A 55,067-nucleotide genomic window follows, 5' to 3' on the forward strand; every position below is an offset into this window, starting at 1 on the left:
GCGGCAAGCCGCTGATGTGGAAGACCGGCCACAGCCTGATCAAGGCGAAGATGAAGGAAACCGGCAGTCCGCTGGCGGGCGAGATGAGCGGGCATATCTTCTTCGCCGATCGCTATTATGGCTATGACGATGCGCCTTACGCCGCGATCCGGCTGATCGAGGCGGCGACGAAGCTTGGGCAGAGCGTCACCGAATTGCGCGGTAACATGGCGCCGATGGTCAACACCCCCGAAATGCGCTTCCAGGTCGACGAAAGCCGCAAATTCGCCATTGTGGACGAAGTCCTGGGTCGGCTCGGCGCATCGGGCGCGCAGGTCGACCGCACCGACGGCGCGCGCGTGCTCACCGACGATGGCTGGTGGCTGCTCCGCGCTTCGAACACGCAGGATGTGCTCGTCGCGCGCGCCGAGGCGAAGGATGAGGCGGCGCTGACGCGGCTGCTCGCGGCGATCGACGAACAGCTCGCGCTGTCGGGAATCGCGCGCGGGCCGCAGGCGGCGCATTGATAACTAAAATCCCTCTCCTTCAGGGGAGGGCAGCGAGACTTGCGAACTTGTTCGTTAGTCGCAGCGGGTGGGGGCTAGCGACCTGGCGCCGGACCTCGATCCCCCACCCCCCCTCCTCTGAAGGGGAGAGGCTTTAAGGGATGCAAAAATCTTGCCAGATTGACGTTCGCCGCGTCGCTGGGGTAACGCGCTCGTGGGGCTAGAACTGGAACCGACCGACCTATGACCGACGACGAATCCAATGCGGGCACGCTGACCGAGGGCGATCATGGGGTCACCGAGCATCGCGCGCATGTCCGCGAAGAAGCCGCGGCGGGCAACGGCCTCGCGGTCATCTCGATTGCGAAGAGCTATGACAAGCGCACGGTTCTCTCCGACGTCTCGCTGTCGGTCGGCAAGGGCGAGGTCGTCGGCCTGCTTGGCCCCAACGGCGCGGGCAAGACGACCTGCTTCTATTCGATCATGGGACTGGTAAAACCCGACGCCGGACGCATCATGCTCGACGGCGCCGACATCACCGCACTGCCGATGTATCGCCGCGCGATCCTCGGGCTCGGTTACCTGCCGCAGGAAACCTCGATCTTTCGCGGCATGACGGTCGAACAGAATATCGGAGCCGTGCTCGAACTCAGCGAACCCGACAAGGTATCGCGCGAGCGACGGCTCGAAGAATTGCTCGACGAATTCGGCCTCACGCGGCTCCGCGATTCGGCGGCGATGGCCTTATCAGGCGGCGAACGGCGTCGCGCAGAGATTGCGCGTGCATTGGCCGCCAATCCGTCGATCATGCTGCTCGACGAACCGTTCGCAGGCATCGATCCGCTGTCGATCAGCGATATTCGCGACCTCGTCGCCGATTTGAAGACGCGCGGGATCGGGGTGCTGATCACCGATCATAATGTGCGCGAGACGCTCGACCTCGTCGACCGCGCCTGCATCATCTACGACGGCAAGGTATTGCTTGCCGGCTCCCCGGAAGAGCTCGTCGCCGACCCCGAGGTGCGTCGCCTCTATCTCGGCGAGGGCTTCTCCTTGTGATCGACTAGACACTGATGGCGTTGGGTCCGCGCCTCGATCTCCGCCAGTCGCAATCGCTGGTGATGACGCCGCAGCTGCAGCAAGCGATCAAGCTGCTAGCGTTGTCGAACCTCGAACTCGAGGCCTATCTGGCCGAGGCGCTCGAAGGCAATCCGCTGCTCGATGCCGCGTCGGCGGACAGTGACGGGAGCGCGGGCGATCCCGAATATACGCCCGGCGGCGACGCGCCGACCACCGAAGCCGCGTCGCTCGACGCCGATCAGGCGCTGGCAGCCGACGGCGGCAGCGCGAACGATCTCGACGTCGACCTCGCCGCCGACAGCTTTCACCACGACAGCGCGAGCGACAATGTCGGGCTGTCGGGATCGGGTGAGGATATCGATTTCGACAGCTTCGCCGAGCAAGAGGGCACGCTCCACGACCATCTACTCGCTCAGGTCGGCGAACGCTTCAGCGGCATCGAGGCGATCGTCGCGGGGCAGCTTGTCTCGCTGATCGACGAGACGGGATATCTGCGCGCCGACCTTGCCGAACTCGCGGCGCAATTGGGCGTCCCGCTCGCCTTGCTCGAAGACGTGCTGGCGGGCATCCAATGCTTCGACCCGGCGGGCGTCGGCGGGCGCGACCTTGCCGAATGTATCGCGATCCAGGCGCGCGAAGCCGATCGCTACGATCCCGCGATGGCGACGATGATCGCGCATCTCGATCTTGTCGCCAAGGGTGCCTTTCCGCAGCTGAAGCGCATCTGCGGGGTCGATGACGAAGACCTTGCCGACATGATTCGCGAACTGCGCAGCTATGATCCGAAGCCCGGGTTGAAATTCGGCAGCGAAGGCGCCCCGGCGGTCGTCCCCGACCTGTATATCCGCCAGACAGCGAAGGGCTGGTCGGTCGAGATCAACAGCGGCACCCTGCCGCGGCTGCTCGTCAACCGCCGCTATTATACCGAACTCGCGCAGGGCGCGGCGGCGAAGAGCAAGGCATGGCTGTCCGAGCAGCTTGCGGGGGCCAACTGGCTCGTCCGCGCACTCGACCAGCGCCAGCGCACGATCGTCAAGGTCGCGAGCGCGATCGTGAAGCAGCAGGAAGGCTTTTTCCTTCACGGCGTCGCGCATATGCGCCCGCTGACCTTGCGTCAGGTCGCCGAGGAAATCGGCATGCACGAATCGACCGTCAGCCGCGTCACGAGCAACAAATATCTGAGCTGCGCGCGCGGATTGTTCGAACTCAAATATTTCTTCTCGAGCGGCATTTCGGCGACCGAGGGCGAAGGTGCGGTGTCGTCCGAATCGATCAAGAGCCGGATCAAGGCGATGATCGAGGCGGAGGATGGCAAGGCGATTCTCTCCGACGAAACGATCGCGCAGAAACTCTCGGCCGAGGGGCACGACATCGCGCGGCGCACCGTAGTCAAATACCGTGAGGCAATGGGCTATGGCTCGTCGGTGCAACGGCGGCGGCAAAAGGCGTTGGCGGGGTAACCTTAGCTCGTCACCCCGGACTTACTCCGGGGCCCATGATGCCCCGGTTCCCGTGGATCCCGGAGCAAGTCCGGGATGACGAAATAAGGACAGCAGCCGGTTGACTTTTTACCCGCTTCCCCATAGTTGCGCCGCTTCGCGTCAATACGCCAAGATTTACGGACAGAGATCATGAAGATTCGCAACAGCCTGAAGTCGCTGAAGGACCGCCACCGGGATAACCGCGTTATCCGCCGCCGTGGCCGCACCTATGTGATCAACAAGACCAACCGCCGCTTCAAGGCGCGCCAGGGCTAAAGCCCTGTCGGGACATATGTCCCGCGCGCATTTGCGAGCAAGCGTTACGCCGTCGGATGCTTCCGGCGGCGCTTTCGCGTGTCTGGAGGCCGCATGATTCGCCGTAGCGTGATCTTCGACGTCGGCCGCGTCCTGTTCGACTGGGACCTGCGCTATCTCTTCGCCAAGCTGATCGCCGAGAAAGACGAGCTCGAATGGTTCGTCACCAACGTCGTCACGCCGCAATGGCATTTCCAGCACGACGCAGGCCGCCCGCTGGCCGAGATGCTACCCGAACTGAAAGCCGAATTTCCCGATCATGCGATGCTGATCGACGCCTATGCGACGCGCTTTAACGAGACGATCCCCGCGCCCATGCCCGGCAGCCTCGAACTCGTCAAACGCCTCGACGCCGCGGGCGTACCGCTCTTCGCGATCACCAATTTCGGTCATGAATTCTGGGAAGGCTTCCGCCCGACCCAGCCGATCTTCAATCTCTTTCGCGATATCGTCGTGTCGGGGACCGAAAAATTGATGAAGCCCGATCCCGCAATCTACCATCTCGCCATCGAGCGATTCGGCATCGACCCCGCGAGTGCGCTTTTCATCGACGACAATGCCGCGAATGTGGCGGGTGCCGAATCGGTTGGCATCGCGGCCCATCGGTTCAAGGATGCGGCGACGTTGGAGGCCGAACTGCTCGCGCGCGGATATTTGCCGGCTCGATGAGCAGGGCGGATCGTCTTGAACGCCTCGACGCCCGTCGGGTCGAGCTGGAAGCCGAATATGCGGATGTGTTGCTGGACGCGTTGCGTCGGGTTGCTTCCGGCTCATGGGGCTTGTTTGGCCACACCAAGGATCGCGCGGCGCACGCCAAATGGGAACCCGTCGTTACGGACTTGTGCGACCGGGGCGGAGAAATCGATCAAGTGCGCGATCAACTGGGCTTGCAGCCTTTCGCGTTGCACGAAGAATTCGAGGCGTCTCGCGGACCCGTGGCATCGAACGCGCCGGGCGAACCCAAGCAGGCGAAGGCATGGCTGGAGCGACTGGGTGAGGACGTCTAGGCGCTTACCCGCCATCCAAAATATCGTCATTCCCGCGAAAGCGGGAACCCAGCGAGCAACCGTCTGAACCGGGTTCCTGCTTTCGCGGGAATGACGACGTCTGTGATTACTTCTCGACGCCCAGCTGGGTCAGCACGAACGCAAATTCCTCGGCATCCTCGCGCAGCGCCCCCCAGCGGCCCGACTTGCCGGCGTGGCCCGCGCCCATATTGGTGCGCAGGAGTAGCGTCGCGTCGTTGGTTCGCGTTGCGCGCAGCTTCGCGACCCACTTCGCGGGCTCCCAATAGGTCACGCGCGGGTCGTTGAGTCCCGCCGACACCAGCATCGGCGGATAGGCCTTTGCCGTCACATTGTCATAGGGGCTGTAGCTCAGCATATAATCGAACGCGGCCTTGTCAGTGATCGGATTGCCCCATTCGGGCCATTCGCCGGGGGTCAGCGGTAGCGTCTCGTCGACCATCGTGTTGATCACGTCGACGAAGGGAACCCCCGCGAGCACCGCGCCCCACAGTTCGGGGGCCTGATTGTAAACCGCGCCCATCACCTGCCCGCCCGCCGAGCGGCCCTCGATCGAAATCTTGCCCGCGCTCGTATATTTGGCGGCGATCAGGCCCTTGGCGACGTCGATGAAGTCGTTGAACGTATTCTTGCGTTCGGTGGTCTTGCCCGCGAGATACCAGGCGCGGCCGAGGTCGTCGCCGCCACGAACATGCGCGATGGCGTAGATCATGCCGCGGTCGACGAGGCTCAAACGCGTCGTCGAGAAGCCCGGCGGCACGCGGTAGCCATAGCTGCCATAGACATAGAGGTGCATCGGCGCGCTACCGTCGCGTGGGGTGCCCTTCTTGTAGACGAGCGATACCGGAACGGGCGTGCCGTCGCGCGACGGCATGTTCACCAATTCGGTTATATAATCATCATGATTATAACCGGAAGGAATTTCCTGCACCTTCAGCGTTTCGAGCTTGCCGCTCGCGAGGTCGTAATCGAACACCGTGTCGGGCGTGACCATCGACTCATAGTCGAGCCGCAGCTTGTCCTGATGATATTCGGGATTGTCGCCGAGCCCCGCCACATAAGTGGCTTCGGGGAACTGGATCCGGCCGGGGGTCAGCGGCGCGTCATATTTGCGGATATCGACCTGGTCGACGCCCTTCTCGCGCGCTTCGATCACGAAAAAGTCGCGGAAGACCGAGAGGCCAGTAATGTAGCTCGAATCCGACCCGGGGATCAGCGTCGTCCACTCGCCCGGCGTCTTCACACTCGCGGTGGCGATGCGGAAATTGGGATGTTCGTCATTGGTATAGACGTAAAGCGTCCCGTCGCGCTCATCGACGCTGTACTCGCGGCCCTTCTTGCGCGCCGAAACGAGCTGCATCTTCGCCTCGGGATTGTCGGCGGGGAGCAGATAGACCTCGCTCGTCTCATTATCGCCCGTCGCGATCACGATATAATTGTCGGCGGCGGTCTTTCCGATCCCCACCCCGAAACCGATGTCGGCTTCCTTGTAGAGCAATTTGTCGGCGGTCAGCGGGGTGCCAAGCTTGTGCAGGCGGACATTGTCGGTGCGCCAATTCTCGTTGGCGAGGCCATAGAGGATCGCATCGTTCTGTGCCGTCCACACGAGCGACGACAGCGTGCCGGGGATGACGTCGGGCAGCATTTCACCGGTATCGAGGTTGCGGATACGCACCTCGAACCGCTCGGAACCATTATCGTCGAACGAATAGGCCATCAGCTTGCCGTTCGGGCTGATCGACAGTTCGGCAAGGCGGAAATAATCCTTGTCCTTCGCCATCGCGACTTCGTCGAGGATCAGGACCGCGCTGCCGCCGGTAACCGGCCGCCGATACCATTTCTTATATTCGGCGCCTTCCTCATATTCGACCCAATAGACCCAATCGCCGTCCTTCTGCGGCACGCTCGAATCGGCTTCCTTGATCCGGCCCTTCATTTCCTGGAACAAGGTTTCGACGAGCGCCGCGTGCGGTTTCATCACGGCATCGAAATAGGCGTTTTCGGCCTTCACATAGTCGAGCACATCCTTGTCATCGATCGTCGGATAGCTCTCGTCCTTCAGCCAGTGGTATGGGTCGGAGAGCTTTTTGCCGTGCAGCATCGTCTCGTGCGGGCGCTTCTCGGCGACCGGGGCGGCGGGCAGGGCAGGGGTGCTATTGGTCAATGCGGCATCTTTCTCTTGGGCGAACAGGGTAGACGATGCGACAAGTGGGGTGGCAATTGCCGCCAGAAACATCCAAATAGCGCGCATCACAAAAGCCCCCGCGGTGTCGCCCCTATGGGCGGAATTGCCGCGATGTAGGAATAAGGAACGCGTCATGTCCAGCCCCGTCCATGCAGAGCGCCTCGCCCGCGTCCGCGCCGCCCTCGCCGCGCGCGGCCTCGACGGCTTTGTCGTGCCGATCAGCGACGAACATATGAGCGAATATGTCGGCGACTATGCGCAGCGCATGGCGTGGCTGACGGGCTTCGGCGGCTCGGCTGGGACCGCTGCGGTGCTGCCGGCGAAGGCCGCGGTGTTCGTCGACGGCCGCTATACGGTGCAGGTCCGCGATCAGGTCGATGGCACGCTGTTCGACTATGTCGGGGTGCCGCAGTCGAGCGTTGCCGAATGGCTTGGCGCCAACGTCATCGCGGGGCAGAAGATCGGCTTCGATCCCTGGCTCCACGGCATCGACTGGGCACGCGGGCTGGGCAAGGCATTGGCGGACAAGGGCGCGCAGCTCGTCGCGGTCGACGTCAACCCGATCGACGCGGCATGGGACGACCAGCCGGCGCCGAGCCCGGCCGTGGTGACTGTCTATGACACGAAGCTCGCGGGGCAGGCGGCGACGGACAAGCGCGCGGTGATCGCCGATTGGCTCAAGGCCAAGGGTCTCGACACCACGGTGATGACCGCGCTCGATTCGGTCGCCTGGACCTTCAACATTCGTGGGTCGGACGTCAGCCACACGCCCGTCGGGCTCGCTTTCGCATTGCTCCACTCGGACGCGACCGCCGACCTGTTCATCGCGCCCGAAAAGATCACCGATGCGGTACGTGCGCATCTCGGCAACAGCGTGCGAATCCACGACCGCGATGCATTCGAGGCCGCGCTGGCCGACCTCAAGGACAAGAAGGTCGCGGTCGATCCCGACCGCGCCGTCGCGGCGATTTTCACCGCGCTCGAAGCCGCCGGCGCAAAGATCGAACGCCACCGCGACCCCGCGGTGCTGCCCAAGGCGATCAAGAACGACACCGAACTCAATGGCACCCGCGCCGCGCATGTCCGCGACGGCGTCGCGGTCGCGCGCTTCCTGCAATGGATGGAGGATGTTGCTCCGCAAGGGGGCCTCGACGAACTTGGCGCGGCGGCGAAGCTACGCGAATTTCGCGACCAGAACGGCGCGCTCGTCGATTTGAGCTTCGACACCATCTCGGCCGCCGGCCCTAATGGGGCGCTGCCGCATTATAAGGTCGATGAGACTACCAACCGCGCGATCGAGACCGGCACGCTCTATCTCGTCGATTCGGGCGGGCAATATGCCGACGGCACGACCGACATCACGCGCACGATTGCCATCGGCACGCCCACCGCCGAAATGCGGCGCCGCTTTACGCAGGTGCTCAAGGGGCATATCGCGCTCGCGACCGCGCGCTTCCCGAAGGGGACGCGCGGCAGCCAGCTCGACATTCTGGCGCGCCAATATCTTTGGGCCGATGGCGTCGATTATGCGCATGGCACCGGGCACGGCGTCGGCACCTATCTCGCGGTTCATGAGGGGCCGCAGCGTATCGCCAAACCCGCGGGCGGGCAGGCGGGGACCGAGGAGCCGCTGCACGCGGGCATGATCCTCTCGAACGAGCCCGGCTATTATAAGGCGGGCGCCTTCGGCATCCGCATCGAAAATCTCGTCATCGTCGTTCCGCAAAGCATCGACGGCGCCGAAGAGGATATGCTGGGGTTCGAGACGATCACCTTTGCCCCGATCGCGCAGAATCTCGTCGAGGTCGCTTTGCTCTCGCCCGCTGAGGCCGACTGGTTCGACGCCTATCATGCCGCGGTGTTCGAAAAGCTGGCGCCCGCAATGAGGGGTGACGACCGCGCTTGGCTCGAAGCGGCGTGCGCGCCGCTCGACCGCGCCCCCGCGGCGCTTGCGGCCTGATCCGGCGATGGATCGCAGCAATTGGGACGTTTCGCTGGACGATTTTCGCGTTCACGAGGCGGTGCGCGTGCGTTTCAACGAGATCGACGGACAGAATATCGTCTTCAACGGCAATTATCTCGTCTACGCCGATATCGGGGTGACCGAGTATTTCCGCGCGCTCGGCGAGGGGCAGCCCGGCCCGTATTTTCACCAATATGGTACAGACATTCGCGAAGTGCATGTCGAAATCGATTATCATGGCTCGGCGCGGCTCGACGAACGGATAACCATCGCCTCGCGGGTCAGCCGTTTCGGCCGGACGAGCTTTACTGTCCATTGCGCGATCTTTCGCGATAGCGAGCGATTGACCGATATCGAGATCAGCTACGCTCATATCGACCTCGACAGCGGCGGCGCGACGCCGCTGCCGGGCAGCTTCATTGCCGAGGTGCGTCGATTCGAAAAGCGGCTGCCGCTGCAGGATTGATGATTTGATCCCTGTTTCCGATGCACGGAAACGCGCGGCACCGGCCCGCTCCCCCACCCGGCCTCCCATTTCAGGATACTCTGTGGGGAGGCCGGGTGGGGGAGCGGCCGGTGCAGAAACCGAGCGAAAAACGCCTCTCAACCAAAAAGGTCGAAAAAAAGGGCCACCCGAGGGTGGCCCGTGAAAGTTTTGGGAGAGGATGCCTAAAAGGCGAGTTTGTTATTGCACTGCACAATGATTGCTGCAACTGCGAAATGAACATCTGCTATTGCATTTTTTGCAATCGAGAACGTTCTCAGCTGTCATTTGGCGCAATCACCTGCGGTTTCGCGCCCCCTCGCAAATTGTCGCGACATCGCCTAAATTGGGTGGATGGGAATGTTCAATAAAATGGATGTCGGCGGCGGCCTGTCCGATTTCTGGGCCTATGTCCGCGAACCCCGCCCGCATCGCTGGGCGGTGTGGGGCGTCGCACTGGCGCTGACCTGGCTGATTTTCACCGGGGTCGAGAAATATCTGATCCCTTATGAAAAGCCCAAGGAGCAGATCATCTATTTCGAAAATTGGACCGCGAACCGCAGCGCGGCCGAGATCCGCGCCGACTGGGTCGCGCGCGCCAAGGAAACGACGCTGCACAATGCCGAAAAGCGCGCCCAATATCAGCGCTTCGCCGATAGCCTCGGCATCGAATATGATTCGGCCGAGGCCGACAAGGTGACGCGCGAGACGCTGGGCGAAGAGGCGGCGGCCGCAGCGAAGAAGAAGCCCGCGCCGGTGCAGATACGCTCGACGCTCGCCGAACGCGCCGCGCGCACAGCGCAGCCCAAAGCTGCCGACTGACCATATGCAGCGCGGCCCCGCCGATGCCGACTGGATGGCGGTCGCCATTGCGCTGTCGCGGCGCGGTCGCCCTGTGTCGGCGCCCAATCCCAATGTCGGCTGCCTGATCGTTAAAGAGGGCAAGGTTGTTGCACGCGGCTGGACTCAGCCCGGTGGGCGCCCGCACGCCGAGGCGATGGCGCTGGGAGTTGCGGGTGATGCGGCGCGCGGTGCGACCGCCTATGTCAGCCTTGAGCCGTGCGCCCATGCCAGCCCGCGCGGTCCGGCGTGCAGCGATTCGCTCATTGCCGCAGGCATCGCGCGTGTCGTGATCGCTGCGCAGGATCCCGACCCGCGCACCGACGGCAACGGCATCGCGCGGCTGCAAGCGGCCGGGATCGAGGTCGTCTTCAATATGCTTCCCGCCGAAGCGCGCGCCGTGATGGCGCCGTGGTGGACGCGGCACACCGAAGGGCGGCCGTTCGTGACGCTCAAGCTCGCGACGTCGCTCGACGGCTGTATCGCCCGCGCCGACGGATCGAGCCGCTGGATCACCGGCGACCGCGCCCGGGCGCACGGCCATCTGGAGCGCGCAAGCCATCAGGCGATCCTCGTCGGACGCGGGACGCTCGCGGCCGACGCGCCGCGACTCGACGTGCGGCTTTCGGGGCTCGAGGACCGCAGCCCCAAAAAGCTGCTGCTCACCACCGGCGAGGCGCCCGAGGGATGGACCGCTATCGCCTCTCCGCAAGCGATCGACGACGTCGATTCGGTCCTGGTTGAGGGCGGCGCCGGGGCGGCCTCGGCTTTTCTTGCCGCCGACCGCGTCGATCGGCTCCTGCTCTACCGCGCGCCGATCCTGATCGGCAGAGGCAAACCGGCGCTTGCCGACATTGGGCTGGCCGATCTGGCCGACGCGCATGGCCGCTGGCGTCTTTCCGACAGCCGGATGCTTGGCAGCGACCGGCTCGACGTCTACGAGCGCGCCAGAGAAGGATAATCGACCCCATGTTCACTGGCATCATCACCGACATCGGCACCGTTCGTTCGCGCGAAGATCGCGGCGACACGCGGCTCGTCATCGACACCGCCTATGACACCGCCACGATCGACCTCGGTGCCTCGATCGCCTGTTCGGGCGCGTGCCTGACCGTCGTCGACAAGGGCGCCGACGCTGACGGTCACTGGTTTGCGATCGACGCCAGCGCCGAAACGCTCGCGCGCACTGCGCCGGGGATGTGGGATCAGGGGCGCCGCCTGAACCTCGAACGCGCGCTCAAGATCGGCGACGAGCTTGGCGGGCATATCGTCACCGGGCATGTCGACGACATCGGCCGCATCGTGTCGGTCGAGCCGGTGGGCGACAGCGTCACCGTCACAGTTGCTGCGCCCGCATCGCTTGCCCCGCATATCGCCGCTAAAGGATCGATCACCGTCGACGGCGTATCGCTGACCGTCAACGACGTGACCGACCAGCCGGACGGCGAGGCGCATTTCACGCTCAACATCATCCCGCATACGCAGGAAATGACGACGCTGAACGAAGCCGCGGCGGGACGCCCGGTCAATCTCGAGATCGATATACTCGCGCGTTATCTGGCGCGGATGCAGGCGCGCGGCGCCTAACCTTCCAGCCAGCCCGCGGCGAGTTCAGGATCCGCCGCCACCATCGACCGCCGCATCGCGAGCCGCCCGATCCGCAGCAGTTCGGCCTTGCGCCGCGCGGGGGCGAGGTTGCAGCTCGCGGCTTCGCGCACGACCGTCGCGCCATATCGGTCGGCGACGATCAGCCCCGATGATTCGGGACGATAGCCCTCGGTCTCGAGGATCGCGGGGTCGAGCCCCGACGCGAGCGCCCAATAGAAACGGTCGCACCAGTCGCAATAGTCGGGCCATTTGCCGTCGCCGTGGAGGTCGGCGCGGCTGACCTTGATCTCGACGATTATGATCTGGCCCTTGGCGTCGATCGCGGTGAGGTCGGTGCGCCGCCCGTTGGGCAGCGGCACCTCAGGTATCGCGACCAGCCCCGCCTGCGCGAACAGCCGGCACACGCCGCGCGCGACATCCGCGGCGGTGATCGGGTCGGTCATCGTCTAAAGACCCGTCCTCAGAACGGAACGTCGTCGTCCAGATCGTCGTCGAAGGGCGGACGCCCGCCGCCGCCCGAACCGCCGCCGAAGCCGCCAGACCCGCTGGACGATCCACCCGACGCACCGCCGCCCTGATTCCAGCCGCCGCCTGAGCCACCGCCCGACGAAGCGCCGCTCCACTCGTCACCGCCGCCGCCGCGCGACCCACCGCCGCCGCCGCCCGGCGCGCCGTCGAGCATGGTCAGCGTGCCGCCCATGCCCGCGATCACCACTTCGGTCGTATATTTATCGTTGCCGTCCCGGTCCTGCCATTTGCGGGTGCGCAGGCTGCCTTCGATATAAACCTTCGAGCCCTTTTTCAGGTAACGCTCGACCACACCGACCAGCCCGTCGCCGTTGATGACGACATTGTGCCACTCGGTGCGCTCCTTGCGCTCGCCGGTCATCCGGTCCTTCCACTGTTCGGAGGTCGCGATGCGGATATTGGCGATCTTGCCGCCGTTCTGGAACGACTTGATCTCGGGGTCGGCACCAAGGTTGCCGATCAAAATTACCTTGTTGACGCTGCCAGCCATTGCCGCTCCGCTCCGCTAGAAAATGGGAAGGATCAGCCTAGTCCAAAGGCGACGGCTGTCCAGTAAGTGATTCCGGCAGCGGCATAGGCGAGCAAGAACAAATAGCCAACCATGAACATCGGCCATTTCCATCCATTGGTCTCGCGCCGCGTGATCGCGATCGTCGAAATGCACTGCGGGGCAAAGACGAACCAGGCGAGGAAGGCGAGCGCGGTCGCGATGCTCCAACGGCCAGCAATGCGGTCTCCGAGCGCCTCGGCCATCGCATCCTCGTCGCCCTCCGCGTCGATTGCGTTCGCGGTCGCCATCGCCGACACCGCAACCTCGCGCGCCGCCATCGCGGGGATCAGCGCAAGCGCGATGTCGTGGTTGAAACCGATCGGCTTGACGACCACCTCGAGCGCGCTCGCGATCCGGCCGCCGGCGCTATATTCGACCTGGCTCTGGCCAGCGGGTGCCTGCGGAAAGGTCAGCAGCAGCCATAGGACGACCGTCGTCGCGGCGATGATCGTGCCGGCGCGGCGGAGGAAAATCCACCCGCGCTGCCACAGCGCGATCGCGATATCGTTCAGCCGCGGCCACTGATAACGCGGCATTTCCATCATGAAGCCTGTGGCATTGCCCTTGGTCACCGATCGGCGGAGCGCATAGGCGACAAGCAACGCGCCGACGATGCCGCTGATGAACAATCCGAACAGCACGAGTCCCTGGAGCCCGATCGGCGTCCCGCCGACATTTTGCGCCGGGATGAAGGCGCCGATGATCAGCGTATAGACGGGCATGCGCGCCGAACAGGTCATCAGCGGCGCGATCAGGATCGTCGTCAGCCGGTCCTTTTCGTCGGGGATCGAGCGCGTCGCCATAATGCCGGGGACAGCGCAGGCGAAACTCGACAGCAGCGGGATGAAGCCGCGCCCCGAGAGGCCAACCTTGCCCATCAGCCCGTCCATCAGAAAGGCCGCACGCGTCATATAGCCCGACGCCTCGAGTAGCAGGATGAAGAGGAAGAGGATCAGGATCTGCGGCAGGAAGACGACGACCGCGCCGACGCCCGCGAGCAGCCCCTCGACTACCAGCCCGCGCAGGAAATTGTCGGGGAAGGTGCCGACGACCCATGTCTGGATTACGCCGATCACGCCTTCGAGCGCGTCGGCGAACGGCGTCGCCCACGAAAAGACCGCCTGGAACATCACGAACATCAACGCGACGAGAATGATCAGGCCGCCGACCGGGTGGAGCAGGACATTGTCAACGCGCTGGGTCCAGCGGCGCACGGGGGTTTCGTCGACCGTCGCGACGCGCGCGATCGTGCGGGCGCGCTCATGTAGCGAGACGTCGTTGGCGGGCGCGGCGACAGCGGCGCGCGGCTGGTGCGACTGGATCGCGCCGTCGACTGCGGCAAGCAGTTCGCTGAGCCCGCGCTTGCGCACCGCCACCGTCGGCACCACCGGCACGCCCAGTTCTTTCGACAGGCGTTCGGCGTCGAGCGTCAGCCCGTCGCGTGTGGCGAGGTCGAGCATGTTGAGCGCGACCACCGTCGGCAAACCGAGCGCCAGCAGTTCGAGCGCGAAACAAAGATGATTGTCGAGGTTTGCGGCATCGACGACGATAATCAGCGCGTCGGGGCGCGTCTCGCCCGTCTGTTTGCCGAGGATCACGTCGCGCGTCACCGCCTCGTCGAGGCTCGCGGGGGTCAGGCTGTAGGTGCCGGGCAGGTCGATCAGCGAGATCGGTCGGCCATCGGCGAAGCTCGCATGCCCCGCCTTCCGTTCAACGGTGACGCCGGGATAATTGGCGATTTTTTGCCGCGCGCCGGTCAGCGCGTTGAACAGGCTCGATTTGCCGGCATTGGGATTGCCGACGAGCGCGATCGAGGGAATGGCGGCGGTCATGCGGTAATCGCCTCGATTTCGATCGCCGCGGCCTGGTTGCTGCGGATGATCACCTTCATGCGGCCGATCGTCAGCGCCAGCGGATCGCGCGAAAAAATGCTGCCGCGATGAAGCGGCATGATCTCGCACCCCTCCATTAGGCCGAATTCGCGCAGGCGCCGGCCTTCGTCGTCGGACATGGCATTCCAGTTGATACGGGCGATCCGCACCGCGACGCCCAATGGCGCCTTGTCGAGCAAAGCTATCATTTGCTAGCGATTATCAATAACAGCGGGCGAGCGCCAGTCTTTAGATACAATCGGCTTCGCGCCGCTCAGCGCCCCGGATAGCGTAGCCGCCCGACGAAGCGCGCAAGGCTGGGGCGTTCGATGCTGCGCGACGCGCGGCGATGTTTCCAGCTTTCGAAGCGCATCACCTGGTCGATCCGGCGCGCGAGGAAGGCGCGCGTATCGGCGAAACCCTCGCTTTCGTCGGTCAGGAACACCGCCATCGTCGAGCCATAGACGGCGCCAAGGATTACGCGCTTGCTGTAATGATTATAATCGGTCGCGGTGTCGCCTGCGAGCCGCCACATATGATCGGCGGCGCGCCAGCCGAGTTTGGCGGCGTGCGGCGCGTTGGTCGGGAGCGCGAGCAACGCGAGCGCGCGGCGCAGCGATTCGCGGTTCGGCGCGAGCAGATCGATGCGCGTCTCGACCAGCGTCGTGATGCGTTCACGAATCTTGAGCGCGGCGAGTTTTTCGGCGGGCCAGCGCGCTTCCATCGCCGCGTCGATGTCGGCGAACCAGGCGTCGATCATGTCGCGCCCGCCGCCGGGAAAGGCGAGCCGCGCGACGTCTGCATCGACGCCGACGCGCGCCGCGGCGTCGTCGAGCGCGGCGTCGCCAAAGCCGTCGAACGCCGCCGAGGCGGCGATCAGCGGCGCCAGCGCAGCGCGAATCTCGTCGAGGGTCGGGTCGGCGGGAAGGATTGAAGCCATAATGTCAGATAGGCCGCGCCGCGCGGTTCGGCAACCGGATCAGCACCAGCGCCGCGCCGACCATCATCCCGCCGAAAATATCGATGGCGGAAAGCGTCTCGCCGAACCCGATCCAGCCGCTGAGCGCGGCGACCGCAGGCTGGACCAGCAGGGTCAGCCCGATCACCAGCGGCGAGAAGCGCGGCAGCGACCAGATCATCAGCCCCTGCCCGACGATCTGGCTGGTCAGCGCGAGCAGGATCAGCGGGGTCCAGTTTTGCGGCATTATCGTTTCGCCCAGCGCCAGCGCGGCGCCGAGCAGGATGGGAACGCAGACCGTTGAGGCGATGGCAAGCGCGGTCCATGGCGCGAGCGTGCCGCGGACGCGCTGCATCAGGATGACATAGCCTGTATAGAGCACCCCCGCGAACAGGCTGAACAGGTCGCCGACGAGGTAGTCGGGCGACAATTCATAGCTCTGCCCCATGAGCAGCGCCGATCCGGCGAAGGCGAGCCATATGGCCGCCGCCTGCCATCCGCGCGGCAACCGGCGTGCCAGGATAACCCCCCAGATGACGAGCAGCAGGCTGGCGCAATTGCCGAACAGCGTCGCGTTGGCGACCTTGGTCTGGAGGATGCCGAAATGCCAGGCGGCGAGGTCGAGCGCAAAGAAGATGCCCGCCATTGCGGCGACCAGCACCGCGGGGCGCGGTGGCGCCCGTCCGCCGGTTTCACGCCACGCGAAGATCAGCAGCAACGGCAGCGCGAGCGTCATCCGCCAGAAAGCCGAGGCGGTCGGACCCGTATCGGCCATGCGGACGAGCATTGCGCCGAGCGAGAGCGCAACATTGCCGCCGATCAGCGCGGCGAATGCCCAGCGATTGGCCGCGGTCGATACCTCGTCGATACTATCCATCTTCGCTGTCATTTAGATTTTCTTTTGCTACGTACCATTGTGCCGGCACCGCTGCGTCCATAGCTTCGCGGGCCATAGCGACGACCGATGGGGCCGTCGCGAAGAAAGTGAAACGTGGAGGAACCATGGCCGTATCACTATTCGATCCGATCAAATTGGGCGCGATCGACGCCCCCAACCGCATTGTCATGGCGCCGCTGACGCGCGGCCGCGCCGGGCCAGGCTTTGTCCCGAACGAGCTTGCGCTGGAATATTATCGCCAACGCGCTTCGGCCGGGCTGATCATTTCCGAAGCAACCGGCATTTCGCAGGAAGGCCTTGGCTGGCCGAGCGCGCCGGGCCTGTGGACCGAAGCGCAGGTCGAAGGCTGGAAGCCGGTGACCGATGCCGTACACGCCGCCGGCGGCCGCATCGTCGCGCAGCTCTGGCATATGGGCCGGCTTGTCCATTCGGTGTTCAACGATGGCAAGCCGCCGGTTTCTGCGTCGGCGACGACCGGCACTGGCCGCGCACATACGCCGGTCGGCCGCATGGACCTCGAGGAAGCGCGCCCGCTGCGCCTCGACGAAATCCCGCGCGTCATCGCCGATTATGTGAAAGCGGCCGAAAATGCGAAGAAGGCCGGTTTCGACGGGGTCCAGCTGCACGGCGCCAACGGCTATCTGATCGACCAGTTTCTGCGCGACGGGTCGAACCTGCGCGACGATGATTATGGTGGTTCGGTCGAAAATCGCATCCGCTTGCTGCGCGAAGTCACCGAATCCTTGATCGGTGTGTGGGGCAAGGACCGCGTCGCGGTGCGCCTGTCGCCCAATGGCGAGACGCAGGGTGTTGACGACAGCGCGCCCGAAAAGCTGTTCCCGGCCGCCGCCGCGGCGCTGGACGCGCTCGGCATCGCCTTCCTCGAATTGCGCGAGCCGGGTCCCGAGGGCACCTTCGGGCGTACCGATGTGCCCAAGCAGTCGCCCGCGATCCGTGCGGCGTTCAAGGGCCCGCTGATCCTCAACAGCGACTATGACGTCGCGAAGGCCGAAGCCGCGCTGGCAGACGGCAGCGCCGACGCGATCGCCTTCGGGCGCCCGTTCATCGGCAACCCCGATCTCGTCGAACGCATCAAGAGCGGCGCCGAGTGGGCCGCCGACAATCCGCAGACTTGGTATTCGCCGGGCGCGGAAGGCTACACCGACTATCCTGCGCTGGTGAACGCATAAGGCATGGAAGATCCGGGCGGCCGTGCGCCGTCCGGATCAGCTCTTTTCGGCGAGCGCCTTATCGATGATGCCGGCTCCGATGGGGCCGAGGAAATTGCCGCCGAAGCGGAACAGCACGAACGCGCCGGCGAAGAGCAGCAAGGGCTCGATAAAGCCCACGACGATTGCCGCGACGACAAGCGCAAAGAACAGCGTGACGAAGCCGCTACTCAATATTTGCTGACCCTTGGGACCCAGCTCGATGGTGCGTGGCCCCTTGGCATCCCACCATTTGGCGGTGACGATCGTCTTGCGGCCGTCGGCACGCGGCGCCGCGCGGCTCACGATCCGCGCGGGATCGGGGTTCGATTTCAGCGCGGGCCGATCGTTCGGCTGCTGATTCTTCCATGGCTGTTTGGTGCGCTCGGCAACCACCCCCGCCCCGCGGTCCCTGCCGCTGTTTGTCGCGGGGGTGGACGCGGCAACCTGCTGCGTGGGCGCGGGACGCGCGCTCAACCCCGATTCGGCGCGCGCCGCGGTCGACATATCGGGGGCGGCGCTCGTCTTCGCGGGCCGGATAGCCTCGACGCCAAGATTCCGATCGTAAAGGTCCATGCGCTCGGCGGCGCTCAGCGGCGTCTGCCCGGTTTCCTTGTCAATGACCACCAGCCTCCCGCCGCGCTCGACGACGGAAAAACGGCTGGGAGGCGGGCGATCAACCAATGCCGAATTGTTCCTTCAGCGCGAGCATGGCAATCGCGGCCTTCGCCGCTTCGCCGCCCTTATCCTTGCGCGTCTTGTCGGCGCGCGCAAGCGCCTGTTCTTCATCCTCGACGGTGAGGATGCCATTGCCGATCGCGAGCCCGTCGAGGGTGAGCGCCATGATGCCGCGCGCGCTCTCGTTCGATACGACCTCGAAATGATATGTCTCGCCGCGGATCACGACGCCGAGCCCCACATAAGCGTCAAAACGCCCGGTTTCGGCGCCTAGCGAAATCGCCGCGGGGACTTCGAGCGCGCCGGGGACGGTCACGGTCTCGTGGCTATGCCCCTCGGCCTCGAGCGCGCTGCGCACGCCGTCGAGCAGCATGTCGTTGAGGTGGCTGTAAAAACGGGCTTCGACGATCAGGACATGCGCCATCAGGCTTCTCCGGGAATGGGGCGTTCGCCGACGACCGACAGGCCATAGCCTTCGAGCCCGACGATATTGCTGTGGGTGGGGGTGAGCAGTTCCATCGCATGGACGCCGAGGTCGGCGAGAATCTGCGCGCCGATGCCATAGGTGCGAAGGTCCATGCCGCCGGTCGGCGCCGGGGTCGCATCGGCGTCGGCCGACCCAGGCAGCGGGCGCATCAGCATCACGATGACGCCCGAACCGGCCTCGCCGATCGCGTCCATCGTGCGTTGCAGGCGGCGCTTCTTCGGACCCGGACGACCCATGATGTCGTCAAAGATCGACACCGGATGCATGCGGACCAGCGTCACGCCCTCGGGGTCCACCGGGCCCTTTTGCAGGACCAGATTGACGCTGCCGTCGATCTTGTTGCGATAGGATTTGAGGCGCCATTCGCCGCCATAGTCCGATTCGAACGGCTCGTCGGACACGCATTCGACCAGCCGGTCGCTGCGGCTGCGATAGGCGATCAGGTCGGCGATCGTGCCGATCTTCAGCCCGTGGCGCCTCGCGAAGGGGATCAGATCGTCAAGCCGCGCCATCGTGCCGTCGTCGTTCATGATCTCGCAGATCACGCCCGAGGGGTTGAGCCCGGCAAGCCGCGCGATGTCGACCGACGCCTCGGTATGGCCGGCGCGCACGAGCACACCGCCGTCGCGCGCGATCAGCGGAAAGATATGGCCGGGGGTGACGATATCGTCCCGCGTCTTGCCGGCGTCGATCGCGACCGCCACGGTGCGCGCGCGATCGCCCGCCGAAATACCCGTGGTGACGCCCTCGCGCGCTTCGATCGAGGTGGTGAAGGCGGTTTCGTGCCGCGTGCCGTTCTGGCGGCTCATCAGCTCAAGCCCGAGCGTGTCGACGCGCGCCTTGGTGAGCGTCAGGCAGATCAGCCCGCGGCCGTGCGTCGCCATGAAGTTGATCGCATCGGGGGTCGCCATCTGCGCGGGGATGACCAGGTCGCCTTCATTCTCACGATCCTCGTCGTCGACAAGGATGAACATGCGGCCGTTGCGCGCCTCGGCGATAATCTCTTCGGGGCTCGCCATCGGTGACAGGTCGCTGCCGTTCGCGAGCCAATTCTCGAGCTTGCGCAGCGTCTCGGCGGTGGGGTTCCAGCCCGGCGAATCGAGATCGCGCAGGCTGTTCGCGTGAAGACCCGCGGCGCGAGCGAGGCCCGAGCGTGACATGGTTCCGTCGTCGACGATGGCGCGGATGCGTTCGATGAGCTGTGTAGACATGAAAACCATGTCTCACATCATAATGTGATTGTCAATCCCAACATCACATCGAGCCTGTCAATTGGGCCCGAAAGTAGGGCCCAGGTCGCGGACCGGGCCGTCGGCCTTCGCGTCGAGCAGCGCGACGATCTGCCCCGTGCGATCATCGCGCTTGGCATAGGCGCGCGCCGACATGCCCGCGACATGGTCGGCCTTGTCGGGGTTGGCGCCGCGTTTCATGAGCAGGCGGACCATCGCGACATTCTTCGACTGCACCGCCAGGATCAGCGCGGTTTCGCCGCGCCGGTTCGTCTGGTCGACCGGCGCCTTGTCGTTGAGGAGTTCCTCGGCGCCGTCGGTAAAATTGATCAGCGCGGCGTGCATCAGCGGCGTAACCCCTTGGCGATCGCCGATCGACGGGTCGGCGTCCTTGCCAAGAAGGAAGCGCAACCAGCTGATATCGCGGCGCTTAGTGACGATGATCAGTGCGGTTTCGCCGGTGTCGGGATTGCGCGTGTTGACGAACGAGGGGTCATCCTTCAGCGCATCGGTCGCCTTGGTTCCGTCGCGGCTGTCGACGGCCTGCAAAAAGGCATAGCCGCCGCGGAACTGCGCCTGTGCGGGACTGAGCAGAAGGCCCGTCGCTGCAGCCAGTGTGACAAGGAAAAAGGCGAGGCGAAACTCCGCGCGTCGGAACATGTCTGGGCGACCCCTGGGGCAATTTGTCCGCCGCTGAGGCGACGACAATGGTTGATTTTCCATGGCTAGCCGATCAAGGCTGGCGGCATGATGAATATCGCAAATATGGGACAAAGGTTCGTCCGCGCAAGCCTGATGATTGCTTTCGGTGCCGCGCTCGCGGGTTGCAGCGGCGGCGGCGATGCGCCGCCCGCGAAGCCGCCGCTCGAAGGCGCGCGCATCGGCGGCCCCTTCACGCTCACCGATCAGAACGGCAAGACCGTCCGCGACACCGACTTTGCGGGCAAATATCGTCTCGTCTATTTCGGCTACAGCTTTTGCCCCGACATCTGTCCGGTCGACCTGCAAAAGCTGATGCGCGGGCTGTCGCAGTTCGAAAAGATCGATGCCGCGCGCGGTGCGAAGGTCGTGCCGATGTTCATCACCGTCGATCCGGCGCGTGATACGCCCGAAGCGCTCAAACCCTTCGTGGCGCGCTATCATCCGCGCCTGCTCGGCCTCACCGGCACGCCGGAACAGATCGCCGCGGTCGCGAAAGCCTATGTGGTGACTTATAACAAGGTGCCGGGTTCGGCGCCCGACCGCTATCTGATGGCGCACAGCCAGCTCGCTTTCCTGATGGATCCGGCGGGCAAGCCGGTCGCACTGCTGCCGCTCGACGATCCGTCGTCCGATATCGACGAGGGCGCGCCCGCGGCGGTCGCCGCAGAGCTGGCGAAATGGGTCAAGTGATGGAGCGCGAGGCGCAGCCCTTCTGGGAAGCGCCGCTTACCTCTCTCGATGCCGGCCAATGGGAGGCTTTGTGCGACGGCTGCGGCAAATGCTGCCTGCACAAGCTCGAGGATGAGGATACGGGCCGCATCTATCCGACTAATGTCGCGTGCCGCTTGCTCGACCTCACCACCGCGCGCTGCGGCGATTACAAGCACCGCCGCCGCCACGTCCCCGACTGCCTGACGCTGACCAAGGCGAAGGTTGCCGACATCGAATGGCTGCCGCAGACCTGTGCCTATCGCCTGCGCGCCGAAGGCGAACCACTGCCCGACTGGCATTATCTCGTCTGCGGCGATCGCGATGCGGTGCACCGCGCGGGCGAGTCGATCGTCGGCTGGACGGTTGGCGAGGATATGGCCGGGCCGCTGGAAAACCACCTTGTCGAACGCGTCGTCTGACTTCGCGCCCGAGGGGCCGCACATCTGGGTGGGGGACGAAGCCTGGCCGGTGCGCGTCGTGCGCCATGCCCAGTCGCGGCGCTATCGCCTCGTTTTCGACGGCGCGCGCGGCGAACTCCGGCTCACGGTTCCACGCCGCACCAATGAGCGCGCGGCACTCAAATGGGCGAATGAACAACAGGCGTGGCTGGTCGAACAGGTCGGCAAGGCGACGTTGCCGGTGATCGTCGGTCCCGGCGCGTCGGTTCCGTTCCGCGGCATCGAGCGTCATATCGACTGGACCGCGACCGCCCCGCGCGCGATCCGGATCGACGGCGACACGCTGTACGTCGGCGGCCCCGCCGAAACTGTCGGGCGGCGCATCGAACGCTGGCTCAAGGGGCAGGCGCTCGACCTGATGGAGCGCGAAAGCCGCGAAATTGCGGGCGCGGCTGGTCTATCGGTCGGCCGCGTTGGCGTCGGCGATCCGCGCAGCCGCTGGGGCAGCTGCACGCACGACGGTGACCTCCGCTACAGCTGGCGGCTTGTGATGGCACCCAACCATGTTCGCCGTGCGACGGTCGCGCATGAGGTCGCGCACCTTCGGCATATGGACCATGGTGCAGCCTTTCATGCGCTCGTCGACGAATTGCACGATGGCGACGTCGCCGCGGCGCGTGGCTGGCTGCGCCGCGAAGGGCGTTCGCTCCACCGCTACCGCTTCGCTGACTGATTAATCGTTCGCGCTATCCGAAGGCGGACGCTGTTGCTGCGACGGTCTGACGATCGGCGGTGCAGCCTTGGGTACTGTAACGATCTTGGGCTGGCCGCCATTTTTCGGTGTCGTGTTGTTGTCGCTCGGACCGCGCCGTCCCGTCTGCTCCTCGATCCACTGCTGATCGAGCACCGGGCCCTCGTCAGTCGGGGGGGGAGCCGGGTCTGCACCTTCGGGCGGTCGGCTGTCATAGGGCAGCTCGATCGGCATGCCATTTTCGTCGACAAACCCCTCTTCGGCCGGCTCGCCCATATAGGCCTCGCCCTCATCCTCGAGCTGCCATTCGGGCAGCACGACTTCGGTGTCGAATTGCTCGACCGGGCGCCGCGCTACCGCGACGCGCATATAGTCGGCAAAGGCCTTGGCGGGCGCACGGCCGCCCTGCAATCCGCCGACGGGCTTCGCATCGTCTCGGCCCATCCACACGCCCGTCGTGATCCCGCTCGAGAAACCGAGGAACCAGCCATCCTTGTTGCTCGTCGTCGTCCCGGTCTTGCCCGCGACGGGGCGGCCGATCTGCGCCGCCTTGCCCGTCCCGGTGTTGACCGCGGTCTGCAGCAAATCGGTGATGCCCGCGGCGACCCAATGGTCGACCAGCGTCGTCCCGCGCTCGGCGGGACGCTGATAAAGCAGCTCGCCGCTCGCGGTCGTGACCTTGGTGATGCCATAGGGCTGCACCGACACCCCGCCGCGCGACACCGCCGCAAAGGCGGCGGTCATGTCGATCACGCGCACCTCGGCACTGCCGAGCACCATCGACGGGTGGGTGTTGACCGGCGTCGTGATCCCGAACCGGCGTGCCATATTGGCGACCGCCGAAAAGCCGACCTCGTCGCCCAGCTTTGCCGCGACGGTGTTGACCGAATAGGCAAAGGCGCTGCGCAGATCCATCGTGCCCGCGAAACGTCCCGACGAGTTGCGCGGCGACCAGCCGTTGATCGTCACCGGCTCGTCGACGACCTGGTCGCTGACCTTATACCCCGCCTCGAGCGCCGCCATATAAACGAACAATTTCCACGCCGACCCGGGCTGGCGCAGCGCCTGCGTCGCTCGGTTATAGTTCGACGTCACATAATCCCGGCCGCCGACCATCGCGCGCACTGCGCCGTCGCGGTCGAGCGAGACGAGCGCGCCCTGCACGCCCTTCGGCGTATCGGCCTGGATCGCTGCGGTCGCGGCGCGCTGCATGCCTAGGTCGATCGTGGTGTAAACGTCGAGCGCTTCGCTGCCTTCGTCGATCAGCATGTCGAGCTGCGGCAGCGCCCAGTCGCTGAAATAGCGCGCGCTATTCTGCCCCGTTTCCTTCGCGAGCTGGACATTGGCGGGTTCGGCGCTGTCGGCCTGCGCCTGGGTGATGACCCCAGCGTCGACCATGACGCTTAGCACGACGCCAGCGCGGCCGAGCGCGGCCTGCGCATCAGCGGTCGGCGAATAGCGCGACGGCGCCTTGACCAGCCCCGCGACCACCGCCGCCTCGGACAGCGACATCTGGGTCGCGCTATGGCCGAAAAAGCTGTTCGACGCGGCATCGATGCCATAGCTGCCGCCGCCGAAATAGACCTTGTTCAGGTAAAGCTCGAGGATCTGGTCCTTCGAAAATTTCCACTCGAGCGCGAGCGCGAGGATCATCTCGCGCGCCTTGCGCTTGAAATCATAGCTGTTCGACAGAAAGATATTGCGCGCGAGCTGCTGCGTAATCGTCGATGCGCCCTGCAGGCGACGGCCGCTGCCACGATTCTGCAGGGCGACGGCGGCCGCACGCGCCAGCCCGACGGGGTCGACGCCGGGATGATAGCGAAAGCGGCGATCCTCGACCGCGACCATCGCGTCCTGCATCACCTGCGGCGTTTCGCGCAGCGTCAGCCAGCGGCCGTAATTCGGCCCGAGCGAGAGGAATACGGTGCCGTCGGCCGCCCGGACGCGGATCGTCTGGCCGGCGGGCGATTTCTTGAGCTCCTCGAAGCTCGGCATGCGCTGGACCGCGATGCCGACCGCCACGCCAAGCGCGACAAGCCCGACGACCGCGAGGCCGAGACCCCAGCGAAAAATCCGCCGCAGCCACACACGCCAGCGCGGTGGCTCTCCGCCGGACGTGCCGTTGCGCTTGCTGGACGATGACGATTTATTCGACGAAGCCTGCTGTCTGTCGCGGCGCAAAGCCCGTATTCCTTCCCTCACTGCGCCCCTGATGCGTAAGCCCGGTAAGGCGGTCTCAGTCCTTGCCGGTTGACGCCTCATCCTGCCCGCGGTCCGTGAAGTCAAGCGCCGCGCTCAGCGCGGGTCGATCCGCGTCGCCTGCGATATCATTCGGACCATCGACGGAAAAAGGGTCGCCGCAAGGGTCATGAATCGGGCGCTGCGCCGATTCTCGCCCATCCGCCAGACAAGATTGGCGAGCGCGAACGGACGCGTCATCCGCGCGGCGAGGCGCTCCTGAAAGGCGAGCGCTGCCGCATCGCCCCCGTGACGCCACGCCGTCACCGCGGCATCGGCGCTCGCGAGCGCGAGCCCCATGCCTTCGCCGGCAAGGCTCGGGATCACCCCCGCCTGATCGCCCAGCCGGAACAGCCCCGGCGCTGTTTCGTGCGCGCGCCAGCCATAGGGAACATGCCCGATCGCATCGATGCCGCCCCCGCAGTCGATATGCGCTAGCCGCGCGCCGAGATGCGGCATCGCATCGCCGAGCGCGCGCAGCAGCGCCGCCGGATCGCCGCCGGCTTCGTCGAGCAGCGATTTATGAACCGCAAGACAGAGGTTGCCGACGCCATCCTCCTGCTGCACCAGCCCCGCATAACCGCGATCGAACAGGTGCAGTTCGACCGCGTCGCCGATCAACCGGCCGAGCGCCGGATGCGCCGGAAGCCGCAACCGCAGGCCCATCACGGGGTCGGCGCGCTGCCATGCGGCAGGCTCGCGCGGAAACCCGCGAAAGCCGTGCTTGCCCGCGGCGAGAAAGACTGCCGGCGCCACCAGCACCGCGCCATCGCGTGTCTGCACCCCGCCGCCTTCGAGCGCGGTTGCATGAACACCGCATTCGAGACCCGCGCCTGCGGCCACGGCTGCGGCTTGCAGCACGCCGTCGAGCCGGCGGCGCGACACCCCCATCGCTTCGCCGGGTAGCGCCGTTTCGCTCTGCCGTCGGCCCGCGAACAGGCGCACGCGGCGAACCGCCTGCCCGCCGAGCGCCGCGCGATCGATCCCGAGCGCGCCCAGCCGCCGCAATGTCTGCCAACTCAGGAAACCGCCGCACAGCGCATCGCCCGTTTCGCGCGCGCGTTCGAGCAGCAGCGTCTTGGCGCCCGCGCGCGCCAGTCCGATCGCCGCGGCCGACCCGGCGGGTCCGGCGCCGACGATGATCGCATCGCTCACCGGACGCGCTCGACGCAGAGGCGATAGGGAAAGCTGCGAAAGATGCGGCATTCGTTCGCCGTGTCGGGCAGCGCCTTGGCCAGCATCGTCCGCCATTCGGCGCGGCGAAAGCTGCGCCCGACTGACAGCTGCCCGTCGCGACGGACGATCGGATCGACCCACGCCAGCGTGGCGAGCAGCGGATAACCAGCAAAGGGCAGGCGCTGGCGGTGGAGGTCGTTGACCAGCCAGCCGCGCGCCGCCTCGTTTTCCATGAAGCGCAGATATTCGCTGCGCTGCTCGGCGGTCATATGATGCGTCACGAGGCTGGACAGGATGACGTCCCACCCCTGTCCCGCCAGCGCGCGATAATCGCCGGTGATCAGCCGTGCCCGCGCGCCGAGCCGCATCGCCGCCACCGCCTCGCTCTTGCGATTGAGATCGACGCCGACCAGGTCGAGCGCCACCCCGCGCTTGTCGCCCCAGCGTGCGATCCGCGCGAGCATGTCGCCCGCGCCGAAGCCGACGTCGAGGATGCGCCACGGCCGGTCGCCAACGCCCCGCGCGCGCACCCGATCGAGAAAGCCCAGCGTCGGGCGCGGCGCCAGCGTCAGAGCGTTGATCCGCGAGAGATCGGCGAGTACGCGCGCATAATTTTCGGGCGAAAGCTCGGCCGCGTCCATCTCCTCGTCGCGCTCGATCGGCACACGAAGGCTGGCAAAAGGATTCATGACGCGGTGAAGCGGATCGCTTCGGCGGCGAGCCCGGGGCCGAAGGCGATCGCGATCCCCTCGCCCGTCGCGCCGCGCGCCATCATGTCGGCGAGTACGAACAATATCGTCGCCGACGACATATTGCCGAAGCGCGCGAGCACCGCGCGGCTGTCGGCTAGCGCATCGGGCGGGACCGCCAGCGCATGCTCGACCGCATCGAGCACCGAACGGCCGCCAGCATGGATCGCGAGCAGCGGCGGCGCGCCAGCATCGCCGAACAGTTCGTGCTGGACGGTCGGATCGGCGAGCGTTTCGCGCAGCCGCCCCGGTACCTCGCCCGACAGCGTCATTTCGAACCCCTTGTCGCCGATGTCCCAGCGGATGAGCTCCTCGCTGTCGCCCAGCGCGAGGCTGCGCCCTTCGCCCAGTTCGAGTCCGTGCGCCGCCATCGACACGATCCCCGCCGCCGCGCCGTCGCTGAACTGGAGCATCGCGAGCAGAGGTTCGGGTTCGTCGGCGAGGCTGAGGTGGAGCGTCGACAGCTCGACGCTGACTACCAGCACCACCGCGTCGCGCTCGGAGCGGACGATATGCCGCGCGGTGCGCAGCGCGGTGACCCCGGCATAACAGCCCATGAAGCCGATCAAGACGCGCTCGACAGTCGGTGCCAGCCCCAGCCGCCGCGCGAGAATCTGGTCGATCCCGGGCGCGACGAAACCGGTGCAGCTCGCGACGACGATATGCGTGACGCGCGCCGGATCGAGCGCATCGCCGAGGTTCGCAATCGCCTGCATCGCAAGGTCGGGCGCGTGCTGCGCATAAGCCGCCATGCGCGCCGACGTCGGTGGCAGGTCGGGAACGTCGTAAAATCCGCCCGCCTCGACTGGCGATCCCCCATTTTCGGTCGGCGGCAGCACCGACCAGCGATGGTCGATTCCCGACCGCGCGGTCATCCGCGTGAAGATCGCGCGCACGCGGTCGTCGGTCAGCCGCGGCGTCGCCCAGTCGATAAAGGATACATGGATATCATGCCCCGGCACCGCGGTGGCGAGGGCGTTGAGCCGGGGGGACGGCGGGGGTGTGGTCATCGCGCACATGTGGCCGAAAAGCGGGAAACAGGCCAGCGATTAGCGCCGCGCCGACTTTACCACAGCTTAACCATGTCCGCGCTATCCTGATAGCTGTGAAATTGCGTCTTTTCCTTGGCTTCGCGCTCGCGTTCGGCGCCGCGCCCTCCGCGGGGGCGCAATGCCTGCTCTGCACGCAGGACAAGGCGGCAGGCACGACGGCGCGCAAGGCCGAAGTGCCTTTGCGCGTCGAGGTCGAAACCCAGCTCGACATGGGCCGCGTCGCGGTCGGCGCGATGGGCGGCGAGGTCGAGCTTGATCCTGCTTCGGGCGCCCGCCGCGTGCGCGGCGATGTCGTCGATCTCGGCGGTTTCGCGCTGACCGGCACCGTCACCGTGCGGGGGGAACCCGGCGCCGGAGTCCGCGTGATCCTGCCCGCAAGCGTCGATCTCGAAAGCGGCCACGGCCGGACCGCGCGCGTCACCAGCCTCGTCACCGACCTCTCGGCTGCGCCGCGGCTAGGCGCCGACGGCCGCCTGATATTCCGCTTCGGCGGCCGGCTGCAGATCGCCGGCCTTGACGACGGCGACTATCGCGGGCGGATTCCAGTGACCGTCGAGTATGAATAGGCGGATGATTGCGGCGTTGGCCGTTACGCTCCTGCTCACGGGCTGTTCGGATTCGGAATATGGGCGCAAGCTCTCCCGCGCCGATGTCGAGGAACTGGCGCGGGAAATGCGTGTCACGGTCGGCGAGGTGCCGCTGGTTTTCCCGCGGGTGGCGCTGCACGGGCGCGACGAAGCGAAACCTTTCCCGGCCCCTGGCGCGAAGCTCGATCGCATCGAATTCGGTATCGGTATCGGTACTTATGGCTGGAGCGATTTCGAGTCGGAAATCCGCAAGATCTGCCCACTTCTCGCGCGCCATTGGGTGGCTTCGGTGTGCGACGATCCGGGGGCGCCGATCGAACAGGCAATGCCGATCAACAGCTTCTACCTGATGGACCGTGACGCCCTCGCACTGTTCGATAATCATGCGACCGTCGGCGGCGAGAATATGGGCGATCAGCTCCGCACCATGCGGTTCGAGGTCGGCCGCACAGAAATCCAGTGCGATCGCGAAGAACCAGCGGAGACGCGCCTCTGTAGTGCCGCAAAGCCGATCTCGCGGCAGTTGATCGCAGTGTGGACGGTGTGGGACGGCGAGCGTGAGACTGCGCCGATGATGGCCGAGCGCGAAGGCAAGGCGATCGCCGCCTTCGTCCGCTACGCCATCGCGCCCGAGGAGGATTTCGACCGGCTGCTCCCGGCGATGTGCGAACTCCAACGACCCGACGCCAAGGAAGGCCCCAACGGCGACCCCTGCAAGGTTTAGCCGCGGGACCCGAACAGTGCCGTTCCGACGCGCACATGCGTCGCGCCCAGCATCACCGCGGTCTCGTAATCGCCGCTCATCCCCATCGAGCGCAGCGGCAACCCGTTTCGTTCGGCGAGTTCGTCGAGTAGCGCGAAAAAGGGCGCGGGCTCGATATCGGCTGGAGGGATTGCCATCAGCCCAGCGATCGTCAACCCGGCGTCCTTCGCTTCGGCCAGCAGCGCGGGCAGGTCACGGGTCGCGCAGCCGCCCTTTTGCTCCTCGTCGCCGATATTGACCTGGACGAAAAGTTGCGGCTGCTTGCCCGCCTTCTGGCAAGCCTTCGCAATCGCCTGGACCAGCGAGCTGCGGTCGAGCGAATGGATCGCATCGAACAGCGTCACCGCTTCCTCGGCCTTGTTCGATTGCAGCTGGCCGATCAGGTGGAGCACGATATCAGACGTTTCGGAGCGGAGCTCGGGCCATTTCGCCGCGGCTTCCTGCACGCGATTCTCGCCGAAATGGCGTTGGCCCGCGGCGATCAACGGGCGGATCGCCCCCGCATCGTGCGTCTTCGACACCGCGATCAGGCAAATCTCGTCGGTCCGCCGCTGCGCACGCTTTGCCGCGTCCGCGATATGGACCTGCACATCGGCCAGCCGGTCTGCTGCTTCGCTCATCGTCTCGTTTCCATCCCGCGCGTTGCGTGCGCTCGCGACGCGCCTATAGAAAGGGCGATGACCGGGCGCTACCCCCTGCCGAACGCATGGCTGTTCAGCGACGAGCGGATCGCGGCAGGTATCGCCGAACTCGCGGCATCGCTTCCGCCCGGCAGCGGCATCGTCCTGCGTCACGACAGCCTGCCCTCCGGCGCGCGGTGGCGGCTGCTGCGGCGCGTGATGTGCACCGCGCGCGTAAGGGGATTGACCGTGCTGCTGGCCGGACAGCCTTCCACGGCGCGCCGCTGGGGTGCGCATGGTGTCCACCTCCGCCAGCGCGACGCAAAACTGGCAGGGCAGGCGCATCGGCTCGGCCTGTTGCTGACGATGCCCGTTCACGACGCGCGCGAAGCGCGCCGCGCGAAGCGGGCGGGGGCACATGGCGTCTTCATTTCGCCGCTCCATTCGACGCGTTCGCATCCCGGTGCGCCCGCGCTCGGGTGCGCAATATGGCTGCGGCTCGCACGCGTGTCGGGCGCGCAGCCTATCGCGCTCGGCGGAATGACACCGACGCGCGCGCGCGCTCTCAACCGCGCGAGCGGACTCACGCGCAGCTGGGCAGCGATCGATGCCTGGGAAAATGCGGCGACGAAGCGCCGGAAGCGTCAGAAGCGGAACGCGGTTCCGATATAGACCGCCTGACTGTCGCGGCGCGTATCGGTCAGCGGCTCGACGCGGTCGTCGCTCTTGTACCGAACGCCCGCCGTGACATCGATATTCTTGGTCAGGCGATAGCTGCTGACGACATCGACGGCCGACGCTTCGCCGGGAGCCGTGACGCGATCGGTTGCCCCGCTCGGGTCGCTTGGGCGGTTGACCATACGCGTGGCGAAGCGCGATTTCTTTTCGACCTGTTCCGGGGCCTTCGCGACCGGCAGGTTGCGAAGGTCGGTGCCGCGCGGCAGCGCCGGCGTGACGAATTTCTCGAAGCCCACCGATGCGCCCAGATTATAGGCGACAGGGGTGATCGCGATCGGCGCGGTCCGGCCCGCGGCCAGCGCGGACGTCCGCGCGGCGCTCGATGCGTCGTCGCGGGCGCGAATCACGACGGTGATCGCGCGGTTCTTGCGGTTGTCATCGGTCAGCGCGGGGGTGAAGCTGAAGCTTCCGCGCTGTTCGGCCGACATCTTGTTATAACGTGCGATCAGCCGCTCGTCGCCCGACGCCGGGGTGAACTGGCCGAGCAAGGTTTCCGAAAGCGTCGTGTCGCGGATGCGGTCGCTGTTCGACATCGCGGCGAGGGCTGGCGGGAGAGCAAGCGAAACCACCGCCAAAGCGGTGAGACTTCCCTTCCAAAAATGTCGCGACGTCCGCGTCATTGCTCTGCGACTCCAGCCCCAATCGGATTCTTCAAATAGGACTCCCTGCGCAACATTGCCAGTGAATCCCGCCAAATTGTTGCAACGATTCCGCTTTTCACCGGAATTGTTGCCCGATCAGCACAGTGCGTTTCAAATCTGACCAGAATCTGAACGGCCGACTCGCAGAAATTGCCGCGCTTGCAGGGGGACGGCAAGGGCGATAGAGACGCTGGCAATTCCGTTCCGCGCGGCCGATTTCCACGTCGGACGGGCTTCAAAAGATAAGGTGTATCCGCATGTCCCAGCTTTCCGTCCCTGCCCGGTTTGGCGCCATGTTCGGTCGCCGTCCGGCCGCGCTCGCGTTGCTCGGGCTCGCGGCGCTTGGCCTTTCGGCGTGCGCGAACAAGGAACGCCCGCGCGCCGACCTCGCCGCCAGCCAGGTGACAACGATCGGTGTCAACAGCTATTTGTGGCGCGCCTCGCTCGATGCCCTGTCGTTCATGCCGCTGCTGCAGGCCGATTCGGCGGGCGGCGTCGTGATCACCGACTGGTATGCGAACCCTGCGAACCCGGGCGAGCGAATGAAGGTCACCGTGTCGATCCTCGACCAGGACCTGCGCGCCGACGCGCTGCGCGTTGCGGCCTCGCGCCAAGTGGCGCAGGGCGGCACCTGGGTCGACGCGCCGGTTCAGGCGGCGACGGTTCAGAAGCTCGAGGAAATCATCCTCACCCGCGCCCGCGATCTGCGCCGCGGCGCCATCAGGGACTAATCCGGCGGCGCGCCCTTCGCGCCACCGACCAGACTAACGGGGTAACCGACGAATGACCCGCGAACCGCGCTTTGGCGCCCTCGCTGCCGACGCCCGCTGGCAAAAGGCGTGGGAGGCGGCAAACAGCTTTGCCACGACCGATACGGCCGACAAGCCGAAATCCTATATCCTCGAGATGTTCCCCTATCCGTCGGGGCGCATCCACATGGGGCATGTTCGCAACTATGCGATGGGCGACGTGCTTGCGCGCTTCAAGCGGATGACCGGCCACGACGTGCTCCATCCGATGGGCTGGGACGCGTTCGGCATGCCTGCCGAAAATGCCGCGATGGAAAAGGGCGTCCATCCCGGCGGCTGGACGCGCGACAATATCGCAGCAATGCGCGGCCAGCTGAAGCGCCTCGGCCTCGCGATCGACTGGAGCCGCGAACTCGCGACCTGCGAACCCGATTATTATGGGCAGGAACAGGCGCTGTTCCTCGACCTGTTCGCCGCGGGGCTCGTCACCCGCAAGCACAGCTATGTCAATTGGGACCCGGTCGACATGACGGTGCTCGCGAACGAGCAGGTGATCGATGGCCGCGGCTGGCGCTCGGGCGCGCTCGTCGAAAAGAAGAAATTGTCGCAGTGGTTTTTGAAGATCACCGACTTCGCCGACGAACTGCTCGACGGATTGGACAGCCTCGATAGCTGGCCCGACAAGGTGCGGCTGATGCAGGAAAACTGGATCGGCAAGTCGCAGGGGCTGGAATTCAGCTTCAAGCTTGTCGGTGGCGGGACGGGCTTCGACGTCTTCACGACGCGCCCCGACACGCTGTACGGCGCGAGCTTTGCGGCGATTTCACCCGATCATCCGATGGCCGAGCGGATGGCGCAGGACGCCCCTGAACTCGCCGAATTTATCGCCGAATGCCGGCGTCAGGGCACATCCGCGGAGCAGCTGGAGACTGCGGAAAAGCTGGGCTTCGATACGGGGTTGGCGGTCGAACATCCGCTCGATCCCGAATTTCACCTGCCCGTTTGGGTCGTGAACTATGTGCTGATGGACTATGGCACCGGCGCGATCTTCGGCTGTCCGGCGCACGACCAGCGCGACCTCGATTTCGCGCGCAAATATGAACTGCCGGTCCACCGCGTGATCGCCGACGGCGACGAGACGGCGCAGCATTTCACGGGCGACGAGGCTTACACCGGCCCCGGAAAATTAGTGAACAGTCACTTCCTCGACGGCATGAACATCGACGAGGCCAAGGCGGCGATCGTTTCGCGCGCCGAGCATGAAGGCTGGGGCAAGGGCACCACCGTATGGCGCCTGCGCGACTGGGGCGTTTCGCGTCAGCGCTATTGGGGCACGCCGATTCCGTTCATCCATTGCCACAGCTGCGGTGTCGTCCCCGTCCCCAAGGACCAGCTGCCCGTCGTGCTGCCCGAGGATGTCGACTTCTCGGTCCCCGGCAATCCGCTTGATCGCCATCCGACCTGGAAGCATGTCCGGTGCCCCATGTGCGACAGTGATGCGGTGCGCGAAACCGACACGCTCGACACGTTCGTCGATTCGTCCTGGTATTTCCTGCGCTTCGCGAGCTCGCCGTCGGACAAGCCGTTCGATCCCGAGGTGATCCGCCGCTGGCTGCCCGTCGACCAATATATCGGCGGCATCGAGCATGCGATCCTCCATCTGCTCTACGCGCGCTTCTGGACGCGCGCACTGAACAAGATGGGAATGATCGACATCAAAGAGCCGTTTGCGAGCCTGTTCACGCAGGGCATGGTGACGCACGAAACCTATAGCCGCGTGCAGGGCGAAGGCCTGCCGCCGCTGTATTTCACGCCCGACGAGATCGAGCGCAAGGCCGATGGCGCGATCCTGACCGCCGATGGCTATACGGTCGACGTCGGCCGCGTGATCAAAATGTCGAAGTCTAAGAAGAATGTGGTCGATCCCGACTTCATCCTCGACCAATATGGCGCCGACGCCGCGCGCTGGTTCATGCTCTCCGACAGCCCGCCCGAGCGCGACCTGCCGTGGAGCGAGGCCGGCATCGAAGGCGCGTGGCGGTTCGTCCAGCGCCTGTGGCGGATTTTCGGCGATACCGAAAATGTCGGCGACGGCGGTGAAGACAAGGCGCTTGCGCGCAAGCTCCACCAGACGATCGCCGGCGTCGCCGCCGATATCGAAGGGCTCGGCTTCAACAAGGCGGTCGCGAAGATCCACGCGCTCGCCAACGACATCGAAAAAGCGCGGCCCTCGGCGACGCGCGCCGAGGCGTGCCGAACGTTGATCCTGCTCGTCGCGCCGATGTTGCCGCACCTCTCCGAAGAGGCGTGGGCGGCGCTGCCCGAAGGCCAGCGCACGACGGCGATGATCGCCGACGCCGCATGGCCCGACGCCGATCCGGCACTGCTCGTCGATGACGAGGTGACAATCGCGATCCAGATGGCGGGTAAGCTGCGCGATACGATGACCATCGCCAAAGGCCTCGATAAGGAAGCGACCGAAGCCGCTGCGCTCGCGCGCCCGCGCATCGTCGAGCTGCTCGCCGGCGCCGTGCCGAAGAAGGTGATTGTGGTCCCCGACCGTTTGGTGAATATCGTTCCCTGATGCGAACCCTGCTCACATCCTCGCTCGTTGCCGCTTCGCTCATGCTCGGCGGCTGCGGGCTGCGCCCTTTGTACGCAAATGGCAGCAAGGGCGCGGTGGCGCAGGTGCTCGCCGACGTCGATGTCGCGGCGATCGAGGGGCATAGCGGCTGGCTCGTCCGCAACGCGCTGCGCGACCGGCTTCAAGCAACGCAGGGGGGGCATGGCGCAGGCAAGCGCCTGCGGCTCGACGTGCGGCTGGAAGATTCGATCACCGGATTCGGTGTGCGCGCCGACGATGCGGTGACGCGCGAACGCCGCACATTGCGCGCGCGCTATCAGCTTGTGAACGCCGCGACCGGCGAAGTGCTGCTCGACGCGACGGCCTTCTCCGACGCCGGGATCGATGTCGTCGGCAGCGAATATGCGACGATCGCCGCCGAATCCTCGGCGCTCGAACGCCTGTCGTCGGCGGTCGCCGACCAGATCGTCGCGCGGATCGCCGTCTTTGCGAACCGTGGCGGCGGCGGGCCGGCTGTTGCGCCCGCCCCGACCCCTGCCGGGCAATGAAGACGGTCAAGCCGAACGAACTCGAACGCCTGTCGCGCCTCGACCCCGCGGTTCGTTTCACCCTCCTCACCGGCCCCGACGAAGCGACGATGGAAGCCGTCGCGAGCCATTTGATCGGCCTCGCGGGCAAGGATGCCGAACGGCTTGACCTGGCGGGCACGCAGCTTTCGCAGGACCCGTCGCTGCTCGCCGCCGAAGCGGCATCAATGTCGCTCTTTTCGTCGGTGCGCGTGATCAAGGTCGAATTGTCGGGGAGCGGCGACGACGGCCTTGCCGCGGTCGAGGCGCTGCTCGCCGCCGAAATCGCGATCAACCCGGTAATCGCGACCGGCGCGTCGGTCACCGCCAAATCGAAACTCGTCAAACTCGTCGAAGGCTCGGATCATGCGGTCGCGGCGATCTGCTACCAGCCCGACCGCCGCGCGCTCGTCGGCATCGCGATGGCTGCGGCGCAGGAGCAGGGCCTCAGGCTCGCCAATGCCGAGGCGCAATTGCTCGTCGATCTCGTCTCGGGCGATCAGGCGCTGATGCGGCGCGAGATCGAGAAAATGGCGCTTTACCTCGACGCGGGTTCGGATCGACAGCGGCAGGTGACCGCGGCGGATATCGCCGCATTGGGCGCCGCGACGCACGAGGAAGACGTCAGCGAGTGCATCAATGTCGCGCTGGGCGGCAAGGTGCGCGATCTTCCTGACATGCTCGCGACCGCCGCCGCGGTGGGCGTCGCCGAAATCCGTATCATCCGCGCGCTCGCGATCCGCGCGACCGCGCTCGCGCGTCTCCGCGCCGAAGTCGACGGCGGCGCGCATCCCGCGACCGTGGTATCGGCACGGACGAGCGGTATCTTCTGGAAGGAGCGCGCCGCCGTGACCGCGCAGCTCCATATATGGGATTCGGTGCGCATCGCGCGGCTGATGAGCCGATTGCTCGACTGCGAACGCGCGCTGAAGGCGTCGGGGACCGCCGGCGGCGTATTGTTCCGCAAATTGATGACCGACATCGCGCATCAGGCGGCGCGGGCGCGCTAGCGGCAGGGGCAGCTTCCGACCGGAAGCAGAAATAATATCCTCCCTGTGGCGTGGCCATGGGGAGGTAGCAGCGCGAAGCGCTGACGGAGGGGCCAATGGCGCGAGGTCGCGGCCCCTCCACCACCATGGCTTCGCCACAGGGAGGATTAACGTCAGCTAACCACCCCAAACATCGCTAAAGCCCCGCTTCCATCCCCTTCAACAATCCCCGCCAATGCTCCCCCAGCCGCCGCTGGAACAGCATCAATTCGAATCCGTGCCGTGCAACATGCTTTTGCGGGACCGCATCCCAGCCGCGATGCTCGACCGTCACGCGCGTCTCGTCGCCCACCGCTTCGAAGCGCACATCGACTTCGGTCGCCTGATCGGGCTTGAAGCTCGGGAGTCGCCAGCCGAATGACAGCCGCTCGCCGGGCAGCCAGTGGTACACCGCGCCGATCTCCCACTCCTTGCCATCGTCGAAGCGTGTAACGAGCCGCCCGCCCGGCCCTGCGGGGTCGAAGCGCAGCGCACCATCGCCCCCCCGCGAGAGCTGGAACAAGGGATGGCTTGTCCACCACCGCCCGATGTCGCGGGTGAAGGCGGTGAACGCCTCCTCGGGCGACACCGCGACGCGCAGCGCGACGATCACCGCGGCGCTCATTCACCGTCCTCGACATGGGCCTTGAACGCGCCAAGCTGGTGCGCCCAAAGCGCCTCGGTCTCGGCGAGCCATTGCTTGAGTTCGGCAGTCGCACCGTCTTTCAGGCTGTAGATACGCACGCGCGCGTCGAAGTCGGGATGCCCGTCCTTGACCAGCCCGCCTTCCTTCAGCGCGCGCAAATGGCGGCTCATCGCCGGCGGCGCGAGGCCGAGGTCGGCCGCGAGTTCGCCCGCGCTGCGCGGTCGCACGCCCAGCAGCTCGATCGCGCGCCGACGTTTCGGATCGGCAAGCGCGCCCAGCATCCGGTCGAGCGCCGCGCTCAATCGTCGAGCCGCGTCTTGGTCGTGAAGCCGCCCTCGGCATCCCACTCTTCAGACGTCTTCTCCTCGACCGTGACGCCAAAGGTCCAGATATGCCCCTCGGGATCCTTCGCACGATAGGTGCGGTCGCCATAGAATTGGGTTTCGGGAGCGGCGATGATATCGGCGCCCGCGGCGCGCGCCGTTTCGCAATGCGCGTCGATATTCTCGCCCACGCCGAGCTGGACATGCACCGTCTGGCTGTTCTTGCCGCCGAGGTTTGCAGGGCTACGATGGTCGTCGGACCATTCATTGCCGATCATGATCGACGAATTTCCATATTCCATTTCGCTGTGTGCCAGATTGCCGTCGGCATCGAGCAGTACGAAGGTCGGTTCGAACCCGAACGCCTTTTCCAACCAGCGGAACGCCGCCTTGGCATCCTTGTAGCAGACGGCACTGGAAAGTCCCTTGGAACGCGGATGATCGGCCATATCTGGTCTCCCGATTCGGATAGATGATTTCACTTTTATAGAATATTTCTAGAAAAATGAAAATACAAGCTTTGTGTGGTGATTATGCTAGGCGAAGCTGATGACCGACGACCTCAAGAGCCATATCGACGAGGCGATGACACTGGCCGCAGCGCATCTCGGCCGGGGTCGCGTCGCCGACTATATCCCAGCGCTCGCCAAGGTCGACCCGAACAAGCTCGGCTTTGCGCTCGCGCTGCCCGACGGCACCGTCCACACGTCGGGCGACGCCGACGAATCCTTTTCGATCCAGTCGGTGTCGAAGGTGTTTACCTTGGCGCTCGCGCTGCGCCGCGTCGGCAGTTCTTTGTGGGACAGCGTCGGGCGCGAGCCGTCGGGCAGCGCGTTCAATTCGATCGTCCAGCTCGAAAACGAGCAGGGCATCCCGCGCAACCCGCTGATCAACGCCGGCGCGATCGCGACGACCGACCGGTTGATCGACGGGCGCAGCGGCGATGCCACCATCGACGAGATCGTCGATTTCATGCGCGCACGCGCGGGTGACGACAGCATCGGGATCGACTTCGACGTCGCTTTCTCAGAATCCGAAACCGGCGCGCGCAACCGCAGCCTTGCGCATTTCATGGATGCGTTCGGAAACCTGACGCATCCGGTCGAACCCGTAGTCGGCGTGTATTTCCGCCAATGTGCGATTGCCATGTCGTGTCGCCAGCTCGCGCGCGCCGGGCTGTTCCTCGCGATGGAGGGCCGCGATCCGCTGACCGGCGAGCAGCTGGTCGAACCGCACCGCGCGCGGCGCATCAACGCGATCATGATGCTGTGCGGCCACTACGACAATTCGGGCGAGTTCGCCTTCCGCGTCGGTTTGCCCGGAAAGAGCGGGGTGGGCGGCGGCATCCTCTGCATCGCGCCGGGGCAGGGATCGATCGCGGTCTGGTCACCGGGGCTCAATGAGGCTGGCACCTCATTGGCCGGTGCGGTTGCGCTCGAACATTTCGCCTATGCGGCGGGATGGTCGGTGTTCGACTGATCCTTAGTCGTTGCTCAGCAAAGCCAGTTTGACGCGCGCGGTGCCGCTGCGGTGCATGCCGATTTCGCGTGCGGCGGCGGTGCTGACGTCGATCACGCGGCCGTGTGTAAATGGGCCGCGGTCGTTGATGCGGACGACCACGCTGTCGCCGTTCAAGGTGTTGGTGACGCGCACCAGGCTGCCGAAGGGAAGCGAGCGATGCGCTGCGGTGAGCTGGCCGGGGTCGAAGCGTTCGCCGCTCGCGGTGCGGTTTCCGGCAAGCTCATTGCCATAATAGCTCGCCATCCCGCCGCCGATCTCGGTTTCGGCATCGTCCGGCTGGACGATCTCGGCGATCGGATTGTCCGTGATTTCGACTTCCTGCGCCGCGGCCGAAGCCGTGAGCAAAAGCGGAAGCAGCATGGCTGTAAAGGCCCGCATGACATCATCCCCTTGTCAGAGGAGGCGCCAAAAGCATTCGCGGCCTGCCAAGACAAGCCGCCGCGCGTTGGACTGAAGCGATTTTACGTCCGGATGTTCGATTTGTTCAGATTTAACGGAACAATAACTGTAATTATACGTCCAGATTCGCCACCGAAAGCGCATTCGTCTGAATGAAGTCGCGCCGCGGTTCGACCTCGTCGCCCATCAATCGTTCGAAGATTTCGTGTGCGACATCGGCCTGTTCGGCCTCGACGCGCAGCAACGAGCGGTTCGACGGATCGAGCGTGGTTTCCCAAAGCTGCTCGGCATTCATCTCGCCCAGCCCCTTGTAGCGGCTGATCGCGAGGCCCTTGCGGCTGTGCGCAAAGATCGCCTCGAGCAGTTCGGACGGGCGCGTGATCGGCGTGACCTTGCCGATTGCGACGGCAGGCAGGTCGCTATCGCTCGCGTCGGCATCGTCTTCAGCGGCCTCGGCTGCGGCCAGCGCGGCGGCGTCTATCGCTGCGGCGCTGCTGCCCTTTACCAGTCGGCCCGGATGCGCATAGGTTTCGGCCTGTTCGCTCGCGAGCTTGTGCAGGCGACGTGCCTCTTGGCTGGCAAGGAAAGCCGCGTCGATCGCATGATGGTCGCTGACCCCCCGCCACCGCTTTTCGAGCGTATAGCCGCCGCCCGCCGCGACGATCGTCCATTTCGCTTCGGCGCCGCCGGTCAGCGCGCGTTCGGCGGCGTTGAGCCATTCGGCCGCGCGCACGCCCGCGGCTGCGCGTCCGGCGTCGTCGAGTTCAGGATCGAGCGCCCCGTTCAAGGCCAATGCTTCGATCAGCTCATAATTATGGCCGCGCGGGACATAGCGCATCAGCGCGCGCAGACGGCGGCCATGCTCGATCAGGTCGCGCAGATCGGCACCCGACCGCGCGCCGCCCGTCGTCTCGAGCATCAGCGCGTCGATGCCGCCGTCGACGAGATAATTTTCAAGTGCGGTATCGTCCTTGAGATAGACTTCACTCCGCCCCTTCGCGACTTTGTAAAGCGGCGGCTGGGCGATGTAGAGATGCCCGCCCTCGATGATTTCGGGCATCTGGCGATAGAAAAAAGTGAGCAAAAGCGTGCGGATATGCGCGCCATCGACGTCAGCGTCGGTCATGATAACGATCTTGTGATAGCGCAATTTCTCAAGGTTGAACTCGTCGCGGATCCCCGTGCCGAGCGCCTGGATCAGCGTGCCGACTTCCTTCGACGAGATGATGCGGTCGAACCGCGCGCGCTCGACGTTCAAAATCTTGCCCTTCAGCGGCAGGATCGCCTGCACATGGCGGTCGCGGCCCTGCTTCGCCGATCCGCCTGCCGAATCGCCCTCGACGAGGAAGAGTTCGCATTTGGCGGGGTCGCGTTCCTGACAGTCGGCGAGCTTGCCGGGCAGGCTCGCAATATCCATCGCGCCCTTGCGCCGCGTCAGCTCGCGCGCCTTTTTCGCGGCTTCGCGCGCCGCGGCGGCGTCGATGACCTTCTGGATTACCGCCTTGGCATAAGCGGGATTTTCCTCGAGCCATTCGGTCATCCGGTCGGCCATCAGGCTTTCGAGCGGCTGGCGCACTTCGGACGAGACGAGCTTGTCTTTGGTCTGGCTGCTAAACTTCGGATCGGGCAGCTTGACCGAGACGATCGCGGTCAGCCCTTCGCGCATATCCTCGCCGGTCAGCGAAACCTTTTCCTTCTTCAGGATGCCCGACTTGTCGCCATAGCCGTTGAGCGTGCGCGTCAGCGCGGCGCGGAACGCGGCGAGGTGCGTGCCGCCGTCGCGCTGCGGGATGTTGTTCGTGAAGCAGAGGACATTTTCATAATAGCTGTCGTTCCACTCGAGCGCGACATCGATCCCGATGCCGTCGCGCTCGCTGCTGATCGCGATCGGATCGGGCAGCAGCGCATTCTTGTTGCGGTCGAGATATTTCACGAACGCCGCGATGCCGCCTTCGTAGAACAGGTCGTGGCTGACATGCTCGGCGTGGCGCGCATCGACCAGCTTGATGCGGACGCCCGAATTGAGGAAAGCGAGCTCGCGATAGCGATGCTCGAGCTTGTCGAAATCGAACTCGAGGACATTCTTGAACGTGTCGGTCGAGGCCGAGAAGGTCACGCGCGTGCCCTTCTTGCCTTCCGGCGCAGGGCCGGTGACCTTGAGCGGCGCGACCGAATCGCCATGTTCGAAGCGCATCCAATGTTCTTCGCCGTCGCGCCAGATCGTCAGTTCGAGCCACTCGCTGAGCGCGTTGACGACGCTGACGCCGACGCCGTGGAGGCCGCCCGACACCTTATATGCGTTGTCGTCGCTGGTGTTCTCGAACTTCCCGCCGGCGTGGAGCTGGGTCATGATGACCTCGGCCGCCGAAATGCCTTCCTCGGCGTGGATGCCGGTCGGAATACCGCGGCCATTATCCTCGACGCTGACCGATCCGTCGCTGTTCAGCGTGATCAGGACGAGGTCGCAATGCCCCGCGAGCGCCTCGTCGATCGCATTGTCCGACACCTCGAACACCATGTGATGCAGGCCCGACCCATCGTCGGTGTCACCGATATACATGCCCGGCCGTTTGCGCACCGCGTCGAGGCCCTTGAGAACCTTGATCGAATCGGCGCCATAGGCATTGATATTGGGCAGGTTGGTGTTGGCGCTCGGCGCCATATTTTCAGGGGTGTCCGTCATAGCGATTATATAGGGTCGAAGGGCGTAAAACCCAAGCGAAAATGCGGCTCTTAGCCATATGGCGACGAGCGTTGCGCAGGGCGGCCGCGGCCGCTAGTTTCGCGGCATGAAACACCGTCTCGCTTATCCGCTCGCCGCCGCCCTCACGCTCTCGCTCGCCGCGTGCAGCCAGCCTGCGCCGCCGGCCGACAATGCCCCAGCCGTCGCGGGCGAACCCCTCGCGACGCGCGCGGTGATGATCGGCACCGAAGGACCCAGCCTTCCCGCCTGTTCGAGCATCAGCCGCGTCAAGTCGGGCGGAACCGACGTCTATTGGGCGCCGAACGAGGTGCGCGCGGTCAAGGCGAAGCTAGCCGGCGGCGCCAATGTGTCGCTGTGCGAAGCGGCCGAGAATGACGCCTGGTTCGGCGTCGTCTTCGCGGCGCCCGGAACCGATCCCGACATGTGCGGCGTCGGCAAGTCGGTAGCGAACGCGCGCGAATATCAGGGCCCGTGCCGCTGGGGCTGGATCAAGGGCGGCACGGTCCAGCTGGGCGGCTAACACCACAAAAGCCCCGCATGCGTATGTTCGATTTGTGCTCTTTATGGCCTTAAGGCGACAAAGGATTCGGACAAGCGCACCGAAACTGTCTCCTTTGTCGCTTTAGAGATATGCAGGATATTGCGCGCGCAGGGAAGGTCGACGATCCAAAGAGCCGGCGGAGAGGCTGGCACAGCCGGACAATGTAGGAAAGCATTCTTTCTTTCGTCGGGAAACGACCAGAAGTTGCCGTTCTACTTCTTGCTTCGTCATCCCCGCGAAAGCGGGGACCCAGCGTGCTGACGTCGCAACTGGGTTCCCGCTTTCGCGGGAATGACGAAATTGGGAATGGCCGTTTCCCACCCCAAAGCCGACATCCCGGCTACCGGCAATCCTCGATCACGCGGCCGATCTCCGACTGCACCGGCAGCGTCAGCGCGCCGCCGCCGGGCGTTTCGAGCGCGAAACGCCCGCGGCTGAAGGCGATGCGGTCGAGCCGCGGGTCGCGGCTGGCGAGGTTCGCGCTGCCGCCGTCGAAGCGGATCTGGTCGGTGCCGGCGCTGGTGCGCAGGCTGACATTGCCCGCGAGCGCCGAAGTCATGCGGATGCCGCCGCCGCTGCACGTCATGCTGAGCAACGGGTTTGCGCTTCCCGTCGGAACGAAGGCGGCGGTGCGGCTGCCCGCATCATAGCGCCAGGCGCCCGCGTCGACCGCGCGGTCCTCCCAGCCCGACGCCGGGGTCGGCAGCGGCGCGGGTGTCGGCGCGGGAGCGACCGGGCGCGGAGGGGGAGGCGGGGCTTCGGGTTGCGGGATCGCGGTGCAGCCCGCGACGATGAGCATCAGCGCGCCCGCGGCGCCATAGCGAAAACCCGACTGCCTGCTTATCATCTTCAAAATCCCTGCCAATCAATCACGTCTTCGATCGGTGCGCGCGGCACCGCCCACTGGTTCACCGCCGCGTCTTCGTCGGCATAGCCGATCGCGAGCCCGGTGAACAAAATCTGTCCGTCGTCCAGCCCGAGCGTGCGGCGGATCGTCGCGCCGTACATCGCCCAACATTCCTGCGGACAACTGGCAAGGCCATGTTCGACGAGCAGCAGCATCACCGATTGCAGCCACATGCCCATATCCGACCATTGCGGCGGCCCCATGATGCGCGAGCAGTGGAGGAAAAGCATTACCGGTGCGCCGAAACCCCGGTAATTGTCCATGAACTGAGCGAGACGGCCGCGCTTGTCCTCGCGCGGGATGCCGAGCGAGGCGTAGAGCGCCTCGCCGACGCCGAAGCGGCGCGCCTCCCACGGTTCGGTCAGCCCTTTGGGATAGATGTCATATTCGGGCTCATAGCCTTCGCGGCCCATCGCGGTGCGCGCGGCGACAGCATCCTTCACCGCCTGCCACGGTTCGCCGGTCACCAGCGTCGCCTGCCACGGCTGGAGGTTGCCGCCCGACGGCGCGCGCTGCGCGGCGGCGAAGATGGTCTTGAGCAGCGCGGGATCGACGCGCCGATCGGCAAAGGCGCGCACCGAACGGCGCGCGTGCAGGGTCTGGGTGACGCTGGTCGCAGTTACCGGGGTGTCAGTCGCTGGCATATTTATCCTCTCGCCGCTTGCCGAACAGCAATTTGCGTTCGAGCCGGGCTTTCAACTGGCGGTAGTAGGAAAGCAGGAAGACGTCATCCTCTTCGGCGATCGCCCGCCCGATCTTGGCGCGGATCGCGTCGGCGACCTCGCGCATTGCGCGCGGGTCGTTGCCGCGGAGCACGCGTTCGAGTTCCTGCAGCTCGAAAATACCATAGACGGCGAGTTCGCTTTCGCTGAACAGCATCGCCTCGCCCGCCGTGCCCGTTGCGATGTCGGCGTCGAGCTTGACGCGCTGCGCCATCACGACCCACGTGCCCGCGATCAGGTCGCCCATCCGCATCCGGTCGCGGTTGAACAGCAGGAACAGGCTGAGCGTCAGCGACCATAATATGCCCGCGGCCATGGTCCATCCCGACACCATATCGTCCGACGCGCCGACCCCCAGCATCATCAGCGGCAGAAACAGCTCGAGCTCGCGGATCAGGTTGCGCGCGACCACGGCGTCGGCGGTCAGCCGCCCGCCGTCGCGCGCGACGACGCGGATGCCCATGATCCTTTTGCCCGGCGTCGCGGCGCGCGAGCCTAGCTCGAAACCGACGAACCAGAAGGTGCGCAGCACAAAGGCGCCGAGCATCCAGACGACGACGGTGACGTCGGATTGCGCTGCAAACCCGACCCACAGCATCGCCAGCGAAAACAGGAACAGCGCGAACGCGATCAGCATCAAATCGATGAGCAGCGCGCCGAAGCGCAGCCCCGAACCCGCGATCTTGAGTTCGAGATCGACCCCCTCCGGCGTGATGAACTGGCGGATCTTCTTTGCCCGCGCGGCGCGCGATTTGGCGTTGGCAGCGGCCGCGGTCATGCCGCGTCCTCGCGCCGCGGGATGTAATAATAGCCGAGCCAGAAGAGCAGCATCAACGAACCGATGGCGTAGCGCAGCGGTGTGTCGGTGATCAGCTGGCGACCGAAGCCTTCGAGCAACCCGGCGGCGAAAAGCATGATGATGACACCGACCATCACCTTGCCCGCGGTGCGCCCTGCCTCCGATGCCGCCTGCAACCGCCGGCGCGCGCCGGGGAAGACCACCGCGGTGCCAATGCGCAGCCCCGCCGCGCCCGACAGCGCAGCGGCGAACAACTCGGTCGTGCCATGGATGAACAGCCAGCCGCCGAAATCATAGCCGAGCCCCTTGCCGGCAAACACCGCGATCATCGCGCCCAGCCCGATCCCCTGATAATATTCCAGCATCATCGTCGGCACCCCGAACGCGAAGCCGAGCGCGAAGGACAGGATCGACACGCGGCTGTTGTGCGTGAACAAATAGGTCGCGAAGATGTGCAGCCCGCTCTCGCTCTCGCCCGCCACCGCCTTGCCGTGGCCCAGCGTCGATTGCAGATATTCGGCTGTCGCGCGCGGGTCGCGCCCGCCCGACATCTCTTCGTCGACGAAGTTGAAATACCATTCGGGGTTGCTGGAGACGAGCGAGTAGCTGGTGAGCGCGCCAAGCAGGATGATCAGCGAAATGATCACCGTTTCCTTCCACACCGATCGGATCGCGGCGGGCCAATCGTAGAGGATAAAGCGGCGCAGCCGGTTCCAGCGGCTTTCGCGTACGCCATAGATGAGGAAATAGCCGCGGATCGACAGCGCCTCGAGATGGTCGAGCAAGGCTTTGTCGAGGCTCGTCGCGCGCGCGATCGACAGCGATGAAAGGGTGGCGCGATAGAGCAGGGGCAGCTGCAGCAATTCGGCGCTGGTCAGCGCGGCGGCGCCCTTTTTTTCGAGCTTTGTCAGCAGCAGGTCGAAGGCGATCCAGTCGGCTTCGCGTTCGGCGCGAAAGCGGCTGGTTGAAAAGCTCGGCGCGTCGAACGCGCTGGCGGGGGCGGCTGGGGGAGTCACAAGCTGCCTTTTTGTTTGATGCCGAGATAGGCCTCGACCGCGCTCGCGCCCATCGCGTCGGCAGGCACCTCGATGACGTCGGCTCCCAAACGCTGGAGCCGCGCGATGACGAACTGGCGGTCGCGCAGCATCGCCGCGGCGACGTTCGAGCGGGTGACGTCGGCGCCGCTTTCGGGACGGCGGCGTTCTTCGCTCTCGACCTCTTCGTCCTTGATCACGACGAACAGCAAGCGGTGCTTTTGGACAAGCCGCCCGGCGGCGCGGATCATCAGGTCCGCGCTCGTCGCGTCGGTGAATTCGGTGAACAATATGATCAGCGAGCGGCGATTGAGCTGGGCGCTGAGCGTCGTCAGCGCGAGGGTGAAATTGCTCTCGACATGCGCATAGTCGATCAGGCTCGCCGCGCGTTGCAGCGCCGGGAAATCCTGCGTGTGCATATAGGCGGGGGTCAGCGTCTGCGGCTTGGCGGCGAAGGAGAAGAAGCTGATCCGGTCGCCCAGTTTCAGCCCGACATAGGCGAGGAGCAGCGCCGCCGAAACCGCGCGGTCGACGCGCGGCATACCACCGACGGGCTCGGCCATTGTCCGCCCGCTGTCGATTGCGAGGACGACGCGATTGTCGCGCTCGACGCGATATTCCTTCGCGAGCAGTTTGACGTGGCGCGCCGACGCATTCCAGTCGATCGCGCGCCGGTCCATGCCCGGCTGATATTCGGCGAGTGCTTCGAACTCGGTGCCCTCGCCGCGAAAGCGTTGCTGGCGAAGGCCGAACCAGCTGTTGCGTTGGAACAGCCGGCTACCCTCATCAGTCACCGCGCGCAGGCTGGGCACGACATGGATCGCGCCGTCGACCCTGAACTTGCGCTGTTTCCAGACGAGCCCGAGCGGTCCGGCCCAGCGAATCCACAGTGCCTCGATCCGCGCCTGTCCGCGCCTGGATGCCGTAAGCGAAAGCGTGCGGACGAGGGCGTCGCCCGCGCCCGTCCGGCGCATGTCGTCGGCAAGCCGCCCGCCTTCGGCAAGCCGTTCGTCGAGCGCAAGCGCGAGTTCGGCGCGCGGCGGCACCGCACGCCCGGTTGCACTGAGCGACAGGTCGAACGGATCGCCCACGCCGACCTGATGCGGAAAGTGCGCATCGAGCGACAGGTGGCGGGGGTTTGCCCCCGCGATCGTGTCGAGGATCAGACAGGCGATAATTACCCCGATCCACCCGGGCGCGACGAGCCACAGCTCGGGCCGGATCAGCCCGAGCGCGAGCGCCATCGGGGCGCCGAGCAGCAGCAGATAGATCGCCCGGCGGGTGGGGTAGATCATTGGGATAGATCCTCCCTGCGGCGCAGCCGTGGGGCGGTGGCAGCGCGAAGCGCTGACGGAGGGGCCAATCGCGCAACGTTGCCGCCCCTCCACCACGCCCTTTGGGCGCGGCCCCCCTCCCCATGGCTTCGCCACAAGGAGGATCGTGAGCTATGGCCGTTCACCGCGGCACGTCCTCGCGCTCGAGCAATGCTGCGACGACCTGTTCGACATTGCGCCCTTCGATCTCGGCCGCCGCCGACAGGATGACCCGGTGGCGCAGCACGCCCGCCGCAAGGCGCTGGACATCGTCGGGGATCACATAGTCGCGCCCGTCGAGCGCCGCCGCCGCGCACGCCGCGCGCGCAAGCAGCGTCGCGGCGCGCGGGCTCGCGCCGCACTCCAGATCGGCGCTCTCGCGCGTCGCGCGGACGAGGCGGACGATATAATCGACAATCTCGTCGGCGAGGCGCACCGTCGCGATCGTGTCGATCGCGGCTTCGATCGTCTTGGCGTCGGCGACCTGGGTGACGCCGAAATCGCCGACTGCGGGGCTTTTGAAGCGCCCGCCATGGTCGGCGACGATGCGCCGTTCCTCGTCGGCGGCGGGATAATCGACGACCAGCTTGAACAGAAAGCGGTCGAGCTGCGCTTCCGGAAGCGGATAGACGCCCTGCTGTTCGATCGGGTTCTGCGTCGCAAGCACGGTGAAACGCGGGCTCATCACATGCGCCTCGCCGTTGATCGTCACGCGGCGCTCCTGCATCGCTTCGAGCAGCGCGGCCTGCGTCTTGGGCGGGGTGCGGTTGATTTCGTCGGCGAGCAGCAGTTCGGTGAAGATCGGCCCCTTGGTCAGGGTGAAGCTCGACGTCTGGAAGTTGAACAGGTTCGACCCCAATATGTCGCCCGGCATCAGGTCGGGGGTGAACTGGATGCGGCCGAACGCCAGCCCGGTCGCGCGCGCGAACGCCTGTGCAAGCAACGTCTTCGCCGTGCCCGGCGGTCCTTCAAGCAGCACATGCCCGCCCGCGAGCAGCGCGATCGTCACCATGCGGGTGAGCGGCCCCTGCCCGAACACGATCTTGGCGACCTCGCCCTCGATCGCGGCGCCGAGCGCCTGGACGTTCTCAACGCTATGGGCGACGGGATTAGCTGTCACGGAGTAAATCCTTCCTGATATCGTGCAGCGCTTGTGCATCTGCCAAAAATTCATGGGTGTTGCGCGCGAGCGGCAGGCGCCGCGCGAGCGCGGAGAAGAGGTCGCTGCCGCCGCGCAAATGCTTGTCGATCCAGCGGTCGGTTGCGTCGTCGTCGAGCCCGCCCGGCGCGTGCAGCCGCCGCGCGATTGCGCTGCGCTGGCTCTTCACAAAGACGTCAGCGCCGTCGAGTTCGCGCCGCGCCTGCCGGATCAGGTCGGCGCTGTTCGCGATCAGCGCCGCCTTCGACACCGGGATCGCGCGGCTGGGTTTCAGCGCCGGACCGAAACGCACCGACGCTTGCCACAGCGCGAGCAGCCCGGCGGCGATCAGGCAGAGCGTGATGCCGATGAAGGGCGGGATAAAGGCGAAGCGCAGCAGCGAACGCCCGCCGCCGAATCCGTTCAGCGTCACGTCGAAAGCATAACCGTCGGCATCGGCATATTCGGCGATCGCGTCGATCAGCATCGCGCCGCCCACCGCCTTGTCGCGCGAAGCGAAAGCAAAATTGTTGATGAGATCGGGGTCGGCGAGGATATAGAGGTCGCGGTCGCCGACCTGCGCCAGCACCGCACCGCCGCTCGGCCCTGCGATCAGCGTTTCGAGATTGTCGCCCGTAACCGTCTGCACATTGCCTGGCAGCCAGGCGGTGAAGTTGCGTCCCGCGAGCCGCGCCGGGACCGCCTGCGCCTTGCTCGGCACGGCCGCGACCCCGACCGTACCGAAATGCGCGGGAGGCAGCATCTTGGCGGGTGGCCGCGCCGGGAACCCCGCGCTGACCCAGCCCGGCTTTTGCGTCTGCCCAGGTATCGCCATCGTCTGCCATTTGGGCAGCACGATCAGTGCCGCCGTGCCGGACTGGGCATCGAGCAGTTCGGCGACTTCGGGCGCGCGGGTGCGGTGCGTCGGGGTGAGGATGAGCAGCGGCTCATACTCCTCATAACGCGTCCTCTCGACCCGGCGGCGGAGTTCCACCTCGGCGCCGGCGCGCTCGACGAGATCGACGATGCCGGCATATCCCGGCGCCGCCTTCGACAGCGCATGGCCGCCGCCGTCGTTGCCACTGCTGATTTGCGGCCCGAGCGCGATCAGCGCCCACAGCGCGGTGAAGGCGACGATCCCGATCGCCACCACGCCCGCGATCAAGCGCGGGTTGAAACCGTCGTCGGTTGCCGCCGCGCCGCTCATGCGCGCGCCCAATTCTTCGCTACGGTCATCTCGGCATAGGCGCCGCGACAAATCTGCCACGCGCCCGCGTCGATCGCCCGCCCGCCGAACAGGCTGATCTCGACCGCGCGCGCGATACGGCTGAACGCATCGCGCGCGACCACGGGCAGGCCCTCCGCCTCGGCAAGATCGCGCGACGTCATCGCGGGTTTGACCAGCCCCGGCCGGCGACCCTCGATATCCTGGACGCTGCGATAGAGGAGAAGATGGACCGCCTCGGCGTAGCGCCCTTCGGCGGCGAGTGCGTCGGCCTCGGCGAGCAGCGCGCGCGCCGCGCCGGATTCGGCCTGACCGACGAGATCCGCTTCGTCGCTCTGCGCCTTGCGGCCGAAGCGCAGATTGTCGACCCATTGCGCGAAGGCCGGGACGAAATGATAGAGGAGGAACAGCGCCAGCGCCGCGACCGCGACCCACATCAGCGGCTGGGCGGCGGGCGCGCTCCATTGGAAAAAGCTGCGGATCGCATCGAAGATCGCTTGCAACCATTCGGGGGTCGGCGGTGGGGGCGGGGGGGGCGGCGGAAAGGCGGTCTGGATCGTGCCGCCCGCGATCGTCTGGCTATAGCCCGGGTCGACGAGTTCGGGATCGAGCAGCCAGCCCCCGCCGTCGGCGCCGGACGTGTCGGCCGCGGCCGATGTCTGGGCGACCCACAAGGATATCATGTTGAAATACTGGTCCCGCCCCGGTCGATCATCGCGCTAAGTGGTAGCGCGGGCGTCATCGGGAAGGCAAGACATGCTTGCGTGCGAAACTGCCCCGTTCTAGCGCGCGAAGAGTTTAGACGGAGGACCAAGGTGGACGCGGCGCAGGCGGTACATGAAAAATTCTTGGCGGCGCTGGCCGAGGGCAGCCTCCCCGGTCGTGCCGATGCGCCCGATCCCGCGATGGTCGGTCTGTCGCGCGCGGAGGCGACCGACATCTTCCTCTCGCAACTGACCAGCCGCCAGATGGACCGGCTGTCGCGCCATCTGCAGGCGCGCGGCGAGGGCTTCTATACGATTGGGTCGTCGGGGCACGAAGGCAATGCCGCGGTCGCCGCGGCGCTGCGCGTCACCGACATGGCGTTTCTTCACTATCGCTCGAACGCGTTTCAGCTTCACCGCGCGCGCTCGGTCCCCGGACAGACGCCGACATGGGACATGCTGCTGAGCTTTGCCGCTTCGGCCGAAGACCCGATCTCGGGTGGACGGCATAAGGTCATCGGATCGAAGCCACTCAACATCCCGCCGCAGACCTCGACGATCGCCTCGCATTTGCCGAAAACGGTCGGCGCCGCTTTCTCGATCGGGATCGCGCGGCGGCTCGGCATGACCGGGCTGCCGCTCCCCGACGATGCGGTCGTGCTGGCGAGCTTCGGCGACGCCTCGGCGAACCATTCGACCGCGCAGGGCGCGTTCAACACCGCGGGCTGGGCGGCGTTCCAGGGCTCGCCGATGCCACTGATCTTCCTCTGCGAAGACAATGGCATCGGCATTTCGACGCGCACCCCGACGGGGTGGATCGAGGCGCAGTTCCGCCACCGCGCGGGGCTTCACTATATCAAATGCGACGGCACCGACCTGGTGTCGGCTTATGCGGGGGCTGCGGAAGCGGCCGACTATGCGCGCCGCAATCGCAAGCCTGTCTTCCTCCATATGGCGACGGTGCGGCTTTACGGTCACGCCGGATCGGACGTGCAGGGCGCCTATCTGCCCAAGGCGCTGATCGAGGCCGACGAAGCGCGCGACCCGCTGCTCGCCGGCGCGGCGCTGATGGCCGAACATGGCTGGATGACGCCGACGGAAATCGCCGAAACCTATGAGGATATCGGCGCGACGCTCGCGCGGCAGGCCGAGGCGGCGATCCTGCGCCCCAAGATCACCCACTCGGCGCATGTGATGGACAGCCTGATCCCGCCGAAGCGTGAGGTCGCGCGGCCCAATACCCCGTCGGACGAGGATCGTAAGGCGATGTTCGGCAGCGACGCCGGCGCGATGGACAAACCGCAGCATATGGCGCGGCTTTTGAGCTGGGCGCTCGCCGACCTGATGCTCGCGCACAAGGAAATCGTCGTCGCGGGCGAGGATGTCGGGCCGAAGGGCGGCGTCTACAACGTTACCGCCAAGCTGCATCAGCGCTTCGGATCGGCGCGTGTCGTCAACACCTTGCTCGACGAACAGGCGATCCTCGGGCTCGCGATCGGCATGGCGCACAACGGCTTCCTGCCGATGCCCGAGATCCAGTTTCTTGCCTATGTGCACAATGCCGAGGACCAGATCCGCGGCGAGGCGGCGACATTGAGCTTCTTCTCCGACGGGCAGTACACCAACCCGATGGTGCTCCGCATCGCGGGGCTGGGCTACCAAAAGGGCTTCGGCGGCCATTTTCACAACGACAACAGCCTTGCTGTCTTCCGCGACATTCCGGGCGTGATCCTCGCGGTGCCGTCGAACGGGCGCGATGCGGTGGCGATGCTGCGCGAATGCGTCCGCCTGGCGCGCGAGGAACAGCGCGTCGTCGTCTTTGTCGAGCCGATCGCGCTCTATATGACGCGCGACCTGCACGAAGAGGGCGATGGCCTGTGGACCAGCGTCTATGAAGCCCCCGGCGACGGCGCACCGATCCGCTTCGGCGACGTCGGGGTGCAGGGCAATGGCACCGACCTTGCGATCGTCACTTATGGCAACGGATATTATCTGTCGCGCCAGGCCGAGAGACTGCTCGCCGCCGACGGCGTCAAGGCGCGCGTCATCGACCTGCGCTGGCTCGGCCCCGTCGATGAGGACAAGCTCGTTGCTGCGGTTGGCGACGCCAGCCGCATCCTGATCGTCGACGAATGCCGCATCACCGGGTCGCAGAGCGAGGCGCTGATGGCGACGTTCGTCGAGCGCACGCCGGGCAAGAAGCTCAAGCGCATCGCCGCCGATGACAGCTTCATTCCCTTGGGCCGCGCCGCGACGCTGACCCTGCCGAGCCGCGATTCGATCTATGCGGCCGCCAAGGAGTTGCTGGCATGAGCGCGCGCAAGACCGCGCTCGTCGTCGCCCCCGGCCGCGGCACCTATGGCAAGGGCGAGCTTGGCAGCATCGCGCGGCTGCACGGTGCGCGCTTCGGTGACCTGATCACGAATTTCGACGCGCAGCGTCGCGAACGCGGCCAGCCGACGGTGAGCGAACTCGACGGCGCCGACCGCTTCAGCGTCGCGACGCACATGCGCGGCGATGTCGCGGCGCCGCTGATCTACACCGCCACCGCGCTCGACTTTCTCAGCATCGATCGCGACAAGTTCGATATCGTTGCCGTCGCCGGCAATTCGATGGGATGGTACAGCGCGCTCGCGCTCGGCGGCGCCGTATCGTTCGAGGACGGTTTCCGGATCAGCAACGCGATGGGTCTCAACAGCCAGACGCACGGGCCGGGCGGGCAGATCCTTCTCCAAATCGTCGACGAGGATTGGCGGCCCGTACCAGGGCTGCGCGAAAGCCTGCTCGCACTCGTCGCCGACATCGCCTCGCGCTCCGGTCACGCGCTGGCGCTCTCGATCGACCTAGCCGGCATGCTCGTGCTTGCGGGCAATGAGGCGGGCCTTGCCGCGCTACTCGCCGAAGCACCGCCGACCCCCGGACGCGATCCCCTCCGCCTCGCGGGCCACGGCCCCTTCCACACCCCGCTGATGTTCGGCAGTTCGGACAAGGCGATGGCCGAACTGCCGCATTCGCTCTTCCACCGCCCCGCATTGCCGCTGATCGACGGACGCGGCCATATCTGGCGGCGCCATGCGAGCGACCCTGCCGCAATCTGGGATTATACTTTCGGCCACCAGATCCTCGCGCCCTATGATTTCGCGCTGTCGGTGCAGGTCGCGGTGAAGGAATATGCGCCCGAGGTCATCATCCTGCCCGGCCCCGGCGACACGCTGGGCGGCGCGATCGCGCAATCGCTGATCGGCATCGGCTGGCATGGAATTTCAGGCAAAGGGGATTTCGCGGCACGGCAGGCGGCCGACCCGATCCTGCTGTCGATGGGCCGCGCCGAACAGCGCGCGCGCGTTACCGGACAAGAATAAGGCCGGCAGAGGAGGGATTTCCTCTGCCGGCCGTTTGTTGCATGGGATCAGGTGGGGTTGATCCCATGCGAATGAACGGCAGCGCCCGTGGGGACCAACTCAAGGGCGGTACACCGTTCATTTTCCTTATAGGCGCTACGCGCGGCTTTCGGCCGGGTTCCACCGCGATCATGCACCAAAACGGACCGAATCGATCGAAGCGGCGCCTGCGAACTCGGCGATGAACTGTAGCCGGAGCAGTTCGGCGACATTGCCCGCGCCCGCGCGGCGCATGATGTTGGCGCGATGCACCTCGACCGTGCGCGGGCTCAGCGCCAGCTGACGCGCGATCGCCTTGTTGCCGAGCCCCGCGGCGATGGCATCCAATATGTCGCGTTCGCGCGGGGTCAGCGCCGCCAGCCGTGCTTCGGCTTCGCGGCGCCGGTCGAGTGCGCCCTGCCGTGCGCGCCAGTCGGCCAGCGCCGCATCGATCGTGCGACGGACAAGGCGCGGGTCGAGCGGTGCGGGTAACAGATCCTGCGCCCCGCCGCGCAGGATCGCGCGCGATTCTGCAATGCTCAGCTGTTCGGCGGCGACAAAGGCGGCGATTCCGCCGCGCACCGTGACATGGTCGAGCAGCGCCGCGCCATCGGTCGCGCCCGGCTGGCGCCAATGAAAGAGCAGGATTGCGCAGGAATCCCCGCCCTCGGCTTCGATCCACGCATCGGCGCTGGCAAAGCTGCGCACGATACGTTCGGAGCCCGCCGCGAGCACACGGAAACAGGCCGCCCGTTCGGTCGGATCGGGCAGGATCAGATGGATATGGCCCCCATTTTCGCTCACCTGGCGATGCTGCCCGCGAAGCCCGTTCGCGGACAGCGCGGACATATCGGGGGCGGCGCCATTTCGGAGGGCTTCGTGTTCCAGGCGGCGAAGTGACGCGCCTCCGGCCGGTTATGCGTCAGTCGGCGGGGTTATGCTTGGCGAGGAAGGTTTCGATCGAGGTCAGCAAGGTCATGCGATCGGCCTGACGCGTGAAATAATGGTCGGCAAGCGGGACCGAGACGAACTCGACAGTCTTGCCAGCCTTCGTCATCGCCGCATACATGCGCGCCGACTGGCCGTGATCGACCGTGACATCCTTCTTGCCGTGGATCAGCAGCAGCGGCGCCTTGATCCGGGCGATCGCGTTGATCGGCGACACGGCGGCGAAATCGGGGGTCATCCGCTGCCACTGGCCGCGATAGAGGCGCTCGCGCATCAGCCCTCCGAAGTCATTGACCTCGCGCCGCAAATTGGCGACGCCGTTGATCGAAATCGCGCAGCGATAGAGGTCGGGATCCTTGACCGTCCCCCACATTGCGGCATAGCCGCCGTACGAGCCGCCAACGATGCAGACGCGTTTCGGGTCGGCGATCCCCTCCTTCACCGCCCAATACACGCCGTCGCTGACATCGTCCTGCATCGCGAAGCCCAGCTGTCCCTGCCCCGCTTTTTCGAACGCCGCGCCATAGCCGGTCGAGCCGCGAAAATTGGGCTGCAGCACCGCATATCCGCGCTCGGCGAGGAACTGCGCCCAATAATCATAGGTCAGCTCGTCATGCCCCCACGGTCCGCCGTGGGGCATGACGATGAAGGGCAGGTTTTTGTCGCGCCGGCCGCGCGGCATCGTGAGCACGCCCTCGATCTCCAGCCCGTCGCGCGCCTTGTACCGGACCATCCGCCCGCGCGACAGGCGCCGGCCGCCGATCGTCTCGTTCATCGCCGCCAGCTTGACCAGATCGCCCGTCGCGGCATCGAAATAGAAAAGCAGGCCCGGGTTGT

Annotated in this window: 58 protein-coding genes (2 of these 58 running past the window's edge); 26 read left to right on the top strand and 32 right to left on the bottom strand. The window is 65.7% G+C overall.

The window, feature by feature from the left end:
* The 6 genes from pgmG to SKP52_RS20960 form a co-directional block, all read left to right on the top strand.
* Positions 1–506, top strand: partial view of a phosphoglucomutase/phosphomannomutase PgmG gene (pgmG, locus tag SKP52_RS20935; RefSeq protein WP_039578374.1) — the end only. The gene continues 877 nt to the left of window position 1, outside the view; only the last 506 of its 1,383 coding nucleotides appear in the window; its start codon lies off the left edge, out of view; it ends in the stop codon at positions 504–506.
* A 222-nt stretch (positions 507–728) separates the two neighbouring features.
* On the top strand, positions 729–1,544 hold the full coding sequence (gene lptB, locus SKP52_RS20940; RefSeq protein ID WP_039578377.1) for an LPS export ABC transporter ATP-binding protein: 816 nt from the start codon (positions 729–731) through the stop codon (positions 1,542–1,544).
* Positions 1,545–1,558: 14 nt separating this feature from the next.
* Positions 1,559–3,025 carry an RNA polymerase factor sigma-54 gene (gene rpoN, locus SKP52_RS20945; RefSeq protein ID WP_039578380.1) on the top strand — a complete coding sequence of 489 codons (1,467 nt, stop codon included), beginning with the start codon at positions 1,559–1,561 and terminating at the stop codon, positions 3,023–3,025.
* A 171-nt stretch (positions 3,026–3,196) separates the two neighbouring features.
* On the top strand, positions 3,197–3,322 hold the full coding sequence (ykgO, locus tag SKP52_RS20950) for a type B 50S ribosomal protein L36 (protein ID WP_003046794.1): 126 nt from the start codon (positions 3,197–3,199) through the stop codon (positions 3,320–3,322).
* A gap of 93 nt (positions 3,323–3,415) precedes the next feature.
* Complete coding sequence (locus SKP52_RS20955; protein ID WP_039578384.1) at positions 3,416–4,030, top strand: HAD family hydrolase; 615 nt, start codon at positions 3,416–3,418, stop codon at positions 4,028–4,030.
* A complete protein-coding gene (locus tag SKP52_RS20960; RefSeq protein ID WP_039578387.1) occupies positions 4,027–4,368 on the top strand; it encodes a hypothetical protein in 342 nt (113 codons plus the stop codon). The genes SKP52_RS20955 and SKP52_RS20960 overlap by 4 nt, the downstream gene beginning before the upstream one ends.
* A gap of 106 nt (positions 4,369–4,474) precedes the next feature.
* Here SKP52_RS20960 and SKP52_RS20965 read toward each other — a convergent pair whose 3' ends face one another.
* Positions 4,475–6,622, bottom strand: a complete 2,148-nt coding sequence (locus tag SKP52_RS20965; protein ID WP_081997463.1) for a S9 family peptidase — start codon at positions 6,620–6,622, stop codon at positions 4,475–4,477.
* Positions 6,623–6,704: 82 nt separating this feature from the next.
* Here SKP52_RS20965 and SKP52_RS20970 point away from each other — a divergent pair, with 82 nt between their 5' ends.
* The 5 genes from SKP52_RS20970 (at position 6,705) to SKP52_RS20990 (ending at position 11,445) form a co-directional block, all read left to right on the top strand.
* Positions 6,705–8,531: an aminopeptidase P family protein gene (locus tag SKP52_RS20970; RefSeq protein ID WP_039578390.1), complete on the top strand. Its 1,827-nt coding sequence runs from the start codon at positions 6,705–6,707 to the stop codon at positions 8,529–8,531.
* A gap of 7 nt (positions 8,532–8,538) precedes the next feature.
* Positions 8,539–9,000, top strand: coding sequence for an acyl-CoA thioesterase (locus tag SKP52_RS20975; RefSeq protein WP_052209016.1), 462 nt, complete (start codon positions 8,539–8,541; stop codon positions 8,998–9,000).
* A 378-nt stretch (positions 9,001–9,378) separates the two neighbouring features.
* Entirely contained in the window at positions 9,379–9,840 is a 462-nt protein-coding gene (locus SKP52_RS20980) for a hypothetical protein (protein ID WP_228383721.1), read from the top strand.
* Between the two features lie 34 nt (positions 9,841–9,874).
* Complete coding sequence (gene ribD / locus SKP52_RS20985; RefSeq protein ID WP_039581894.1) at positions 9,875–10,819, top strand: bifunctional diaminohydroxyphosphoribosylaminopyrimidine deaminase/5-amino-6-(5-phosphoribosylamino)uracil reductase RibD; 945 nt, start codon at positions 9,875–9,877, stop codon at positions 10,817–10,819.
* A gap of 8 nt (positions 10,820–10,827) precedes the next feature.
* Positions 10,828–11,445, top strand: coding sequence for a riboflavin synthase (locus tag SKP52_RS20990; RefSeq protein WP_039578397.1), 618 nt, complete (start codon positions 10,828–10,830; stop codon positions 11,443–11,445).
* On the opposite strand, the gene SKP52_RS20995 is transcribed toward SKP52_RS20990, so the two are convergent.
* The 6 genes from SKP52_RS20995 to SKP52_RS21020 form a co-directional block, all read right to left on the bottom strand.
* Positions 11,442–11,909 carry an MmcB family DNA repair protein gene (locus SKP52_RS20995; RefSeq protein ID WP_039578399.1) on the bottom strand — a complete coding sequence of 156 codons (468 nt, stop codon included), beginning with the start codon at positions 11,907–11,909 and terminating at the stop codon, positions 11,442–11,444. The two genes, SKP52_RS20990 and SKP52_RS20995, sit on opposite strands and share 4 nt — an antisense overlap.
* A 17-nt stretch (positions 11,910–11,926) precedes the next feature.
* Positions 11,927–12,484, bottom strand: coding sequence for a single-stranded DNA-binding protein (gene ssb / locus SKP52_RS21000; protein ID WP_039578402.1), 558 nt, complete (start codon positions 12,482–12,484; stop codon positions 11,927–11,929).
* A gap of 32 nt (positions 12,485–12,516) precedes the next feature.
* Positions 12,517–14,376, bottom strand: a complete 1,860-nt coding sequence (gene feoB, locus SKP52_RS21005) for a ferrous iron transporter B (RefSeq protein WP_039578405.1) — start codon at positions 14,374–14,376, stop codon at positions 12,517–12,519.
* Positions 14,373–14,624, bottom strand: coding sequence for a FeoA family protein (locus SKP52_RS21010; protein WP_052208658.1), 252 nt, complete (start codon positions 14,622–14,624; stop codon positions 14,373–14,375). Before SKP52_RS21010 ends, feoB begins: the two co-directional genes overlap by 4 nt.
* Positions 14,625–14,689: 65 nt before the next feature.
* The gene (locus SKP52_RS21015; protein WP_039578408.1) at positions 14,690–15,355 is read right to left on the bottom strand and encodes a COQ9 family protein; all 666 of its coding nucleotides are present in this window, start codon (positions 15,353–15,355) and stop codon (positions 14,690–14,692) included.
* 4 nt (positions 15,356–15,359) lie between these two features.
* Positions 15,360–16,262, bottom strand: coding sequence for a DMT family transporter (locus tag SKP52_RS21020; protein WP_228383722.1), 903 nt, complete (start codon positions 16,260–16,262; stop codon positions 15,360–15,362).
* A 113-nt stretch (positions 16,263–16,375) separates the two neighbouring features.
* Between SKP52_RS21020 and SKP52_RS21025 the strand changes: the two genes are divergently transcribed.
* Positions 16,376–17,461 (top strand): alkene reductase, encoded by a 1,086-nt coding sequence (locus SKP52_RS21025; protein ID WP_039578411.1) that lies wholly within the window; start codon positions 16,376–16,378, stop codon positions 17,459–17,461.
* A 36-nt stretch (positions 17,462–17,497) separates the two neighbouring features.
* Here the strand turns inward: SKP52_RS21025 and SKP52_RS21030 are convergent, their stop codons facing one another.
* Genes SKP52_RS21030 through SKP52_RS21045 form a run of 4 tightly spaced genes read right to left on the bottom strand, consistent with a single transcriptional unit; the run spans position 17,498 to position 20,533 of the window.
* The gene (locus SKP52_RS21030; RefSeq protein WP_148309201.1) at positions 17,498–18,106 is read right to left on the bottom strand and encodes a hypothetical protein; all 609 of its coding nucleotides are present in this window, start codon (positions 18,104–18,106) and stop codon (positions 17,498–17,500) included.
* Positions 18,107–18,155: 49 nt separating this feature from the next.
* On the bottom strand, positions 18,156–18,581 hold the full coding sequence (gene ribH, locus SKP52_RS21035; RefSeq protein WP_039578417.1) for a 6,7-dimethyl-8-ribityllumazine synthase: 426 nt from the start codon (positions 18,579–18,581) through the stop codon (positions 18,156–18,158).
* A complete protein-coding gene (gene ribB, locus SKP52_RS21040) occupies positions 18,581–19,855 on the bottom strand; it encodes a 3,4-dihydroxy-2-butanone-4-phosphate synthase (protein ID WP_039581900.1) in 1,275 nt (424 codons plus the stop codon). The genes ribH and ribB overlap by 1 nt, the downstream gene beginning before the upstream one ends.
* A gap of 57 nt (positions 19,856–19,912) precedes the next feature.
* A complete protein-coding gene (locus tag SKP52_RS21045) occupies positions 19,913–20,533 on the bottom strand; it encodes an ankyrin repeat domain-containing protein (RefSeq protein ID WP_039578420.1) in 621 nt (206 codons plus the stop codon).
* A gap of 87 nt (positions 20,534–20,620) precedes the next feature.
* Between SKP52_RS21045 and SKP52_RS21050 the strand changes: the two genes are divergently transcribed.
* The 3 genes from SKP52_RS21050 to SKP52_RS21060 are packed head-to-tail and all read left to right on the top strand — an operon-like array spanning position 20,621 to position 22,417.
* Positions 20,621–21,265: an SCO family protein gene (locus tag SKP52_RS21050; protein ID WP_148309202.1), complete on the top strand. Its 645-nt coding sequence runs from the start codon at positions 20,621–20,623 to the stop codon at positions 21,263–21,265.
* On the top strand, positions 21,253–21,705 hold the full coding sequence (locus tag SKP52_RS21055; RefSeq protein WP_228383723.1) for a YcgN family cysteine cluster protein: 453 nt from the start codon (positions 21,253–21,255) through the stop codon (positions 21,703–21,705). The genes SKP52_RS21050 and SKP52_RS21055 overlap by 13 nt, the downstream gene beginning before the upstream one ends.
* The gene (locus SKP52_RS21060) at positions 21,686–22,417 is read left to right on the top strand and encodes a M48 family metallopeptidase (protein ID WP_039578427.1); all 732 of its coding nucleotides are present in this window, start codon (positions 21,686–21,688) and stop codon (positions 22,415–22,417) included. Before SKP52_RS21055 ends, SKP52_RS21060 begins: the two co-directional genes overlap by 20 nt.
* On the opposite strand, the gene SKP52_RS21065 is transcribed toward SKP52_RS21060, so the two are convergent.
* The 4 genes from SKP52_RS21065 to SKP52_RS21080 form a co-directional block, all read right to left on the bottom strand.
* Positions 22,418–24,616: a transglycosylase domain-containing protein gene (locus SKP52_RS21065; protein WP_228383724.1), complete on the bottom strand. Its 2,199-nt coding sequence runs from the start codon at positions 24,614–24,616 to the stop codon at positions 22,418–22,420.
* A 114-nt stretch (positions 24,617–24,730) separates the two neighbouring features.
* Positions 24,731–25,828, bottom strand: coding sequence for an NAD(P)/FAD-dependent oxidoreductase (locus SKP52_RS21070; protein ID WP_228383725.1), 1,098 nt, complete (start codon positions 25,826–25,828; stop codon positions 24,731–24,733).
* Entirely contained in the window at positions 25,825–26,538 is a 714-nt protein-coding gene (locus SKP52_RS21075) for a methyltransferase domain-containing protein (protein WP_052208663.1), read from the bottom strand. Before SKP52_RS21075 ends, SKP52_RS21070 begins: the two co-directional genes overlap by 4 nt.
* Positions 26,535–27,617: a type III polyketide synthase gene (locus tag SKP52_RS21080; RefSeq protein WP_081997466.1), complete on the bottom strand. Its 1,083-nt coding sequence runs from the start codon at positions 27,615–27,617 to the stop codon at positions 26,535–26,537. Before SKP52_RS21080 ends, SKP52_RS21075 begins: the two co-directional genes overlap by 4 nt.
* An 86-nt stretch (positions 27,618–27,703) precedes the next feature.
* Between SKP52_RS21080 and SKP52_RS21085 the strand changes: the two genes are divergently transcribed.
* Together SKP52_RS21085 and SKP52_RS21090 are read left to right on the top strand one after the other, a co-directional pair.
* A complete protein-coding gene (locus SKP52_RS21085) occupies positions 27,704–28,216 on the top strand; it encodes a DUF4402 domain-containing protein (protein WP_039578432.1) in 513 nt (170 codons plus the stop codon).
* Between the two features lie 4 nt (positions 28,217–28,220).
* Positions 28,221–28,961 (top strand): hypothetical protein, encoded by a 741-nt coding sequence (locus tag SKP52_RS21090; RefSeq protein WP_052208665.1) that lies wholly within the window; start codon positions 28,221–28,223, stop codon positions 28,959–28,961.
* Here SKP52_RS21090 and SKP52_RS21095 read toward each other — a convergent pair.
* Complete coding sequence (locus tag SKP52_RS21095; RefSeq protein ID WP_039578442.1) at positions 28,958–29,620, bottom strand: YggS family pyridoxal phosphate-dependent enzyme; 663 nt, start codon at positions 29,618–29,620, stop codon at positions 28,958–28,960. The two genes, SKP52_RS21090 and SKP52_RS21095, sit on opposite strands and share 4 nt — an antisense overlap.
* Positions 29,621–29,677: 57 nt before the next feature.
* Between SKP52_RS21095 and SKP52_RS21100 the strand changes: the two genes are divergently transcribed.
* Positions 29,678–30,292, top strand: coding sequence for a thiamine phosphate synthase (locus SKP52_RS21100; RefSeq protein ID WP_039578446.1), 615 nt, complete (start codon positions 29,678–29,680; stop codon positions 30,290–30,292).
* Here SKP52_RS21100 and SKP52_RS21105 read toward each other — a convergent pair.
* The gene (locus SKP52_RS21105; RefSeq protein WP_052208667.1) at positions 30,265–30,978 is read right to left on the bottom strand and encodes a hypothetical protein; all 714 of its coding nucleotides are present in this window, start codon (positions 30,976–30,978) and stop codon (positions 30,265–30,267) included. The two genes, SKP52_RS21100 and SKP52_RS21105, sit on opposite strands and share 28 nt — an antisense overlap.
* Positions 30,979–31,256: 278 nt before the next feature.
* Here SKP52_RS21105 and SKP52_RS21110 point away from each other — a divergent pair, with 278 nt between their 5' ends.
* The 4 genes from SKP52_RS21110 to holA are packed head-to-tail and all read left to right on the top strand — an operon-like array spanning position 31,257 to position 35,908.
* Entirely contained in the window at positions 31,257–31,730 is a 474-nt protein-coding gene (locus tag SKP52_RS21110; RefSeq protein WP_228383726.1) for a DUF3576 domain-containing protein, read from the top strand.
* 52 nt (positions 31,731–31,782) lie between these two features.
* Positions 31,783–34,332 carry a leucine--tRNA ligase gene (gene leuS / locus SKP52_RS21115; protein WP_039578457.1) on the top strand — a complete coding sequence of 850 codons (2,550 nt, stop codon included), beginning with the start codon at positions 31,783–31,785 and terminating at the stop codon, positions 34,330–34,332.
* Positions 34,332–34,880 (top strand): LPS assembly lipoprotein LptE, encoded by a 549-nt coding sequence (lptE, locus tag SKP52_RS21120; RefSeq protein WP_039578459.1) that lies wholly within the window; start codon positions 34,332–34,334, stop codon positions 34,878–34,880. The genes leuS and lptE overlap by 1 nt, the downstream gene beginning before the upstream one ends.
* Positions 34,877–35,908, top strand: coding sequence for a DNA polymerase III subunit delta (gene holA, locus SKP52_RS21125; RefSeq protein WP_039578460.1), 1,032 nt, complete (start codon positions 34,877–34,879; stop codon positions 35,906–35,908). The genes lptE and holA overlap by 4 nt, the downstream gene beginning before the upstream one ends.
* Positions 35,909–36,083: 175 nt before the next feature.
* Here the strand turns inward: holA and SKP52_RS21130 are convergent, their stop codons facing one another.
* Genes SKP52_RS21130 through SKP52_RS21140 form a run of 3 tightly spaced genes read right to left on the bottom strand, consistent with a single transcriptional unit; the run spans position 36,084 to position 37,344 of the window.
* On the bottom strand, positions 36,084–36,551 hold the full coding sequence (locus SKP52_RS21130; RefSeq protein ID WP_039578462.1) for an SRPBCC domain-containing protein: 468 nt from the start codon (positions 36,549–36,551) through the stop codon (positions 36,084–36,086).
* Positions 36,548–36,874, bottom strand: a complete 327-nt coding sequence (locus SKP52_RS21135) for an ArsR/SmtB family transcription factor (protein ID WP_039578463.1) — start codon at positions 36,872–36,874, stop codon at positions 36,548–36,550. The genes SKP52_RS21130 and SKP52_RS21135 overlap by 4 nt, the downstream gene beginning before the upstream one ends.
* Complete coding sequence (locus SKP52_RS21140; RefSeq protein ID WP_039578465.1) at positions 36,871–37,344, bottom strand: VOC family protein; 474 nt, start codon at positions 37,342–37,344, stop codon at positions 36,871–36,873. The genes SKP52_RS21135 and SKP52_RS21140 overlap by 4 nt, the downstream gene beginning before the upstream one ends.
* Before the next feature lie 100 nt (positions 37,345–37,444).
* Between SKP52_RS21140 and SKP52_RS21145 the strand changes: the two genes are divergently transcribed.
* Positions 37,445–38,374, top strand: coding sequence for a glutaminase (locus tag SKP52_RS21145; RefSeq protein ID WP_039578467.1), 930 nt, complete (start codon positions 37,445–37,447; stop codon positions 38,372–38,374).
* A gap of 3 nt (positions 38,375–38,377) precedes the next feature.
* On the opposite strand, the gene SKP52_RS21150 is transcribed toward SKP52_RS21145, so the two are convergent.
* A complete protein-coding gene (locus SKP52_RS21150) occupies positions 38,378–38,794 on the bottom strand; it encodes a septal ring lytic transglycosylase RlpA family protein (RefSeq protein WP_039578469.1) in 417 nt (138 codons plus the stop codon).
* 133 nt (positions 38,795–38,927) lie between these two features.
* The gene (gene gyrB, locus SKP52_RS21155) at positions 38,928–41,498 is read right to left on the bottom strand and encodes a DNA topoisomerase (ATP-hydrolyzing) subunit B (RefSeq protein WP_407695046.1); all 2,571 of its coding nucleotides are present in this window, start codon (positions 41,496–41,498) and stop codon (positions 38,928–38,930) included.
* 106 nt (positions 41,499–41,604) lie between these two features.
* Between gyrB and SKP52_RS21160 the strand changes: the two genes are divergently transcribed.
* Positions 41,605–42,039 (top strand): hypothetical protein, encoded by a 435-nt coding sequence (locus SKP52_RS21160; RefSeq protein ID WP_039578474.1) that lies wholly within the window; start codon positions 41,605–41,607, stop codon positions 42,037–42,039.
* A 361-nt stretch (positions 42,040–42,400) separates the two neighbouring features.
* Here the strand turns inward: SKP52_RS21160 and SKP52_RS21165 are convergent, their stop codons facing one another.
* From SKP52_RS21165 to SKP52_RS21200, 8 genes are all read right to left on the bottom strand, one after another.
* A complete protein-coding gene (locus tag SKP52_RS21165) occupies positions 42,401–42,907 on the bottom strand; it encodes a hypothetical protein (RefSeq protein WP_039578477.1) in 507 nt (168 codons plus the stop codon).
* 2 nt (positions 42,908–42,909) lie between these two features.
* On the bottom strand, positions 42,910–43,611 hold the full coding sequence (locus SKP52_RS21170) for a nitroreductase (protein WP_052208669.1): 702 nt from the start codon (positions 43,609–43,611) through the stop codon (positions 42,910–42,912).
* Complete coding sequence (locus SKP52_RS21175) at positions 43,598–44,467, bottom strand: RDD family protein (protein WP_039578482.1); 870 nt, start codon at positions 44,465–44,467, stop codon at positions 43,598–43,600. The genes SKP52_RS21170 and SKP52_RS21175 overlap by 14 nt, the downstream gene beginning before the upstream one ends.
* On the bottom strand, positions 44,464–45,504 hold the full coding sequence (locus SKP52_RS21180) for a stage II sporulation protein M (protein WP_039578486.1): 1,041 nt from the start codon (positions 45,502–45,504) through the stop codon (positions 44,464–44,466). The genes SKP52_RS21175 and SKP52_RS21180 overlap by 4 nt, the downstream gene beginning before the upstream one ends.
* Complete coding sequence (locus SKP52_RS21185; protein ID WP_039578489.1) at positions 45,501–46,817, bottom strand: DUF58 domain-containing protein; 1,317 nt, start codon at positions 46,815–46,817, stop codon at positions 45,501–45,503. The genes SKP52_RS21180 and SKP52_RS21185 overlap by 4 nt, the downstream gene beginning before the upstream one ends.
* Positions 46,818–46,977: 160 nt before the next feature.
* Positions 46,978–47,847, bottom strand: coding sequence for an AAA family ATPase (locus SKP52_RS21190; RefSeq protein ID WP_407695111.1), 870 nt, complete (start codon positions 47,845–47,847; stop codon positions 46,978–46,980).
* 97 nt (positions 47,848–47,944) lie between these two features.
* Positions 47,945–49,180 (bottom strand): DUF4350 domain-containing protein, encoded by a 1,236-nt coding sequence (locus SKP52_RS21195; RefSeq protein ID WP_039581919.1) that lies wholly within the window; start codon positions 49,178–49,180, stop codon positions 47,945–47,947.
* A complete protein-coding gene (locus SKP52_RS21200) occupies positions 49,177–49,881 on the bottom strand; it encodes a hypothetical protein (RefSeq protein ID WP_039578495.1) in 705 nt (234 codons plus the stop codon). Before SKP52_RS21200 ends, SKP52_RS21195 begins: the two co-directional genes overlap by 4 nt.
* 132 nt (positions 49,882–50,013) lie before the next feature.
* On the opposite strand from SKP52_RS21200, the gene SKP52_RS21205 reads away from it, so the two are divergent.
* Positions 50,014–52,215 carry a thiamine pyrophosphate-dependent enzyme gene (locus SKP52_RS21205; RefSeq protein ID WP_039578498.1) on the top strand — a complete coding sequence of 734 codons (2,202 nt, stop codon included), beginning with the start codon at positions 50,014–50,016 and terminating at the stop codon, positions 52,213–52,215.
* Positions 52,212–53,264, top strand: coding sequence for an acyl carrier protein (locus SKP52_RS21210; RefSeq protein WP_039578502.1), 1,053 nt, complete (start codon positions 52,212–52,214; stop codon positions 53,262–53,264). The genes SKP52_RS21205 and SKP52_RS21210 overlap by 4 nt, the downstream gene beginning before the upstream one ends.
* Before the next feature lie 168 nt (positions 53,265–53,432).
* Here SKP52_RS21210 and SKP52_RS21215 read toward each other — a convergent pair whose 3' ends face one another.
* Both SKP52_RS21215 and SKP52_RS21220 read right to left on the bottom strand, forming a co-directional pair.
* A complete protein-coding gene (locus SKP52_RS21215) occupies positions 53,433–54,131 on the bottom strand; it encodes a response regulator transcription factor (RefSeq protein WP_052208671.1) in 699 nt (232 codons plus the stop codon).
* Between the two features lie 73 nt (positions 54,132–54,204).
* On the bottom strand, positions 54,205–55,067 hold the final stretch of the coding sequence (locus SKP52_RS21220; RefSeq protein WP_052208672.1) for an alpha/beta hydrolase family protein. It continues 1,102 nt past the right edge of the window; only the last 863 of its 1,965 coding nucleotides appear in the window; its start codon lies off the right edge, out of view; it ends in the stop codon at positions 54,205–54,207.

It is taken from the genome of Sphingopyxis fribergensis (assembly GCF_000803645.1).
GTDB lineage: Bacteria > Pseudomonadota > Alphaproteobacteria > Sphingomonadales > Sphingomonadaceae > Sphingopyxis > Sphingopyxis fribergensis.

What these genes read in the sequence shown, in the direction of transcription:
- SKP52_RS21090 (WP_052208665.1), top strand. Translation starts at nt 28,221, where the DNA reads ATGATTGCGGCGTTGGCCGTTACGCTCCTGCTCACGGGCTGTTCGGAT.
- feoB (WP_039578405.1), bottom strand. Translation starts at nt 14,376, where the DNA reads ATGACCGCCGCCATTCCCTCGATCGCGCTCGTCGGCAATCCCAATGCC.
- gyrB (WP_407695046.1), bottom strand. Translation starts at nt 41,498, where the DNA reads ATGACGGACACCCCTGAAAATATGGCGCCGAGCGCCAACACCAACCTG.
- SKP52_RS21140 (WP_039578465.1), bottom strand. Translation starts at nt 37,344, where the DNA reads ATGGCCGATCATCCGCGTTCCAAGGGACTTTCCAGTGCCGTCTGCTAC.
- SKP52_RS21130 (WP_039578462.1), bottom strand. Translation starts at nt 36,551, where the DNA reads ATGAGCGCCGCGGTGATCGTCGCGCTGCGCGTCGCGGTGTCGCCCGAG.
- SKP52_RS21100 (WP_039578446.1), top strand. Translation starts at nt 29,678, where the DNA reads ATGACCGGGCGCTACCCCCTGCCGAACGCATGGCTGTTCAGCGACGAG.
- ykgO (WP_003046794.1), top strand. Translation starts at nt 3,197, where the DNA reads ATGAAGATTCGCAACAGCCTGAAGTCGCTGAAGGACCGCCACCGGGAT.
- SKP52_RS20970 (WP_039578390.1), top strand. Translation starts at nt 6,705, where the DNA reads ATGTCCAGCCCCGTCCATGCAGAGCGCCTCGCCCGCGTCCGCGCCGCC.
- SKP52_RS21020 (WP_228383722.1), bottom strand. Translation starts at nt 16,262, where the DNA reads ATGACAGCGAAGATGGATAGTATCGACGAGGTATCGACCGCGGCCAAT.
- SKP52_RS21145 (WP_039578467.1), top strand. Translation starts at nt 37,445, where the DNA reads ATGACCGACGACCTCAAGAGCCATATCGACGAGGCGATGACACTGGCC.
- SKP52_RS21160 (WP_039578474.1), top strand. Translation starts at nt 41,605, where the DNA reads ATGAAACACCGTCTCGCTTATCCGCTCGCCGCCGCCCTCACGCTCTCG.
- SKP52_RS21095 (WP_039578442.1), bottom strand. Translation starts at nt 29,620, where the DNA reads ATGAGCGAAGCAGCAGACCGGCTGGCCGATGTGCAGGTCCATATCGCG.
- SKP52_RS21050 (WP_148309202.1), top strand. Translation starts at nt 20,621, where the DNA reads ATGATGAATATCGCAAATATGGGACAAAGGTTCGTCCGCGCAAGCCTG.
- SKP52_RS20975 (WP_052209016.1), top strand. Translation starts at nt 8,539, where the DNA reads ATGGATCGCAGCAATTGGGACGTTTCGCTGGACGATTTTCGCGTTCAC.
- SKP52_RS21200 (WP_039578495.1), bottom strand. Translation starts at nt 49,881, where the DNA reads ATGATATCCTTGTGGGTCGCCCAGACATCGGCCGCGGCCGACACGTCC.
- lptE (WP_039578459.1), top strand. Translation starts at nt 34,332, where the DNA reads ATGCGAACCCTGCTCACATCCTCGCTCGTTGCCGCTTCGCTCATGCTC.
- SKP52_RS21055 (WP_228383723.1), top strand. Translation starts at nt 21,253, where the DNA reads ATGGGTCAAGTGATGGAGCGCGAGGCGCAGCCCTTCTGGGAAGCGCCG.
- SKP52_RS21105 (WP_052208667.1), bottom strand. Translation starts at nt 30,978, where the DNA reads ATGACGCGGACGTCGCGACATTTTTGGAAGGGAAGTCTCACCGCTTTG.
- rpoN (WP_039578380.1), top strand. Translation starts at nt 1,559, where the DNA reads ATGGCGTTGGGTCCGCGCCTCGATCTCCGCCAGTCGCAATCGCTGGTG.
- SKP52_RS21215 (WP_052208671.1), bottom strand. Translation starts at nt 54,131, where the DNA reads ATGTCCGCGCTGTCCGCGAACGGGCTTCGCGGGCAGCATCGCCAGGTG.
- SKP52_RS21175 (WP_039578482.1), bottom strand. Translation starts at nt 44,467, where the DNA reads ATGACCGCGGCCGCTGCCAACGCCAAATCGCGCGCCGCGCGGGCAAAG.
- SKP52_RS21080 (WP_081997466.1), bottom strand. Translation starts at nt 27,617, where the DNA reads ATGTGCGCGATGACCACACCCCCGCCGTCCCCCCGGCTCAACGCCCTC.
- SKP52_RS21150 (WP_039578469.1), bottom strand. Translation starts at nt 38,794, where the DNA reads ATGCGGGCCTTTACAGCCATGCTGCTTCCGCTTTTGCTCACGGCTTCG.
- SKP52_RS21010 (WP_052208658.1), bottom strand. Translation starts at nt 14,624, where the DNA reads ATGATAGCTTTGCTCGACAAGGCGCCATTGGGCGTCGCGGTGCGGATC.
- lptB (WP_039578377.1), top strand. Translation starts at nt 729, where the DNA reads ATGACCGACGACGAATCCAATGCGGGCACGCTGACCGAGGGCGATCAT.
- SKP52_RS21190 (WP_407695111.1), bottom strand. Translation starts at nt 47,847, where the DNA reads ATGGTGACGATCGCGCTGCTCGCGGGCGGGCATGTGCTGCTTGAAGGA.
- SKP52_RS21195 (WP_039581919.1), bottom strand. Translation starts at nt 49,180, where the DNA reads ATGAGCGGCGCGGCGGCAACCGACGACGGTTTCAACCCGCGCTTGATC.
- holA (WP_039578460.1), top strand. Translation starts at nt 34,877, where the DNA reads ATGAAGACGGTCAAGCCGAACGAACTCGAACGCCTGTCGCGCCTCGAC.
- SKP52_RS21210 (WP_039578502.1), top strand. Translation starts at nt 52,212, where the DNA reads ATGAGCGCGCGCAAGACCGCGCTCGTCGTCGCCCCCGGCCGCGGCACC.
- ribH (WP_039578417.1), bottom strand. Translation starts at nt 18,581, where the DNA reads ATGGCGCATGTCCTGATCGTCGAAGCCCGTTTTTACAGCCACCTCAAC.
- SKP52_RS20990 (WP_039578397.1), top strand. Translation starts at nt 10,828, where the DNA reads ATGTTCACTGGCATCATCACCGACATCGGCACCGTTCGTTCGCGCGAA.
- SKP52_RS20980 (WP_228383721.1), top strand. Translation starts at nt 9,379, where the DNA reads ATGTTCAATAAAATGGATGTCGGCGGCGGCCTGTCCGATTTCTGGGCC.
- SKP52_RS21110 (WP_228383726.1), top strand. Translation starts at nt 31,257, where the DNA reads ATGTCCCAGCTTTCCGTCCCTGCCCGGTTTGGCGCCATGTTCGGTCGC.
- leuS (WP_039578457.1), top strand. Translation starts at nt 31,783, where the DNA reads ATGACCCGCGAACCGCGCTTTGGCGCCCTCGCTGCCGACGCCCGCTGG.
- SKP52_RS21185 (WP_039578489.1), bottom strand. Translation starts at nt 46,817, where the DNA reads ATGATCTACCCCACCCGCCGGGCGATCTATCTGCTGCTGCTCGGCGCC.
- SKP52_RS21015 (WP_039578408.1), bottom strand. Translation starts at nt 15,355, where the DNA reads ATGGCTTCAATCCTTCCCGCCGACCCGACCCTCGACGAGATTCGCGCT.
- SKP52_RS21025 (WP_039578411.1), top strand. Translation starts at nt 16,376, where the DNA reads ATGGCCGTATCACTATTCGATCCGATCAAATTGGGCGCGATCGACGCC.
- SKP52_RS21165 (WP_039578477.1), bottom strand. Translation starts at nt 42,907, where the DNA reads ATGATAAGCAGGCAGTCGGGTTTTCGCTATGGCGCCGCGGGCGCGCTG.
- SKP52_RS21075 (WP_052208663.1), bottom strand. Translation starts at nt 26,538, where the DNA reads ATGAATCCTTTTGCCAGCCTTCGTGTGCCGATCGAGCGCGACGAGGAG.
- SKP52_RS21170 (WP_052208669.1), bottom strand. Translation starts at nt 43,611, where the DNA reads ATGCCAGCGACTGACACCCCGGTAACTGCGACCAGCGTCACCCAGACC.
- ribB (WP_039581900.1), bottom strand. Translation starts at nt 19,855, where the DNA reads ATGTCTACACAGCTCATCGAACGCATCCGCGCCATCGTCGACGACGGA.
- ssb (WP_039578402.1), bottom strand. Translation starts at nt 12,484, where the DNA reads ATGGCTGGCAGCGTCAACAAGGTAATTTTGATCGGCAACCTTGGTGCC.
- SKP52_RS20955 (WP_039578384.1), top strand. Translation starts at nt 3,416, where the DNA reads ATGATTCGCCGTAGCGTGATCTTCGACGTCGGCCGCGTCCTGTTCGAC.
- SKP52_RS21045 (WP_039578420.1), bottom strand. Translation starts at nt 20,533, where the DNA reads ATGTTCCGACGCGCGGAGTTTCGCCTCGCCTTTTTCCTTGTCACACTG.
- ribD (WP_039581894.1), top strand. Translation starts at nt 9,875, where the DNA reads ATGGCGGTCGCCATTGCGCTGTCGCGGCGCGGTCGCCCTGTGTCGGCG.
- SKP52_RS20960 (WP_039578387.1), top strand. Translation starts at nt 4,027, where the DNA reads ATGAGCAGGGCGGATCGTCTTGAACGCCTCGACGCCCGTCGGGTCGAG.
- SKP52_RS20995 (WP_039578399.1), bottom strand. Translation starts at nt 11,909, where the DNA reads ATGACCGACCCGATCACCGCCGCGGATGTCGCGCGCGGCGTGTGCCGG.
- SKP52_RS20965 (WP_081997463.1), bottom strand. Translation starts at nt 6,622, where the DNA reads ATGTTTCTGGCGGCAATTGCCACCCCACTTGTCGCATCGTCTACCCTG.